We start from the raw sequence: 57,156 nt of genomic DNA on the forward strand, positions 1-57,156 counted from the left end.
CCGATGGTAGTGTGGGGTTTCCCCATGTGAGAGTAGGTCATCGTCAAGATTCATTTCGCAAAACCCCTATCTGCGCACGCAGGTAGGGGTTTTGTCTTTGCGGGCAAAAAGCCTGGCCTGCTCGAATCTCGGGGGCAGGCAGCTTCGTAGATGGCACCGGCGTTGCCGGTGTTCGCGGGTAAGCCCACTCCTACGGGGAAGGTTGCAACGCCAGGCAGGGGCGCACACCCTTCAGGACAACGTCGCCTCCCATAATTCGAGTCAGAACACTAGAATAGCCCCACGCACCTATACAGAAGCGCTCTATGTCCAATTCTGTCGAACCTGAAACCCTGGCCCAGCTGCCGTTGGACGAGCTTGTCGCCTGCCATGAATGCGACCTGCTGCTGCGCAAGCCCGTGCTGCAGCATGATGAGAAAGCCCAATGCCCGCGCTGCGGTTACGAGCTCTATGCCCATCGGCACAATGTGGTCAATCGCAGCCTGGCCTTGGTGCTGACGGCCCTTTTGCTGTTCGTGCCCGCCAATTTCCTGCCGATCATGCAGTTGCACCTGCTTGGCCAGACTTCGGACGATACGGTCTGGAGTGGCGTGCTAGGCCTGTACAACTCGGGGATGCGCGGTGTTGCCGTAGTGGTGTTGCTCTGTAGCATGGTCATTCCGCTGGCGAAGCTGCTCTGTCAGCTGGCCGTGCTGTTGAGCATCCGCTTGAACTTCGGGCGTGACTACGGCCTGATCTTCTACCGCATCTATCACCATCTGCGTGACTGGGGCATGCTCGAGGTCTATTTCATGGGGGTGCTGGTGGCCATCGTCAAACTGGTGGACCTGGCCGAACTGACCGTGGGCCTTGGGCTGTTCTGTTTCATCAGTCTGTTATTGATCCAGGTGTGGCTCGAGGTGGTGATGTCGCCCCACCAGATCTGGAGTGCGCTATCGGGGGAGGACCTGCATGCGGGCGATTGACGCAGGTATTGTTGTCTGCAATGAGTGTCACGAGCTGAACAGGCAAGAGCCAGACAGCACTTCGCAAACCTGCACACGTTGCGGCGCTATCGTGCATGCACGCCGGCCGAACAGTATTGTGCGCACCTGGGCGTTGCTGATTGCGGCGTCGATCCTCTACATCCCGGCCAACATACTGCCGATCATGACCGTCAGTACCCTCGGTCAGGGCAGCCCGGACACCATCATGTCCGGTGTCATCACCTTGCTCAAGCACGGCATGGTGCCCATTGCGGCTGTGGTGTTCATTGCCAGTATCCTGGTCCCCACGTTCAAGCTGGTGGGCATCGGCTTGCTGTTGTACTCCGTTCAGCGGCGGCAGCCGCTTTCGGCCCGGCAGCGGATATTGATGTACCGCTTCATCGAATTCATTGGGCGCTGGTCCATGCTGGATATCTTCGTCATTGCCATCCTGGTGGCAGTGGTGAATTTTGGCCGGATAGCCAGTGTCGAAGCCAACCTGGGCGCTGTCGCCTTCGCAACTGTGGTGATCCTGACAATGCTTGCCGCTTTAACTTTCGATCCCCGACTGATTTGGGATAACACGGAGTCGGATGACGACCATGAGTGACCTGCCAACGGCTAAAACCCGCCCAGCCTCGAACTGGTCGGCCATCTGGATCCTGCCTTTGATTGCGCTGATGATCGGTGGCTGGCTCGCGTGGCAGGCCTACCGCGACGCTGGCGTGGAAATTGAAGTCCGCTTCGAGTCGGGAGAGGGTATCGTCGCCAACAAGACCGAGGTCATCTACAAAGGCATGCCGGTTGGCAAGGTGAAAAGCCTGGTGCTCGACGCCAAGGGCGACACGCAGGGGGTGATCGCTACCATCGAGATGAACAAGGCTGCCGAGCCCCATCTAACCAAAGGCACGCGTTTCTGGCTGGTGAAGCCGAGTGTCAGCCTGGCCGGTATATCTGGCCTTGAAACACTGGTGTCGGGTAACTACATCGCCGTTAGCCCGGGAGAGGGGGAACGTACCAAACGCTTTGTGGCATTGAAGGTGGCGCCACCGCTCTCGGATTCTGAACCAGGCCTGCACCTGACCCTCAAGGCCGACAGGCTGGGCTCGCTCAATCGTGACAGCCCGGTGTTCTACAAGCAGATTCAGGTTGGCCGGGTGAAAAGCTACCGCCTGTCCGAGGACCAGAGCACCGTAGAGGTGAAAGTCTTCATCGAGCCGGCCTACGCCAGCCTGGTGCGCAAGCACACGCGTTTCTGGAACGCCAGCGGTGTCAGCATCGATGCTTCGCTTTCGGGTGTGAAGGTGCGCAGTGAGTCGTTGTCGAGCATTGTGGCGGGTGGTATCGCCTTCGCCACGCCGGAGTACCGCAAGGACAGCCCTCCCACCGATCCGAGCCTGCCGTTCCGCCTGTACGAGGACTTCGATGCCGCCCAGGCGGGTATCCGGGTAAAAGTGAAGCTGAGCGATTATGAAGGCCTGCAGGCGGGTCGCACGCCGGTCATGTACAAGGGCATCCAGGTGGGCTCGCTGAAAGCCCTGAAGATGGAGGACAACCTGGCCAGCGCTTCGGCCGAGCTGACACTCGACCCACTGACCGAGGACTACCTGGTAGACGGGACACAGTTCTGGGTAGTCAAACCGTCGATTTCCCTGGCGGGAATCACTGGCCTGGAAGCCTTGGTCAAAGGTAACTACATCGCCATTCGTCCTGGTGAGAAGGGCGCACGGCCAGAGCGTGAGTTCGAGGCGCGTGCCAAGGCGCCGCCGCTCGACCTCAAAGCGCCGGGCCTGCACATGGTGTTGTTCGCCGACACCTTGGGTTCGCTGGAAATCGGCAGCCCGGTGACGTACCGCCAGGTGAAGGTGGGTAGCGTGCAGAGCTATCAGTTCGCCCGTAACAGCAACCGCATCCTGATCGGTGTGCATATCGAGAAGGAGTACGAGAAGCTGGTCAATGGTTCGTCGCGCTTCTGGAACGTCAGTGGGATCACCCTGACCGGCGGCCTGTCGGGCATCAAGATCAAGAGTGAGTCGCTGCAAACACTGATGGCCGGCGGTATTGCGTTCGATACACCACGGCCCGATGTACCGCTGAAACGGCACATTCCACGCTTCCGCCTGCATGACAGCCAGGAAGCGGTGAACCGTGCGGGTACGTTGATCACCATCCGTGTAGAGCGTGCCGATGGCCTGAAACCGGGCACGGCCATCCGCTTCCGCGGCCTGGATGTGGGCAGCATCGAGAGCGTCGACCTCACCGATGACCTGCAGGCGGTGCTGCTACGGGCGCGCATTACCGAAGCGGCGGATCGTATTGCCCGTGCCGGTACGCAGTTCTGGGTGGTCAAGCCGGCCCTGGGCCTGGTGCGCACTGAAAACCTGGACACCTTGATAGGTGGGCAGTACCTGGAAGTGCAGCCAGCAGCCAAGAACCGTGGGCCACAGCGCGATTTCATCGCCCTGGCCGAGGCACCGGAGGTAGCAGGGCCAGAGGTCGGCCTGCCATTGACGCTCAGTGCGCCACGCCGCGGCTCGATCAAGCCGGGTGTGCCGGTTACCTATCGTGAGGTTACGGTGGGCAAGGTGACAGGCTTCGAGCTGGGCCAGAGCGCTGACCGCGTGCTGATTCATATCCTCATCGAGCCGCGCTATGCCGCCTTGGTGCGCAGCGGTAGCCGCTTCTGGAACAGCAGTGGTTTCGGTTTCGACTGGGGTCTGTTCAAGGGCGCTACAGTGCGTACCGAGTCGGTGGAAACCCTGATCGATGGCGGTATCGCCTTCGCAACGCCAGATGGCGAGCAGATGGGTAACCCGGCACGGCCGCAGCAGACCTTTGCCTTGTTCGAAAAGGCCGAGGATGAATGGCTGCAGTGGGCACCGAAGATTCAGATCGCCAAGTGATGTAAAAGTAGGGCCGCCAAGCGCGGCCCTGCTTTTTTGTGGGAGCGGCCTTGCGTCGCGAAAGGGGCGCGTAGCGGCCCCTCGGTTTCAGCGCAGAAGCTGAGATTGCCGGGGCTGCTCCGCAGCCCTTTCGCGACACACAGAGATCGAGTCCCACATGGGCTGTGCCCGCAAGCATAAATCGCAGGCAACAAAAAACCGACCCTAGGGTCGGTTTTTCGACTAGCGCGTCGCTTAGGCAGCTGCAGCTTCTTTCAGCGCCTTGATGTGGCCATTCAGACGGCCTTTGTGACGAGCAGCCTTGTTCTTGTGGATGATACCCTTGTCGGCCATACGGTCGATTACAGGTACAGCCAGAACGTAAGCGGCTTGCGCTTTTTCGGCGTCTTTTGCGTCGATGGCTTTAACTACATTCTTGATGTAGGTGCGGACCATGGAACGCAGGCTGGCGTTGTGGCTGCGACGCTTCTCAGCCTGTTTTGCACGTTTCTTGGCGGAAGGTGTGTTGGCCACCGTCGAGCTCCTCGAAAGACTTTAGGTAAATAGCAAACAAAATAGGCCGCGAATCATGCCGATCAGTCGAGCGGATGTCAAGGCCACCTGCAAGGTTCCGCCGAGCGGTGCGCCAACAAGCGGGAAAGATTCCTTTCTGCTGCGCGACCTGTACACTCGGGAATTTTTGGCTCCCCTGCGAAGGCGCGGGAGTATCGCACATTCGGACGCTGTCTGGCAGCGTCCTCTGTCATTGGCGTGAATCTTTTCGATGAACCTGCTCAAATCCCTGGCTGCAGTAAGCTCGATCACCATGATTTCGCGGGTGCTGGGCTTTGTTCGCGACACCATCCTGGCCCGCATCTTTGGTGCTGGTGTCGCTACCGATGCCTTCTTCATCGCGTTCAAACTGCCCAACCTGTTGCGGCGCATCTTCGCCGAAGGCGCATTCTCCCAGGCCTTCGTGCCGATTCTGGCCGAGTACAAGACCCAGCAAGGCGAGGAGGCGACGCGCACCTTCATTGCCTATGTCAGTGGCCTTCTGACCCTGGTGCTGGCCCTGGTGACCGCTATCGGCATCCTCGCTGCACCGTGGGTGGTGTGGGCGACGGCCCCGGGTTTTGTCGACAGCACCGAGAAATACGAGCTGACCACCGACCTGTTGCGGGTGACGTTTCCTTATATATTCCTGATCTCGCTGTCTTCCCTGGCCGGAGCGATCCTCAATACCTGGAACCGCTTTTCGGTGCCGGCCTTCACGCCTACCTTGCTGAACGTGGCGATGATCGCCTTCGCCGTGTTGCTGACGCCGTACTTCAACCCCCCAATCATGGCGTTGGCCTGGGGCGTGCTGGCGGGTGGCCTGGCGCAGTTGCTGTACCAGCTGCCAGCGCTGAAGAAGATCGGCATGCTCGTGCTGCCGCGACTGAACCTCAAGGACGTGGGTGTGTGGCGGGTACTGAAGCAGATGCTGCCGGCGATCCTGGGGGTGTCGGTGAGCCAGATCTCGCTGATCATCAACACCATCTTCGCCTCCTTCCTGGTGGCCGGCTCGGTGTCGTGGATGTACTACGCCGACCGCCTCATGGAGCTGCCTTCCGGTGTGTTGGGCGTTGCTCTGGGCACCATCCTGCTGCCGACCCTGGCCAAGACCTACGCCAACAAGGACCGCGAGGAGTACTCACGGATTCTCGACTGGGGCCTGCGCCTGTGCTTCCTGCTGGTGCTGCCCTGCACCCTGGCTTTGGCCATTCTTGCCGAGCCGCTGACCGTTGCGCTGTTTCAATATGGCAAGTTCAGCGCGTTTGATGCGGCCATGACCCAGCGGGCGTTGATCGCCTATTCCGTGGGCTTGCTGGCGATCATTCTGATCAAGGTGCTGGCACCTGGCTTCTATGCGCAGCAGAATATTCGCACGCCGGTGAAGATCGCAGTCTTCACCTTGGTCTGCACCCAGCTGTTCAACCTTGCCCTGGTCGGCCCGCTTGCACATGCCGGCCTGGCATTGGCGATCAGCCTCGGTGCCTGCCTGAATGCCGGTTTGCTGTTCTGGAAGCTGCGCAGTCAGCAGCTGTTCGAGCCTCAGCCTGGCTGGGCAGTGTTCCTGCTCAAGCTTGTGTTGGCGGTGGCGCTGATGTCGGCAGTACTGCTGGCGGGCATGCACTATATGCCGGCCTGGGAACAGGGCATCATGCTTGAGCGCTTCCTGCGGCTTGGGGCGCTGATCCTGGCGGGCGTCGTGACGTATTTTGGCTGCCTGTACCTGTGTGGCTTCCGGCCCCGGCATTTCGCTCGCAAGGCCTTGCACTGAGGCTTTTGGCGGGTCAGGCGTCGGTTTTTCGCATTCCACGCCGCCCTTGGGCGCTGCTGCCTGTCACCAGCGCCCGGGTGTGGTTATAATCGGCCACTTTATGAGCAAGAAGCGCGTTATGCAGCTGGTTCGAGGTCTTCACAACCTGCGCCCCGAGCACCGGGGCTGTGTCGCCACCATTGGCAACTTCGACGGGGTTCACCGCGGCCACCAGGCAATCCTGGCGCGTCTGCGCGAGCGCGGTCAGGCCTTGGGCCTGCCGACCTGCGTGGTGATCTTCGAACCGCAACCACGCGAGTACTTCGCACCCGATACCGCGCCAGCGCGCCTGGCCCGGCTGCGCGACAAGATCGAGCTGCTGGCGACCGAAGGTATCGACCGGGTGCTGTGCCTGGCGTTCAACCATCGTCTGAGCAAGCTCAGTGCCGATGCCTTCGTCAAGGCCATCCTGGTCGACGGCCTGGGCGTGCGTCATCTCGAAGTGGGCGATGACTTCCGCTTCGGCTGCGATCGCGCTGGCGACTTCGCTTTCCTGGTCGAGGCCGGCAACGCGTACGGCTTTACCGTCGAGGCCGCCAACACGGTCATCCAGGATGGCCTGCGGGTCAGCAGCACAGAAGTGCGCAAGGCCTTGTCCGAGGGCGACTTCGAACTGGCCGAACACCTGCTGGGCCGCCCGTACCGCATTACAGGCCGCGTGCTGCACGGCCAGAAGCTGGCCCGCCAGCTCGGCACACCAACCGCCAACATCCAGCTCAAGCGCCGCCGCGTGCCGCTGTCCGGGGTATACCTGGCCAGCATCGTGATCGACGGCAAAGCTTGGCCGGGTGTCGGCAATATCGGCGTGCGCCCCACCGTTGCCGGTGATGGGCGCCCGCACCTGGAGATTCATCTTCTGGACTTTGCCGGCGATCTTTACGGCCGGCGCCTGACGGTGGAGTTCCACCACAAGCTGCGTGAAGAGCAGCGATTCGCCTCCCTGGAGGCGCTGAAGTCGGCGATCGATGCGGATATCGCCGCCGCACGTGCACATTGGCACGCTCAACCGCTAACGAAGAGCCTGAAATGACCGACTACAAAGCCACGCTTAACCTTCCGGACACCGCCTTCCCCATGAAGGCCGGCCTGCCTCAGCGCGAACCGCAGATCCTGCAGCGCTGGGACAGCATTGGCCTGTACCAGAAGCTGCGCGAAATTGGCAAGGATCGTCCCAAGTTCGTCCTGCACGACGGCCCGCCCTATGCCAACGGCAAGATTCACATCGGTCATGCGCTGAACAAGATCCTCAAGGACATGATCGTCCGTTCCAAGACCCTGGCCGGCTTCGATGCGCCGTACGTGCCAGGCTGGGACTGCCACGGCCTGCCGATCGAGCACAAGGTCGAGGTTACCCACGGCAAGCACCTTTCTGCCGACCGTACCCGCGAGCTGTGCCGCGAGTACGCTGCCGAGCAGATCGAAGGGCAGAAGACCGAGTTCATCCGCCTGGGCGTACTGGGTGACTGGGACAATCCATACAAGACCATGAACTTCGCCAACGAGGCCGGTGAAATCCGCGCTTTGGCCGAGATGGTCAAGCAAGGCTTCGTGTTCAAGGGCCTGAAGCCGGTGAACTGGTGCTTTGATTGCGGTTCGGCGCTGGCTGAAGCAGAAGTCGAGTACGCCGACAAGAAGTCGCAGACCATCGACGTGGCCTTCCCGGTTGCCGATGAAGCCAAGCTGGCCGCCGCCTTCGGCCTGGCATCGCTGGCCAAGCCGGCCGCCATCGTGATCTGGACCACCACCCCGTGGACCATCCCGGCCAACCAGGCCCTGAATATCCACCCGGAATTCAAGTACGCCCTGGTCGACACCGGCGAACGCCTGCTGGTGCTGGCTGAAGAGCTGGTCGAGTCGTGCCTGAAGCGCTACAACCTGGAAGGTTCGGTCGTTGCCACCGCCCAAGGTTCGGCGCTGGAGCTGATCAACTTCCGCCATCCTTTCTACGATCGCCTGTCGCCAATCTACCTGGCCGACTACGTCGAACTGGGTGCCGGTACCGGCGTGGTGCATTCCTCGCCAGCCTACGGTGAAGACGACTTCGTCACCTGCAAGCGCTACGGCATGGTCAACGACGACATCCTTACCCCGGTGCAGAGCAACGGCGTGTATGTCGAGTCGCTGCCATTCTTCGGCGGCCAGTTCATCTGGAAGGCCAACCCGGCCATCGTCGAGAAGCTGAGCGAAGTCGGTGCGCTGATGCACACCGAAACCATCAGCCACAGCTATATGCACTGCTGGCGCCACAAGACCCCGCTGATCTACCGCGCCACCGCGCAGTGGTTCGTGGGCATGGACAAGCAGCCGAGCACCGGCGAGCCGCTGCGTGAGCGTGCACTGAAAGCCATCGAAGACACCAAGTTCGTCCCGGCCTGGGGCCAGGCGCGCCTGCACGCGATGATCGCCAACCGCCCGGACTGGTGCATCTCGCGTCAGCGCAACTGGGGTGTGCCGATTCCGTTCTTCCTGCACAAGCAGACCGGCGAGCTGCATCCGCGCACTGTCGAACTGATGGAAGAAGTGGCCAAGCGTGTCGAGCAGCAAGGCATCGAGGCCTGGTTCAAGCTGGACGCCGCTGAACTGCTGGGCGCTGAAGCCGACCAGTACGACAAGATCGCCGACACCCTCGACGTGTGGTTCGACTCGGGCACCACCCACTGGCACGTGTTGCGTGGCTCGCACGACATTGGCCATGCCACCGGCCCGCGCGCCGATCTGTACCTGGAAGGTTCCGACCAGCACCGCGGCTGGTTCCACTCGTCCTTGCTGACCGGTTGCGCCATCGATAACCATGCGCCATACCGCGAACTGTTGACCCACGGGTTCACCGTGGACGAGAACGGCCGCAAGATGTCCAAGTCGCTGGGCAACACCATCGAGCCGGAGAAGGTCAACAACACCCTGGGTGCCGATATCCTGCGCCTGTGGGTTTCGGCCACCGACTATTCCGGTGAAATGGCCGTTTCCGAGCAGATCCTGCAGCGCAGTGCCGACGCCTACCGGCGTATCCGCAATACCGCCCGCTTCCTGCTGTCCAACCTGTCCGGCTTCGACCCGGCCCGCGACCTGCTGGCCCCGGAAGACATGCTGGCGCTGGACCGCTGGGCCGTGGACCGTACCCTGCTGCTGCAACGCGAACTGGAAGAGCACTACAGCGAGTACCGTTTCTGGAACGTCTACTCCAAGGTGCACAACTTCTGCGTACAGGAGCTGGGTGGCTTCTACCTCGACATCATCAAGGACCGCCAGTACACCACCGGCGCCAACAGTGTCGCCCGCCGTTCCTGCCAGACTGCGCTGTACCACATCAGCGAGGCGCTGGTGCGCTGGATCGCGCCGATCCTGGCATTCACCGCCGACGAAATCTGGCAGTACCTGCCGGGCGAGCGCAACGAGTCGGTAATGCTCAACGGCTGGTACCAAGGCCTGAGCGAGCTGCCGGAAGGCACCGAGTTGGACCGCGCCTACTGGGACCGCGTGATGGCAGTGAAGGCATCGGTCAACAAGGAGCTGGAAAACCAGCGCACCGCCAAGGTCATCGGCGGCAACCTGCAAGCCGAAGTGACCCTGTACGCCGACGAAGGCCTGAGTGCCGACCTGGGCAAGCTGGGCGACGAGCTGCGCTTCGTGCTGATCACCTCGGCCGCCAGCGTGGTGCCGTTCGCGCAGGCGCCGGCCGAAGCCGTAGCCACCGAAGTCGAAGGCCTCAAGCTGCAAGTGGTCAAGTCCGGCCACACCAAGTGCGGCCGTTGCTGGCACTTCCGCGCCGACGTCGGCAGCCATCCGGAGCACCCGGAAATCTGCGGCCGTTGCGTCGACAACCTGACCGGCTCTGGTGAGGTGCGCCACTATGCCTAACCCTGCAGCGGGGCGCTTCGGGCGCCTTGCATGGCTGTGGCTGAGCTTGCTGGTCCTGGTCGTCGACCAGGCCACCAAGCTGTACTTCAACAACGCTCTGACCATGTACCAGCAGATCGTGGTCATTCCTGACTACTTCAGCTGGACCCTGGCCTACAACACCGGTGCCGCGTTCAGCTTCCTGGCTGACGGTGCGGGTTGGCAGCGCTGGTTGTTCGCCGTGATCGCCGTGGTGGTCAGCGCGGTACTGGTCGTCTGGCTCAAGCGCCTGGGGCGCAACGAGACCTGGCTGGCCGTGGCGCTGGCGCTGGTGCTGGGTGGGGCGATTGGCAACCTGTACGACCGCATCGTGCTGGGCCATGTGGTCGACTTCATCCTGGTGCACTGGCAGAACCGTCATTACTTCCCGGCCTTCAACGTGGCCGACAGCGCCATCACCGTTGGTGCGGTGATGCTGGCGCTGGATATGTTCAAGAGCAAGAAGTCCGAGGATCCGGTCCATGACTGACACCCGTATCGGCCAGAACACCGAAGTCACCCTGCACTTCGCGCTGCACCTGGAAAACGGCGACACCGTCGACAGCACGTTCGATAAAGCCCCGGCCACCTTCAAAGTGGGTGATGGCAACCTGCTGCCGGGCTTTGAAAACGCCCTGTTCGGCTTCAAGGCCGGTGACAAGCGCACCGTGGTGGTTGCCCCGGAGAACGCCTTCGGCCAGCCTAACCCGCAGAACGTGCAGGTCATGCCGAGGTCCAACTTCGAAGGCATGGAGTTGTCCGAAGGGCTGCTGATCATCTTCAACGACGCCGCCAACACCGAGCTGCCGGGTGTGGTCAAAGCGTTCGATGACGATCAGGTCACCATCGACTTCAATCACCCACTGGCTGGCAAGACCCTGACCTTCGAGGTGGAGATCCTCGAGGTGAAGGCCCTGTAAGCCTGGAGCCGAGCATGCAAATCAAACTCGCCAACCCGCGCGGCTTCTGCGCCGGGGTCGACCGGGCGATCGAGATCGTCAACCGCGCGCTGGAAGTCTTCGGCCCGCCGATCTATGTGCGTCACGAAGTGGTGCACAACAAGTTCGTGGTGGAAGACTTGCGTAACCGCGGCGCCATCTTTGTCGAAGAGCTGGACCAAGTGCCGGACGATGTCATCGTCATCTTCAGTGCCCACGGTGTTTCCCAGGCTGTGCGCCAGGAAGCTGCTGGCCGTGGCCTGAAAGTGTTCGATGCCACCTGCCCGCTGGTGACCAAGGTTCACATCGAAGTGGCCAAGTACAGCCGCGATGGCCGTGAGTGCATTCTCATCGGCCACGAAGGGCACCCGGAAGTCGAAGGCACCATGGGCCAGTACGATGCCAGCAACGGCGGCGCCATCTACCTTGTCGAAGACGAGGAAGATGTTGCCAACCTGCAGGTGCGCGACCCGAACCACCTGGCTTTCGTCACCCAGACAACACTGTCGATGGACGACACCAGCCGCGTCATCGATGCGCTGCGTGCGCGGTTCCCGAACATCGGTGGCCCGCGCAAGGACGACATCTGCTACGCCACCCAGAACCGCCAGGACGCCGTCAAGCAACTGGCCGGCGAGAGCGACGTGGTGCTGGTGGTGGGCAGCCCGAACAGTTCCAACTCCAACCGTTTGCGCGAGCTGGCTGAGCGCATGGGCACCCCGGCCTACCTGATCGACGGTGCCGAGGACATGCAACGCGGCTGGTTTGACCAGACCGCGCGGATCGGCATCACCGCCGGTGCTTCGGCACCCGAAGTGCTGGTGCGTGGCGTGATCGAACAGCTCAAGGCCTGGGGCGCTACTGGCGCTGAAGAGCTGGACGGGCGCGAAGAGAACATCACCTTTTCAATGCCCAAAGAACTGCGGGTTCGCTCGCTGATCTGACGGGCAGCACCGCCGCCAATGCAGGGGCTGCTTTGCAGCCCTTGCGCGACTCAAGACTGTTCCTGCAATGACCGCGCTAGCAGCGGTCATTGCTCAGGTCCTCCGTAAGCAACCTGACTCTGCCGCTTGATGCCAGCACCACCTGATATCGGCTGCGAGCAGCGGCGCGTTCGCACATTTCCAGTGTTGCGCCCAACCAGCTGTTGCCCAACGTCATTGGCACGCCCAGCGCACTGAATTTGAACTGCTCACCGCGATTGCTGGTTATTTTCAGCGGCTTTGGAAGGCGCTGTTCGCGCAGCACCTGCCGGTTATGCTCCAGCACTACCCGCCACCCATTCCCCCAATTACCGTCCAGCGCCAGCACCAGCACCGGCTGACCCTGCAACAGCGCATGGCTGCGTGCACTGCGCAGCGCCTGCGCCAGATCACGGGCAGCCGCCGCCCGGTGCAGGTCATCGCTCATTCGGGCGTAGGCCGGCATGCCCAGTTGGGTCAGCAAGACCGCCACGGCCAAGGCCGACAACATTTGTATCAGTGTTACGCCGCGTTGCTTCACCGTGCATTCCTCCCTGGACGTGCTTGGCTATAGCTTCCTGGCGGTTGGACAAGAGGTCCAGTCGCCCAAGTTGAAAGCAATGACGGGAAAAGTCGCAGGAGGTGCAGGGATGCACGAAAGGCAAGGGGGCATGACGCTTCTGGAAGTGCTGTTGGCGGTTGTGGTCGTGGCCGTGGGTATGTTCGCCGCAGCGGGGCTGCAACTGCAGGCCTTGCAGGCTGTGGACAGCGCGCGTCGCAATGGGCAGGCGGCAATGGCGGCGCACAGCGAGCATGAACGGGGGCGTCGATGAGGCGCGGCCAACGTGGTTTTGGTTTGGTTGAGCTGATGTTGGCGCTGACTATCGGGTTGATGCTGTTGGCGGCCGCCAGTCAGCTCTTTGCATCGGCTCACCAGGCCTGGCGCCTGCAAAGTACTGCGCTGCGCATGCAGGATGAGGCGCGGCAGGCGTTGCTGCGCATGGCCCAGGATATTCGCATGGCCGGCATGTTTGGCTGTTTGCGCCTGAAACCTTCCGATTTCGATGACCCGGCATTACAGCAGGTCTTCGCTCGCCCCCTGGTGATCGAAGCGTCCACCCTCAGCCTGATCGTGGCGGAGTTGCCTGGGCAAGCTGGCCGACCTGACTGGTTTCTGCACACCAATTGCCTGACCGAAGTGTCTGTCGATGAAGCGCGCAAGGCTGGGGACCCACTGGTGTACCCGGTCAGCAGGTATGTCTACCAGCTCCAGGACGATAAGCTGAGGTTCAAACGCGGAAACAGCAAATTTCAACCGTTGGTTGATAATGTGCAGGCGATGCGTGTGGAGCGTGTGCAGATGGTGGGGGGAGAGCGGGTGGATATCAGCCTGACGCTTTACGAACCCACGCTCAAGGTTCAGCAGCGCCATGAGTTGAGCGTCGCAATCCGCAACCCGGTCCCCGCTTCATGACTCACCAGCGTGGCGTGGTTCTTCTACTGGCCTTGGTCCTGAGCGTCCTGCTGGGCCTGCTTGCCACATCTGCCCTGCGCGACGCGCTGGTGGAAACGCGGATGACCGGCTACCTGAGCGATGGCCTGATGGCGCTGGAAGAGGCTGAGGCCACTTTGCTGGCTGGGGTACGCGAACTTGAACGGGCGCCCCCTGACGTTTGTAACGCGTGCCTGCCACCGCCCAGGCCGCACGATCTGGTTGGGCAGTGGCAAGGAACCCAGACCGGCTTTTTCCAGCTGCAGAACCTGGGTGTCAGCACACGTGCCGCGCACATGCCCGAAGGGCAGCCGGTTAGCCTGTTCCGGATTACCGCCGTCAGCAAGCAAAGCCGCTCACGGCATGTGCTGGAAGCGGTCTACGCCGTGGCCGGCAATCAAACCCAACGCATCACCTGGCGGCAAAGATTGCGAGGAGACTGACATGCAGCAAGGCTTGAGCCTGATCGAGTTGTTGATTGTGCTGGCCGTGACCGGCATTCTGGCAGCCATTGCCTACCCCAGTTACAGCGACCAGCTTCGGCGAGCCGCGCGCAGCGAAGTGGTTGGCCTGCTGCATGATGCCGCCCTGCGCCTGGAGCGCCACCGCGTGCGCACTGGCCAATACGCCGAGGGCGACCTGGTCTTGCCCGAAGGTACCCGCTACTACAGCCTGCAGGCCCAGCGCGACAGTGACACCTTCACGCTGCGCGCCCGGCGGCTACCGCATGGGCTGATGGCGCAGGATGGCTGTGGCGATTTCCAGCTCGACCAGGCTGGCGTGCAGCACAACCCGGGCGCCGTTGAGCACAGCACGCACTGTTGGGGAAGTTGAAGGTTCAATGATGCCCGGTGCATCGCGGTTTTACTTCAGGTGTTGGATCGACAGATGAGCAAGCAAGTAGTGGTGGTTGGCGGCGGGGTGATCGGCCTGCTGACGGCATTCAACCTGGCAGCCAAGGTCGGCCAGGTGGTGGTGTGCGATCAGGGCGAGGTTGGCCGAGAGTCGTCCTGGGCTGGCGGTGGCATTGTCTCGCCGTTGTACCCGTGGCGTTACAGCCCCGCCGTGACCGCTCTGGCGCACTGGTCGCAGGACTTTTATCCACAGCTGGGCGAGCGTCTGTTCGCCAGCACCGGCGTCGACCCCGAAGTTCACACCACCGGGCTGTACTGGCTCGACCTGGACGACGAGGCCGAAGCATTGGCCTGGGCTGTGCGTGAGCAGCGGCCGCTCAGTGCCGTGGATATTTCGGCGGCCTACGATGCGGTGCCGGTGCTGGGCCCGGGCTTCAAGCACGCCATCTACATGGCTGGCGTGGCCAATGTGCGCAACCCACGCTTGGTCAAGTCGCTTAAGGCGGCGTTGCTGGCGCTGCCGAACGTGACCTTGCGCGAACACTGCCAGATCAGCGGCTTCGTGCAGGAAAAGGGGCGCGTGACCGGTGTCCAGACGGCTGATGGCGTATTGGCGGCGGATGAGGTTGTGCTCAGCGCAGGCGCCTGGAGTGGCGACCTGTTGCGCACCCTTGGCCTTGAACTGCCGGTGGAGCCCGTGAAGGGCCAGATGATCCTGTTCAAGTGCGCTGAAGACTTCTTGCCGAGCATGGTGCTGGCCAAGGGGCGCTATGCAATCCCGCGACGTGACGGGCACATTCTGGTGGGGAGCACGCTGGAACACGCCGGGTATGACAAGACCCCGACCGGGGATGCGCTGGAAAGCCTGAAGGCATCGGCGGTGGAGTTGTTGCCAGAGCTTGAAGGCGCCACAGTGGTGGCGCACTGGGCGGGACTGCGGCCGGGGTCGCCAGAAGGCATCCCTTACATTGGGCCTGTGCCGGGGCATGAAGGGTTGTGGCTGAACTGCGGGCATTATCGCAATGGGCTGGTGCTGGCGCCGGCTTCGTGCCAGCTGTTTACCGATTTGCTGACAGGGGCCGAGCCGATTATCGACCCGGCGCCGTATGCGCCAGAAGGGCGTTTGGGCTGAGGGCCTCTTCGCGGGTAAACCCGCTCCTACACGAGCGGGCTCACCCGCGAAAGGGCCGCAGAAACCAACACAGATTTCAGCCAGTAATCGGTGCGTGTAGGGGCGGGTTCACCCGCGAAAGGGCCGCAGAAGCCAATACAGATTTCAGCCAGTAATCGGTGCTTGCAAGTGCCGGCTCGGATAATGCTGCTCATACACCTTGCACACCCGCAGCACTTGCTCATCGGCAAAGCGCCCGGCCACCACCTGCAGGCCCACCGGCAACCCCTCGCGGGTAAACCCGCAGGGCACCGAGGCTGCCGGCTGTTGGGTCAGGTTGAAGGGGTAACTGAACGGCGTCCACTCCATCCATTGCGCCATCCCCGACCCAGGGGGTACGTTGTGTCCGGCTTCGAACGCCACCAACGGCAGCATCGGCGATATCAGCACGTCATATCGCTGATGAAAGGCATTCATCTTCGCAATCAATTCTGCCCGGGCCTCAAGCGCCTGAGTGTATTCGCCAAGGCTGATCTGTGCGCCTTGTTCGGCGATCCAGCGCAGCCCCGGGTCAAGCAACGCTTTCTGCTCATCGCTCAAGGCACTGGCCAACCGCGCCGCACCGGCAAACCACAGGGTATTGAAGGTTTCCAGCGGGTCGCTGAAGCCCGGGTCCACTTCCTCTACCTGCGCACCCAGCCGCGCCAGGCGCTGCACCGCTTGCGCCACCAGTGCCTGGATCTGTGGGGCGACCTGCACGTAACCGAAGTTGGCGCTGTAGGCGATGCGTAGCCCGCTCAGATCTTGCTGCTGGCTGAGCCAAGGCGCCTGCCGGGGTGCGCCGGCCAAACCGTCGCGGGCATCGGGGCGCGCTACGCAGTCGAGCATCAGCACCGAGTCGTCCACGGTACGCGTCATCGGCCCCAGGTGCGACAGCACGGTCATGGCGCTGGCCGGCCATTGCGGTACATAGCCGAAGGTCGGTTTGATGCCGAAGGTGCCGGTAAAGGCGCAGGGGATGCGAATCGAACCACCGGCATCGCTGCCCTGATGCAGCACCCCCAGGTTCAGCGCGGCGGCTGCCGCAGCACCACCAGACGAACCACCGGCAGTCAGCCTGGTATCCCAAGGGTTGCGAGTAATGCCGTAAAGCGGGTTGTCGGTCACGCCTTTCCAGCCGAACTCCGGCGTGGTGGTCTTGCCTACCAGCACTGCACCGGCTTCACGCATGAAGGCGCTGAAGGGCGCATCGACCTCCCATGGGCCGGCGCCCGAGGTAGTACGCGAGCCCTTGCGGGTAGGCATGCCGCGGGTCAGGGTCAGGTCCTTGATCGAGGCGGGTACACCATCCAGTCGGCCACAGGGTTGGCCACGTTGCCAGCGCTGTTCGCTGGCACGGGCGGCGGCGCGGGCACCTTCGCCGTCGACATGGCAGTAGGCGTTGACCGCCGGGTTATACAGGTCAATGCGCGCCAGCACATCGTCGACCACCTCGACGGGTGACAACTGGCGGCGCTGGTACAGTTCGAGCAGTTCGACGGCGGTGAGTTCGCCAATCGCGGTTTTCTGGGTCATTTCAACGGGCTCCCGGGTTGGCGGCCTGGAACATGGCGCGCAACAGGACGTCGCAACCATCGGCCAGGTCCTGGGGCGCGGCATTTTCGATTTCGTTGTGGCTAATGCCACCTTCGCATGGCACGAAGATCATCCCGGCCGGGCCCAGCTCGGCGAGGAAGATTGCATCGTGACCGGCGCCGCTGACGATATCCATGTGGCTCAGGCCCAGCGCACGCGCCCCTTGGCGCACGGCATCCACGCACTGCTCGGCGAAGTACAGCGGCGGGAAGTCGGCTGTCGGGGTCAACTGATAGCTCAGGCCATGTTTCGCCGTGCTGTTTTCGATGGCTGCGCGCACTTCGCTGACCATGGCGTCGAGGTGCCCAGGGTCGAGGTGGCGCAGGTCGATGGTCATGTGCACCTGGCCGGGGATAACGTTGCGCGAGCCTGGGTGCAAGGTCAGGCAGCCGACCGTGCCGCAGGCATGTGGCTGGTGCGCGTGAGCGACGCGGTTGACCGCAGCCACCACCTCGGCTGCGCCGACCAATGCGTCCTTGCGCAGGTGCATGGGCGTGGGGCCGGCATGCGCCTCGACGCCGGTAAGGGTCAGGTCGAACCATTTCTGCCCCAGGCAGCCCTGGACCACGCCGATGGTGGTGCGTTGGTCTTCCAGCACCGGACCTTGTTCGATATGTGCTTCGAAGTAGGCGCCCACGGCGTGCCCGGTAGGCACGCGCGGGCCGGCGTAGCCGATGCGCTGCAACTCAGCGCCGACCGACAGACCTTGGTCATCGACCTTGTCCAGGGTTTCCTGCAAGCCGAATTTACCGGCAAACACGCCTGAGCCCATCATGCAGGGCGGGAAGCGCGAACCTTCTTCGTTGGTCCATACCACCACTTCCAGCGGGGCTTCGGTGGTCAGGTGCAGGTCGTTGAGCGTGCGCATCACTTCGAGGCCGGCCATGACGCCGTAGCAGCCATCGAACTTGCCGCCGGTGGGTTGGGTGTCGATGTGGCTGCCGGTCATGATGGGCGGCAGGGCAGGGTTGCGCCCGGGGCGGCGGGCGAAGATATTGCCGATGGCGTCGACGCTGACCGTGCAGCCGGCCTCTTCGCACCAGTGTACGAACAGGTCGCGAGCCTGGCGGTCGAGGTCGGTCAGGGCCAGGCGGCATACGCCGCCCTTGGCGGTGGCGCCGAGTTGGGCCAGGTCCATCAATGATTGCCACAGGCGCTCGCGGCTGACCAACGGGCCTTGGCCGAGCAGGTGCTGCGAGGGATCGATGCGGGTGTTCATGGTTCATCTCTCCTGAAATTACTGGGTGGCTTGTACCGGCCTATTCGCGGGTGAACCCGCTCCTACAAAGGCCTCGCAGGGCTGGGGGTGGTGACACCTTTGTAGGCGCGGGTTTGCCCGCGAAAGGGCCGGTACAGGTAAGCACTGTCGGGTCAGGCGCTAAGGGCCAGGTAACGGTTCTTGATGCTCGGGTCCTCGCGGAACTGCGCCGCACTGCCCTGGTAAGCGACGCGGCCCTGCTCCAGCACATAGTGGCGATCAGCAAGGGCATCGCAGACCATCAGGTTCTGCTCTACCAGCAGGATCGACAGCCCTTCGTCCTTGATCCGTCGCAGGATCTTCACCAGTTCATCGACAATCACCGGGGCCAGGCCCTCGGTGGGCTCGTCGAGGATCAGCAGCTTGGGGCCGTTGAGCAGGGCGCGGGCGATAGCGAGCATCTGTTGCTCACCACCGGACAGGGCAAAGCCACCGTTGCGGCGACGCTCCTTCAGGCGCGGGAACATGCTGTACACGTCCTCCAGCTGCCAGCGGCTGGCCTTGCGCACGGCAATCTTCAGGTTCTCCTCCACGCTGAGCTGGCGGAAAATGCCGCGGTGTTCCGGCACCAGAGCAATGCCGAGCCGGGCGATATCGAAAATTTCGCGTCCGACCAACTGCTGGCCGTTGAAGCTGATCTGCCCCTGTCGTGGGCGGACGATGCCAAGGATGCTGCGCAAGGTGGTGGTCTTGCCTGCACCGTTGCGCCCCAGCAGCGTTACCAGTTCGCCAGCCTCAACCTTGAGCGAGACACCTTCGAGCACATGGCTCTTGTCGTAGTAGGAATGGATCGAATCGACGTTGAGCATCAGGCGGCCTCTCCAAGGTAGGCGGTGCGTACGCGCTCGTCGTTGCGCACCTGTTCAGGGGTACCCTCGACCAGGATCTGGCCGTGACTCATCACCGTGATGCGCTGGCTGATCGACATGACAATGCTCATGTTGTGTTCAATCAGTAGCACGGTATGGTCGCGCCCAAGGTCGCTGATCAGGTCGGTCATCACCGGGATGTCGTCGATGCCCATGCCCGAAGTGGGTTCGTCGAGCATCAGCAGGGTGGGCTTGGCGCAGATCGACATGCCCACTTCCAGCACTCTTTGCTGGCCGTGCGACAGCTCGCCCGCCAGGGTGTCGGCACGGGCGCTCAGTTTCAGGCGCTCCAGCACCTGGTCGGCGGTGTTCCAGTGGCTGCGCTTGTGCTCGACACTGCGCCAGAAGTTCAGCGCGCCCAGGCCATCACGGCCCTGGGCGGCCAGGCGCAGGTTCTCGCGCACGGAAAGGTTCTGGAACAGGCTGGTGAGCTGAAACGAACGCGCCATGCCAAGTGCCACCCGCCCGTGGGACGGCTTGCGAATGATGTCCTGGCCATTGAACAGGATCTTGCCGGCAGTGGCCTGACGTTCGCCGGTCAGGCAGTGGAACAGGCTGGTCTTGCCAGCGCCGTTGGGGCCGATAATGGTGTGGATGGTGCCGGCTCGCACTTTGAGGTCAACGCCCGCGACCGCCTTGAACGGCCCGTAAGCCAGCTCCAGCTGGCGGGTTTCCAGGAGGTAGTCGCTCATCACAGGGTCTCCTTGGTCTTGGCCTGGGGTTTGTCATCGGCATTGCGGGTGGCCAGCAGGCGCTTGCCCAGTTCGGTAAGGCCGCCCCACAGGCCGCCACGCATGAACACCACCACCAGAATCAGGATCACCCCCAGCAGCATCAGCCAGCGTGGCCAAAGCTCCGACAGCACGTCACCCAGCAGCACGATGGCGCCGGCCCCCAGCAGCGAGCCGAACAGTGAGCCGGTGCCACCGACGATGGTCATGATCAGGATGTTCTCGCTCATCATCAGGTCGATGTTCGACAGCGGCGCAAAGTGCAGCAGCATGGCGTACAGCGCCCCGGCGATGCCGGTGATGGCGCCCGACAGCATGAACACCAGAATCTTGAAATGGCGGGTGTCGTAGCCGATGGCAGCGGCGCGGGTCTCGTTCTCACGGATAGCCAGCAGGGTGCTGCCGAACGGCGAACGGATCACCCGCAGGGCTGCGGCGAAGATCAACAGGAACAGCACCGCGACGAACACATAGAAGTGCCGCGGATCGGCCAGGTCGACCAGCACATGGCCGGCGATTTCGATATTCGGCCGTGGCACATCGAGCAGGCCGTTGTCACCGCCGGTCCAGTCGCTGAGGGTATAGGCCAGGAAGTAGGCCATCTGGCTGAAGGCCAGGGTCAGCATGACGAAGTAGATGCCCGTGCGACGGATCGCCAGTGCGCCCACCAGCAGCGCGAGAAGGGCGCCGAACACAGCTGCGCCAAGCAGTGCGGCGAACATGCCCCACTGCAGGTGGATCATCAGCAGCGCTGCGCCATAGGCGCCCACGCCAAAGAAGATGCCCTGGCCGAACGACAGCAGTCCGGTGTAGCCGAGCAGCAGGTTGCAGGCCAGTGCGGCCATGGCAAAGATCAGGATCTCGGTGGCCAGGGTGGCAGAGGGCAACAACAGCGGCAGCGCCACCAGGCTGGCAACTACCAGCGACAGCAGCGCCGGGGCGCGGCCCTTGGCGACTGGCAATGGGTTTTTCTCGCTCATCTCAGGCTCTCCCGAACAGGCCGTAGGGACGGACCAGAATCACTGCTGCCATGGCGCCATAGATCATCAGGCTGGCACCTTGCGGCCAGAGACTGGTCATCATGCTTTGCACCACACCCACCAGCAGGCCGCCAACCAGCGCCCCGCCGAACGACCCCATGCCGCCAATCACCACCACCACGAAGGCAATGCCGAGGATTTCCGGGCCGACGAAGGGCTGGGCGCCCCGTAGCGGCGCGAACAGCACACCCGCCACACCGGCCAGGCCCACGCCCAGGGCGAATGTCAGGGAGAACAGGCGGAAAATGTTGGTGCCCAACAGCGACACGGTTTCGGTGCTTTCGCTACCGGCCCGCACCAGTGCGCCGAAACGGGTGCGTTCCAGCAGCAGCCACAGGCCAATACCGATCAGCGCTGCGAAGCCGATCAGGAACAAGCGGTAGTAGGGGTAGATGAAGTCGCCGAGTATCAGCACCCCGCGCAGTTCGGGTGGCACGGCAATGTTCTTGCCCACCGGGCCCCAGATCAGCACCGACGCTTCCTGGATGATCAGCGCGATGCCGAGGGTGACGAGGATCTGGAAGGTGTGCGGCAGGTGGTAGATGCGTTTGATCAACAGGCGCTCGACCGCCCAGGCCAGCGCGGCCACCACCAGTGGCGCAATCAGCAGCGCCAGCCAGAAGTTGCCGGTGACGGCCACGGCGGTGTAGCACAGGTAGGCGCCCAGCAAGAAAAACGCGCCGTGGGCGAAGTTGACGAAGTTGAGCAGGCCGAAAATGATCGTCAGGCCCACGGCGATGAGGAAGTAGATCATCCCCAGGCCCAGGCCGTTGAGCAGTTGGAACAGGTACAAATCGAGCATGAGCGTGCCCTCGACAGCGCGCCGGGCGGCTGCCTGTACAAGTGTTTGTGACTAACGCCGCAGCTTCAGGCCAGGGCGCAACCGGTGTGATTGACCTCGACGAACGAGCGGCCCGAACTGATGACTTCGGCCAGGTCGTCCTCGTCGCGCATCTGCCCCTGGGGCTTGCCGCGCAGCAGGTAGTAGTCCTTGAGCACCTGGTGGTCACCCGGGCGGATCAGTTCTTCGCCGGTCGGGCCCTGGAAGCGCATGCCCTGCAATGCCGCAGACACGGCGGCCCCGTCCAGGCTGCCGGCCTTGACGATGGCTTCGAGCATCACCTTGGTGCCGATGTAGTCGGCGGCCAGCGGGTAGTTGGGGTTGATGCCATAGGCCTTGCGGGTGGCGGCGACCAACTGTTTGTTCAGCGGGGTGTCGACCTGGTGCCAGTACTGCGCACCCAGGTACACGCCCTCGAGCACGTCGCTGCCCAGTTCCTGGAACTGGTCGAGGCCGGCAGACCACACCATCAGCACTTTCATGCGGTCCTTGATGCCGAAGTTGACCGCCTGGCGCAGGGCGTTGGAGGCCTGGCTACCGAAGTTGAGCAGCACCAGCACGTCGGGCTTGGCGGCGATGGCGTTGGTCAGGTAGCCGGAAAATTCCTGCTCCTGCAGCGAGTGGTAGCTGTTGCCGATGTGTTCCACGCCGAGCTCGGCGAACACTTTGCGGGCGTTGTCCAGCAGGGCATCGCCGAATACGTATTGCGGGGTGATGGTGTACCAGCGCTTGGCCTGGGGCAGCTGGCGGCTCATCGGCACCAGGGTTTCGCGGATGGCACCATAGGTGGGCACCGACCAGCGGAAGGTTGAGGCATTGCAGTCCTTGCCGGTGATTTCATCGGCGCCCACAGGCGTCATGAACACGCCGCCGGCTTTGTGGATCTCCTTGGACACCGCCAGTGCCGAAGACGACAGGGTGCACCCCTGGAAGAAGCGTGCGCCATCCTGGCCGATGGCTTCCTGCACCTTGCGCACCGCCTTGCCGGCGTTGCCTTCGGTGTCGATAACTTTGTACTTGAGCGGGTGGCCGAGCAACTGCGGGTGCTCGGCGATGGCCAGGCGCGAGCCCATGTCGGCGTACTTGCCGTAGCTGGCGAAGGCGCCCGACATGGACTTGAGCCCATAGAAGGTCAGCGGTTGGTCGGCGAATGCCCGGTGTGCCCCCAAGGGGAGGCTACCTAAGGCACCCAGGGCAAGGCCTGCCTTGAGCAGGGTACGTCTTTGCATGAGTAACTCCTTGTTTGTGGTTATTAGGCAGGAGTGGCAATGACAAAGCGGGTACGGCCGGGCCTGTGTGCAGGCCTCTTTACAGGCGCATCAGTGGTGGTGATCGAACTCCAGCAGGAAGTTGCGGGCAACCTCGCCTTCCAGCGCGGTCATGTGGTGCTCGGCGTCGCACATGTGTTCGTGCATCAGCCGGCGTACGGCGGGTTCGTCGCTGGCGCGCAAGGCGGTCAGCAGTTGCTTGTGGTAGCCGATGTTGGCGGCGGCGAACTGCTGGCGCTTGGGCAGGTAGGCCTTTTTCAGCACCACCAGGTCGCGCAGCAGGTCGTTGAGGAACACCGCCATGAAACGCAGCAACGGGTTGGGGCAGCGGTTGGCCAGCAAGGTGTGGAATTCAAGTTCCGCCAAGCGCTGCTCACGCTGGCCTTCCTCGCTGTCTTCCGGCGCGCTGCAGAAGTCGATGTTGGCCTGCAGCGCGGCGTAATCGGCTTCGCTCAGCTTGCCCATCACCGACACCGCCAGTTCTACCTCAATGACTTTGCGCAGCTGGTACACCTGTTCACCGTCCAGGTGCTGAAAGTGCAGGTAGTTGCGCAGTGCGCGGCTGGCTGGCTCGGTGCCCACTTCGTTCAGGTAGGCACCCCCGGTCGGGCCGGTGCGGGTGCTGACCAGGCCCTCTACCTCCAGTGCCTTGAGCGCTTCGCGGGCGGTGCCCTTGGAACATTCGAAATGCTCCATCAGCTCACGCTCGGTGGGCAGGCGGTCGCCGGGGTGCAGCGCTTCGGTGACGATCGAGCGCTTGACTGATTCGACGATCACATCGGACAGCTTCTGGCGCTTGCGTTTGGGTTTGAGCATTTCGCTATTTTTCATATTTATGCGGATAAATAGGATTTAGCGAATTTTGGCCGGACGGGTCAATGCTGGCGGGGGGGAGGGGTCGTAAATGGTGTGAAAGGGTCGGGGAGGGATATGTGGAACACGAAATTGCAGATAAAAACTGTGGGAGCGGGCGTGCCCGCGAACACCGGCGAAGCCGGTGCCATACACCGTGGTGCCTGCTTCGCGGGCAAGCCCGCTCCCACAGATTTCGAATTGGTTTCAGGATTGAACAGACATCGTGTTCAGTCTTGGTGGCCAGGGCCCTGCTGCAGGTGGGCCTGGCTGCAATACCACTCATTGCCCTGCTGCAGCGCACGGTCGTTGGGCAGGTGCACGCCACAATGGGCACAGCGCACCATCTTCAGCGGCGCATCCAGCTTCGCCTCGGGGTGCGACTGCTGGCTGACTTTGTACTTGCGCCACAGCCAGAACGCGGCGGCGATCAGGGCGATCCAGAAAAGTAGGCGAACCATGATGTCCAGCTTGTCGATTGAAGAAGCCGACAGTCTAGGACGCGGCCAATAAAAAAGGGAGGCCCAAGGCCTCCCTTTCATTCACCACTGAAGGTCAGTCGAACAGACCAAAGGTCATGTAGCTGAACCAGGAACGGTCTTTCTCGGCTTCTTTCGGGCCTTCCGGCACGATCGGGTCGCCGTTCTCGTCTTTAGGCAGCAGCTCTCGCGGCATCTCGTCGCGCGCGTCCTGGAACTGCTTGACCACGTCCTGGTTGGCGCGGGTTTCGCCTGGCGGTAGCGGGGTATCGGTTTCGATCAGGCCCAAGGTGGCCTTGGACAGCCAGCCGCGGCCGTCAGACTCGGTCTGCTTGGGCTGGAACTCGCCATCGACCAGGCTCGGGTGGTCCGGATAGTTGAGCTTGAGGGTTTCCAGGCTCGTGGCGGCCAGTTCGTCCAGGTGCAGCTTCTGGTACGACTCGACCATCACGGCCAGGCCGTCACCGACGGACGGGGTTTCCTGGAAGTTTTCGACCACGTAGCGGCCACGGTTGGCAGCTGCTACATAAGCCTGGCGGCTCAGGTAGTAGTCGGCCACGTGGATTTCGTACGAAGCCAGCAGGTTGCGCAGGTAGATCATGCGCTGCTTGGCGTCTGGCGCGTAGCGGCTGTTGGGGAAGCGGCTGGTCAGCTGGGCGAACTCGTTGTACGAGTCGCGGGCGGCGCCCGGGTCACGTTTGGTCATGTCCAGCGGCAGGAAACGCGCCAGCAGGCCACGGTCCTGGTCGAACGAGGTCAGGCCCTTGAGGTAGTAGGCGTAATCGACGTTCGGGTGCTGCGGGTGCAGGCGGATGAAGCGCTCGGCGGCCGACTTGGCGGCCTCGGGCTCGGAATTTTTGTAGTTGGCGTAGATCAGCTCGAGCTGCGCCTGATCGGCATAGCGGCCGAACGGGTAGCGCGACTCCAGGGCCTTGAGCTTGTTCACGGCGCTGGTGTAGCTGGAGTTGTCCAGATCAGCCTGGGCCTGCTGGTACAGTTCGGCCTCGCTGAGGTTCTCGTCAATGACCTCTTTATTAGAGGAACAGGCCGCGGTAAGCCCGAGGATGGCGATCAGCAGCAGGTGTTTCACTCGCATGGCGGCTTGCGTCCCTTTGACGGCCGCTGTCTTGGGCGGTGCCGTCCTGTTATGATGAGCGCCCCGGCCAACCCCGGGACAAAAGAAGCCGTATTTAACCACAAGCTCGCAGCCGAAACCAAAGGCTGTGCGCCCGCCGAATCGAGCATGTCCGAGATCATTCAACTTAGCGCAGAGGTACCGTCCGAACTGGGCGGCCAACGCCTCGACCAGGTCGCCGCCCAATTGTTCGCCGAGTACTCGCGTTCGCGGCTAACTTCGTGGATCAAAGAGGGCCGCCTGACGGTCGATGGTGCAGTCGTGCGCCCTCGAGACCTTGTTCATGGTGGCTCTCTGCTTGCCCTGGAGGCCGAACAAGAGGCCCAGGGCGAGTGGATCGCAGAAGATATCGAACTGGATATCGTCTACGAAGACGACCACATCCTGGTGATCAACAAGCCTGCCGGGCTGGTTGTGCACCCGGCGGCCGGGCATGCCAGCGGCACCCTGCTCAACGCGCTGCTGCACCATGTGCCAGACATCGTCAACGTGCCGCGCGCCGGTATCGTGCACCGCCTGGACAAGGACACCACCGGCCTGATGGTGGTGGCCAAGACCCTGCAGGCGCAGACCAAGCTGGTCGAGCAGATGCAGGCTCGCAAGGTCAGCCGCATCTACGAGTGCATCGTGATTGGCGTGGTGACTGCCGGTGGCAAGATCGACGCGCCCATCGGCCGTCATGGCGGCATGCGCCAGCGCATGGCTGTAACCGACGGCGGCAAGCCGGCGGTCAGCCACTACCGCGTACTCAAGCGCTTCCGCTCGCACACCCACGTGCGGGTCAAGCTGGAAACCGGCCGTACCCACCAGATTCGCGTGCACATGGCCCACGTGGGTTTCCCACTGGTTGGCGACCAGACGTACGGCGGGCGCTTCCGCATTCCGCCCGCTGCCAGCCCGACCATGGTCGAGGCGGTCAAGACCTTCCCGCGCCAGGCGCTGCATGCGCGTTTCCTCGCCTTGGCCCACCCGATTACCGGTGAAGTCATGAAGTGGGAATCGCCACTGCCGGATGACTTCGTCTGGTTGCTGTCGCTGCTGAACCAGGACCGCGAGAGCTTCATCGGATGAGTGAGCTGACGCAGGCGTTGCTGTTCCCCGACTGGCCGGCCCCGGCTTCGGTCCGCGCCTGTGTCACCACCCGTCAGGGTGGCGTCAGCCTGCCGCCCTATGAAACCTTCAACCTCGGCGACCATGTTGGGGATGACCCTGCCGCGGTCGCCGAGAACCGCCGCCGCCTGAGTGAACAGTTCGCCATCCAACCGGCCTGGCTCAAGCAGGTGCATGGGCGGGTGGTGGCGGATGCCGACCCGGCCGTGGTGGCCGAGGCCGATGCCAGCTGGACCCGCCAGCCTGGCATTGCCTGCACCGTGATGACCGCCGATTGCCTGCCTGCGCTGTTCTGCGACCGTGCCGGCACCCGCGTGGCGGCGGCGCATGCTGGCTGGCGTGGGCTGGCGGGTGGCGTGCTGGAAGCCACGCTGGACCGGCTGGCGCTGCCGCCAGAAGAGGTGCTGGTGTGGTTGGGGCCTGCCATCGGCCCGCAAGCGTTCGAAGTGGGGCTGGAAGTGCGTGATGCCTTTACCGCCGTGCACCCGCAAGCAGCTCGGGCATTCGTCGACGGCGAACGGCCAGGCAAGCTGTTGGCGGATATCTATGAGCTGGCGCGTATTCGCCTGGCTGCCCGTGGCGTGACTGCTGTTTATGGCGGTGGCTTGTGCACGGTCAGTGATGCGCGGTTCTTCTCCTATCGCCGTACCCCGCAGGGCGGGCGTTTTGCATCGTTGGTCTGGCTGGACCCGCGCTAGCCTGTACCGGCCTCTTCGCGGGCACGCCCGCTCCCACAGAGATTCCGCAAACGTTGAAACCGGTGGTGTAACTGTGGGGGCGGGCATGCCCGCGAATGGCCCCCATTAATCCAACAGGTTGACTTTGGTCAACCCCGCTACGCTTGAATCTTCCAGAATCAGCCTTATCTATAAAGTCATCTCAGGCAGGTTTCTTTATAAACAGGCGCTGTCCATCGCTCCGACCTGCCCTTTAAAGGAAGGTACACCATGCGAATAGACCGTTTAACCAGCAAGCTGCAACTTGCAATATCCGATGCCCAGTCTTTGGCCGTTGGCATGGACCACCCTGCCATCGAGCCCGTGCACCTGTTACAGGCGCTGCTCGAACAGCAGGGCGGCTCCATCAAACCGCTGCTGATGCAGGTAGGCTTTGACATCAATGGCCTGCGCCAGGGGCTGGTGAAAGAGCTCGACCAACTGCCGAAAATACAGAACCCTACCGGCGACGTGAACATGTCGCAGGACTTGGCACGCCTGCTTAACCAGGCAGACCGCCTGGCACAGCAGAAGGGCGACCAGTTCATTTCCAGCGAGCTGGTGCTGTTGGCCGCCATGGACGAAAACAGCAAGCTCGGCAAGCTGCTGCTGAGCCAGGGCGTGAGCAAGAAAGCGCTGGAAAATGCCATCAACAACCTGCGTGGCGGCGCGGCAGTGAATGACGCCAACGCCGAGGAATCGCGCCAGGCGCTGGACAAATACACCGTCGACCTGACCAAGCGTGCCGAAGAGGGCAAGCTGGACCCGGTCATTGGCCGTGACGATGAAATCCGCCGTACCGTGCAGGTGCTGCAACGCCGTACCAAGAACAACCCGGTGCTGATCGGTGAGCCTGGCGTGGGTAAAACCGCCATTGCCGAAGGCCTGGCCCAGCGCATCATCAATGGTGAAGTGCCCGACGGCCTCAAAGGCAAGCGCCTGCTGGCGCTGGACATGGGCGCGCTGATTGCCGGTGCCAAGTACCGCGGTGAGTTCGAAGAGCGCTTGAAAAGCCTGCTGAACGAACTGTCCAAGCAGGAAGGCCAGATCATCCTGTTCATCGACGAACTGCACACCATGGTTGGCGCCGGCAAAGGCGAGGGCGCCATGGACGCCGGCAACATGCTCAAGCCGGCCCTGGCCCGCGGCGAGCTGCATTGCGTAGGTGCCACCACGCTGAACGAGTACCGCCAGTTCATCGAAAAGGACGCCGCCCTGGAGCGCCGCTTCCAGAAGGTGCTGGTCGAGGAGCCGAGCGAGGAAGACACCATCGCCATCCTGCGTGGCCTGAAAGAGCGCTATGAAGTGCACCACAAGGTGGCCATCACCGACGGTGCAATCATCGCAGCGGCCAAGCTCAGCCACCGCTATATCACCGACCGCCAGCTGCCGGACAAGGCCATTGACCTGATCGACGAAGCGGCCAGCCGCATCCGCATGGAGATTGACTCCAAGCCGGAAGTGCTCGACCGCCTTGATCGCCGCCTGATCCAGCTGAAGGTGGAGTCGCAGGCGCTGAAGAAAGAAGAAGACGAAGCGGCGAAAAAGCGCCTGGAGAAGCTGACCGAGGAAATCGAGCGGCTGGAGCGTGAGTATTCCGACCTGGAAGAAATCTGGGCTTCGGAGAAAGCTGAAGTGCAGGGCTCGGCGCAGATCCAGCAAAAGATCGAGCAGTCTCGCCAGGAGCTGGAAGCCGCCCGTCGCAAAGGCGACCTGAACCGCATGGCCGAACTGCAGTACGGGGTGATCCCGGACCTGGAGCGCAGCCTGCAGATGGTCGACCAGCACGGCAAGACCGACAACCAGTTGCTGCGCAACAAGGTCACCGAGGAAGAAATTGCCGAAGTGGTGTCGAAGTGGACCGGCATTCCTGTGGCCAAGATGCTCGAAGGCGAGCGTGAGAAGCTGCTGAAGATGGAAGAGCTGCTGCACCAGCGCGTGATTGGCCAGAGCGAGGCGGTAACCGCCGTAGCCAACGCCGTACGCCGCTCACGTGCCGGGCTGTCCGACCCGAACCGGCCAAGTGGTTCGTTCCTGTTCCTCGGCCCGACCGGTGTGGGCAAGACCGAACTGTGCAAGGCGCTGGCCGAGTTCCTGTTCGACACCGAAGAGGCGATGGTGCGCATCGACATGTCCGAATTCATGGAGAAGCATTCCGTAGCGCGCCTGATCGGTGCACCACCAGGCTATGTAGGGTATGAAGAGGGCGGTTACCTGACCGAGGCCGTGCGCCGCAAGCCTTACTCGGTGGTGCTGCTGGACGAGGTGGAAAAAGCCCACCCGGATGTGTTCAACGTGCTGTTGCAGGTGCTGGAAGACGGCCGCCTGACCGACAGCCATGGGCGCACCGTGGACTTCCGCAACACCGTGATCGTGATGACCTCCAACCTGGGTTCCGCGCAGATTCAGGAACTGGTGGGTGACCGCGAGGCACAGCGTGCTGCAGTGATGGATGCGGTGGGGGCGCACTTCCGTCCGGAGTTCATCAACCGCATCGACGAAGTGGTGGTGTTCGAGCCTTTGGGCCGCGAGCAGATTGCCGGTATTACCGAAATCCAGCTGGGCCGCCTGCGCAGCCGCCTGCTGGAGCGCGAACTGTCGCTGAGCCTGAGCCCAGAGGCGTTGGACAAGCTGATTGCCGTGGGTTACGACCCGGTGTACGGTGCGCGGCCGCTGAAGCGTGCGATCCAGCGCTGGATCGAGAACCCGCTGGCGCAGCTGATTCTGGCAGGCAAGTTCTTGCCGGGTTCGGCGATCACCGCCAAGGTGGAAGGCGACGAAATCGTCTTTGGCTGATTGTGTTGCACCATGAGCCCCGCGTTTGCGGGGCTTTTTTTGCCTGTTGCCAATGCCGGCACAGCCCAGCTATTTCGGGCCTTTGCGCCAATCCGGGGTAACCGTCTGAAATTTTTGAAATTTTTGCTTGCATCAAATTTAGAGTGCCCCTAATATACGCCGCGTTGTCAGGCACTAAGCGAATCACCAGCAACATCGGCGATCGCAAAACAACTTACAAATCAGTAAGTTGAATGAAAAAAAGTGGTTGACAAGCAAAACGAAGAATGTAGAATAGCCGGCCTCAGCAGCGACAACGCGAAAGCGAAGAAGCTAAAGAGTCCGAAGCGAACACAGTCTTCGGAGTTGTACCGAAGTTCAGTTCCGCGATAGCTCAGTCGGTAGAGCAAATGACTGTTAATCATTGGGTCCCTGGTTCGAGTCCAGGTCGCGGAGCCAATCTCGGGGTGTAGCGCAGTCCGGTAGCGCGCCTGCTTTGGGAGCAGGATGTCAGGAGTTCGAATCCCCTCACCCCGACCATTTTCCGGGTCGTTAGCTCAGTTGGTAGAGCAGTTGGCTTTTAACCAATTGGTCGTAGGTTCGAATCCTACACGACCCACCATGTAGAAAAGGGCATCTCCAAAGAGATGCCCTTTTTTTTGAAACACTCGGGGTGTAGCGCAGTCCGGTAGCGCGCCTGCTTTGGGAGCAGGATGTCAGGAGTTCGAATCCCCTCACCCCGACCATTTTTGGGTCGTTAGCTCAGTTGGTAGAGCAGTTGGCTTTTAACCAATTGGTCGTAGGTTCGAATCCTACACGACCCACCATGAACAAAGGGCATCTCGCATGAGATGCCCTTTTTCTTTTGCCCCGAAAAATGCGCTATCGGTGCAAATCCGATCTGTATCCCTTTGCCACACCGCCCCTTTGTAGGAGCGGGTTCACCCGCGAATGCGGCAGTGCAGCCACCATCGCATTCACAGGTAAACCCGCGCCATGCAGGGCATGGGGGCGCCTGTTAGTGCAACTTCAGGCGCGGCTCGGTGCCCCGGCCAATCTTGCTGCCCAGCATCATCAACGCCGTGCGGAAGAACCCGTACAGCGCCATCTGGTGCATGCGGTACAGCGACACGTAGAACATCCGCGCCAGCCAGCCTTCCAGCTTCACGCTGCCCATCAGGTTACCCATCAGGTTGCCCACCGCCGAGAAGCGCGACAGCGACACCAGCGAGCCATAGTCCTTGTACTCGTAAGTCGGCAGGGCCTTGTTCTCCAGGCGCGCCTTCAGGCTTTGCGCCAGCATCGATGCCTGCTGGTGCGCCGCCTGTGCGCGCGGCGGCACGTTACGGTCGCTGCCAGGTTGCGGGCAGGCGGCGCAGTCACCGAAGGCGAAGATGTTGTCGTCGCGGGTGGTTTGCAGGGTAGGGCGCACGACCAGCTGGTTGATGCGGTTGGTTTCCAGGCCATCGATGTCCTTGAGGAAACCTGGCGCGCGGATACCGGCTGCCCACACTTTCAGGCTGGCCTGGATCACTTCACCGTCCTTGGTTTTCAGGCCGTCCTCGGTCACTTCACTGACTGCGGCGTTGGTCATCACCTTCACACCGAGTTTTTCCAGGGTTTTGTGAACCGGTACGCTGATGCGCTCCGGCAGCGCCGGCAGAACGCGCGGGCCCGCCTCGATAAGGGTGATGTGCATGTCCTTGGGCTGGATGCGGTCCAGGCCATAGGCCGCCAGCTCGTGGGCAGCGTGGTGCAGCTCGGCCGCCAGCTCTACACCGGTGGCACCGGCGCCGACAATGGCTACGCTGATTTTCTCGCTGGCCACGTCGCCGGCGTGGGCACGCAGGTAGTGGTTGAGCAGTTGCTGGTGGAAACGCTCGGCCTGCTTGCGGGTATCCAGGAACAGGCAGTGCTGCGCTGCGCCCAGGGTGCCGAAGTCGTTGGTGTTGGAGCCCACGGCGATCACCAGGGTGTCGTAGCCCAGGGTGCGCGCAGGCAGCAGCTCGCGGCCCTCTTCGTCGAGGGTGGCAGCCAGTTGAATCTGTTTGCCTTCACGGTCCAGGCCGCTCATGCGCCCCAGCTGGAAATTGAAGTGGTTCCACTTCGCCTGAGCCACGTAGTTCAGTTCGTCTTCCGAGGAGTTCAGCGAGCCGGCGGCCACTTCGTGCAGCAGCGGCTTCCAGATGTGCGTGAGGTTGGTGTCGACCAGGGTGATTTCGGCCTGCTTGCGCTTGCCCAGGCTTTTACCCAGGCGGGTCGCCAGTTCCAGGCCGCCGGCGCCGCCGCCGACAATCACGATGCGATGAGTCATGGGAATATCTCATAAGGTTTACGGAATGCGTGGCCCTGGGGGCCGGCCGCAAACTGCACGAGGGGAGGGCGAGCGCGAAGCAGCTCATAGCACCAGTCCACTCAGCAGGCGGCTGATGAGACCCAACCCGATGGTCACGGCCAGCACCAGCACAAGGAGCAGCCACGGCCGGAAGGGCCTGCGCTCGACTTGGTGCTGGGGGGCTCGCAGATACTCATCGACACGACGCTGATCTTCCGGGTTCAGGCGGCTGGTCATGGTGGGCCTCGTCAGGTAGACGTTTGTGACTACGCAAACGCTACAGCGTTCGCGCAGGCGCTTGAAACAAATGATAATGCTTTCTATCCCTGGCGCCGAGTGTACGCCATCGCAAACAGTCGCTGCACTGGATCAAAGACTGATACCTACGTCGAAGACGATGCTGCGGCCCAGGTTGCCGCGCAGGAAATCCGGCGCATCGGGGTGGGCAAACAGTACCCGGGCAAAGGTTGGCCCGACTAGCGACAGCGAGCGCCAGCCTTGGCGCAGGTATTCGGTAGGCGGCGGGAAGTGGGTGTTGAGGTCGAGCACTTCGCGCTTCAGGCTGGAGAACGCGATGATGTCCAGCTCGTTCAGCTCCAGCCCGCGTTCCCGGTAATTGTGCGCCTTCTTGCGCAAGGTGGGCGCCAGGCGCCCCAGCAGTTCGGTGGCACTGATGCGCCGTGGGCGTGCTTCGCGGCGTACCAGCTGCGCCAGGGAAAACGCACTGCGCCGCCGCTGCAGCTCCTCGCGCCATTCATCGTTCAGCCGGCGGCCCTCGTCGAGCACGAAAAACACCTCGAAGGCGGCGTCGCGGAACAGCACGTCTGGTGGCTCCTGCCCCGCCGGGGTGAAGTCCTCGCTGCGGTAGGGAATGTTCAGCCCCTGCAACAGGCGCTGGCACACCCAACGCTCCCGCTCCCACTTACGGGCGTTGGAGAGAAAGGCATTGGCTTGTTCGGCCTGGATGGTAAGCAGGCGCAGGTAGTCTGAGTCATCCATGCAGACAAGCTTAGCCGCTAATCGATGACGGTAAGATGCTGTTTAAGCGTGAGAATCAGCCCAGCACCGGCCACTGCTGCACCAGCCCGACCAGATGCACCAAGCCAAAGCCCAGGCAGATCAGCGAACTGACCACGATAAAACGCTGCGAACGCCCGGTGCCCGCCAGCAATACTGGCCCCAGCAGGCCGCGTAGCAAGTACACCAGGGTGATCAGGCAAATGACTGGCAGCAGCAAGGGCAGCCGCCCGATCGCCCCGGCAGCCGACAGCGCATAGGCCGACCAGGCCAGCAACACGCAGGCGATGGCGGCGGTGATCAGCGCCGGGTAGCAGCGGCCCTTCTCGGCGGCCACCGCCATGCGCTCACCGGCCCCGAACAAACGGTACCAACGCGGCCCCACGGCGATGATGGCCAGGTGAATTACACCGATGGTGGCGTTGAGTGCCGCTGCCAGTAGCAGGGCGGGGTTGGTTCCTTCCAGCATGACCAATGCTTCCTGCATCGAATGGAAGCGTCAGCCTACCGCAGCCGAAGGAATGGGAGAAAGGGTGTAGACTCGGTTTTATCCACATGGCCGCAAAGGGTATTGTTCAGGTGATCAGCGCGCAGGTGTTATCCGGCACCACCCTTACCCTTGGCTGGCTGGGTTATGTGCCGTTGCTGATCTGGGCGGTCAGCCGGGTTCGCTGGGTGGAACTGTTTACCGACCGGCGCCGCCAGCATTTGCTGTTTGGCACGGTGTTCTGCCTGTTTGCGCTGTGGCTGGTGCGGCGCGACTTTGATACCGGAGTGTCGTACCACTTTATTGGCATGACGGCGGTCACCCTGTTGCTGGACTGGCCGCTGGCGGTGCTGGGTGGGTTCATGGCCCAGCTTGGCTTGCTGGCGCTTGGGCGACAAGACCTGGCGGCGTTGGGGGTGAACGGCTTGTTGCTGATTGGTTTGCCGGTGCTGATTACCGAGGTGTGCGCGATAGTGGTCGAGCGCGCCCAGCCGCGAAACCTGTTCGTTTATATCTTCTGTTCGGGGTTCTTCCCGGCAGCGCTCACCGTGCTGGTTTGCGTACCGGCGGCGCTAGGGTTGTTGTGGCTCGACGGGCGGTTTGCCCTGCCGGAATGGCTCAGCGACTTTGTGGGCTACCTGTGGCTGATGATGTTCCCCGAGGCGTTCATCAACGGCATGGTGATCAGTGCGCTGGTGGTGTTTTGCCCCGAGTGGCTGGAAACCTTCAACCGCACACGGTACCTGCAGGCGCCCTGGAAGGAAGATGAGCGGTGAATGTGTGGTGGCTGTGCCGGCCTCTTCGGGGGTAATGCACAGCACTCAGAGGTTGCACTCTCACTGTGGGAGCGGGCATGCCCGCGAACACGGGCGAAGCCCGTGCCATCCACTGCGGCGCCTGCTTCGCGGGCTTGCCCGCTCCCACAGGTACCGCGCGGGTTGTGGGCCCGCGTTGTATTTGTGGATCAGCTCAATGCCGCGGCTCCAGGTCCCCCGAATACAGCTCATCTTCGGACTCTTCCGACCCCGGAATCTTGTGTTCCTCAGCCGCCCAGGCGCCCAGGTCGATCAGCTTGCAACGGTCCGAACAAAACGGTCGGAACGCGTTTTTTTCGCTCCATTCCACAGGCGCGCCGCAAGTCGGGCAATCGACGGTCAATGGCTGGCTCATGGCTGGCCTCCTTTCAAAGTCAGGTAAAAGTGGTGCAGGCGGTCAATCTGCTCATGCAGTGCGGCCAGGCCGCCGTCGTTGACCACCACATCATCGGCATGGCGCAGGCGATCCTCACGGGCCAGTTGGGCCTGAAGAATCGCCTGCACCTGCTCGGCGCTGGTGTTGTCCCGCGCCAGGGTACGCGCTATTTGCAGGTCCTGCGGCGCATCGATCACCAGCACGCGCTGGGTCTTGTGGTACTGCCCCGATTCGATCAGCAGCGGTGACACATACACCGCATATGGCGACTGCGCCTTGGCCAGATAGCTGAAAATCTCCTGACCGATCAGCGGGTGCAGCAGTTGCTCCAGCCATTTGCGTTGCGCCGGGTCGGCGAATATCAGCTGGCGCAGGGCGGCGCGATCGAGCTGGCCGTCGCCCTGCAGCACGTCCGGGCCGAAGCGCTCGACGATGCTGGCCAGGGCGGGGCGGCCAGGTTCGACAACCCAGCGCGCCGCCTGGTCCGCATCGACCAGGTGCACGCCAAGCTCGACAAAGCGCTCGGCAGCGGCACTTTTGCCGCTACCAATGCCGCCGGTCAGGCCGAGAATCCAGGGGGTAAAGGCCGCAGTGGTCATCAGTATCCAAGCAGTTGTATGTATGAGGCGTATATTTCATCACCCCAGAGCACGGCAATCCACCCCGCAATTGCCAGATAAGGGCCAAACGGGATAGCCGTGCCCAAGGCATGCCGGCGAAAACGCAGCAGGCACAGGCCAACAAGCGCCCCGACCACCGACGACAACAGCAGCGTCAAAGGCAGCACCTGCCAACCCCCCCACGCCCCGATCAGCGCCATCAGCTTGAAATCGCCATAGCCCATGCCTTCCTTGCCGGTGACCAGCCTGAACACCCAGTACACCGTCCACAGGCTGAGGTACCCGGCCACTGCGCCCCACAGTGCGTCGGCTAGGGGCACATGGATGCCAAAGGCATTGACGATCAGCCCTAGCCACATGGTCGGCAGCACCAGCACATCCGGCAGCAGCTGGTGGTCCGCATCGATCAGGCTCAGCGCCAGCAGGCACCAGGTCAGCGGCAGAGCCAGCAACGCCTCTACCGAAGCGCCGAAGCGCCAGGCCACTACCAGCGACAGCAGCGCGCTGGCCACTTCCACTACCGGGTAACGCAGGCTGATGCGGTTTTTGCAGGACGAACAGCGCCCGCCCAAGGCCAGGTAGCTGATGACCGGAATGTTCTCCCACGCACGAATCCGGTGCGCGCAGTGTGGACACCGGGAGGCCGGTAGGCACAGGTCGAAACGCGCGTGCTGCGTGGTCGGCAGCCCCAATACCTCTTGCGCCTCACGCTGCCATTGCCGCTCCAGCATGATCGGCAGGCGGTACACCAGCACGTTGATAAAGCTGCCCACCAGCAGGCCGAGCACCGTGGCAAGGGTTAGGAAATACGCTGGCTGTTCAACCAGCAAAGCCCATAAAGTCATGTTCAGATCAAACTACCCAACTGGAAGATCGGCAGGTACATCGCCACCACCAGGCCACCCACCAGCAAGCCCAGGATCAGCACGATGGCCGGCTCCAGCAGGCTGGTCAACTGGTCCAGCGCCTGGCTGACCTGTTCCTCGTAATGGCTGGCGGCTTTTTCCAGCATCTGGTCCAGCGTGCCGCTGGATTCACCGATGGCCGTCAACTGCACCAGCAAGGGGGGAAACAGCGGTTCACCGGCCATCGCCTGGTTCAGCCCTTGCCCATTGGCCATGCCTTGGCGCAGCCGCAACACCGCCTGCTCGTGCAGGTCGCCACCCGTTACCCGCGCCACCGTCCCCAGCGCATCCAGCAACGGCACCCCGGCGCCGTAGGACGTTGCCAGGCTGCGCGCAAACCGCGCCAGCGCGGCCTGCCCCAGCAACTTGCCAAACACGGGCAAGCCCAGCACCCGCCAAGATATCCACAGGCGCGCTGGCGCGTGCTGCCGGTAAAGCTGGCGCACGGCAACACCCAGCACCAAGCCCATCACCAGCAGCAGCGGCGCAAACCGGCTCAGCCCTGTGGACAAGTTGATCACCCATTGGGTAAATGCCGGCAACGCCGCGCCCATGCCCGAGAACATGCTCTCGAATTTAGGAATCACCTCCAGCAACAAGATCGCCGACACCCCCAGCCCGGTCAGCAACAGCAGCAGCGGGTAGATCATCGCCTTGCGCACCTTCTTGTGCAGCACCCGACGCTGTTCCAGCATGCCGGCCAGTTGCTCCAGCTGGCGGTCGAGCGTACCGGACTGCTCGCCCACCCGTACCAGGTTGCAATACAGCGCATCGAACCATGCCGGGTGACGCTGCAACGCATCCGCCAACCCCAGGCCCGAGGCCACATCCTGTTTCAATCTTTCCAGCAACGCCGCCTGCGCCGCATCGCAACCACTGCGGCCCATCACCTCGAACGCTTGCAGCAGCGGCACGCCGGCCTTGAGCAACGTCGCCAACTGCCGGCTGAACCCCGCCGGGTCTGCCTTTTCGCGCCGCTTTGGCAAGCTGAACGCCAGCCCGCTGGCCGGCCGCAAACTCGCCACCGTGATGCCCTGGCGAATCAGCCCGGCGCGCACATAAGCCGGGCTGCGCCCGGGTGTTTGGCCGCTGACCGGCGCGCCATTGGCGTCGGTGCCGTGCCAGCGGTAGAGAAGTGAAGATGAAGTCATGCAAAGGTCCTTGTTCAGCCCCGGCGACAAGCCTGGAAACAGCTTGCCGCGTCCATGCAAGGGCACGCGTCCGTGATGCTCACTAGAGTAGTTCAGCGAAGATGACGCCCGTGCGGGCAGGGGTGACAAAAGGTGTCTGTTCAGGCCTACTGCGCCGCTGCCGGTTGGGGCGCAACTGACCTCAATGTGTAAGCGAATCAAAAAGGAACTACGTTCATGAAAGGGCAACGCGGTATCACCCTGATCGAACTGATGATCGTCGTCGCGATCATCGGCATTCTGGCGACCATCGCCTTACCGATGTACACCAACCACCAGGCACGCTCCAAGGCCGCGGCCGGGTTGCTGGAGATCAGCGCGCTGAAGACGGCGATGGATCTGCGGCTGAATGATGGAAAGGATGTAGCGGATGTAGCCGCCCTGGGTGGCCAGCCGGCGACGGCACATTGTGCGATCACGGCGAGCGGCAAGGCTGCAGATGGCAGCGGCAGCATTGTCTGCACCCTGGTGGATGCGCCGGCCAACGCGCTGGGCAAGGCCCTGACCCTGACGCGTTCGGCCAGCGGCTGGGCGTGTACGACCGACATCGAGGAAGACCTGGCGCCCAAAGGGTGCAAGGGGGCTTGAGGGCAGGGCAATAAACCAGCGGAAACAGGGGTTTGCGTTACGGGTGTGAGCAGTGGTACGTTGCGCTACACGCCGGTGTAGCTCAGTCGGTAGAGCAGCGCACTCGTAACGCGAAGGTCGCAGGTTCGATTCCTGTCTCCGGCACCAGAATCAGTTGGCCTATGGCGATTTCTCGCTACTGGCACCAATAGAAGCCCGCCTTGTGCGGGCTTTTTTGTTCCCGCTTTTTTCCCCACGGATCTGCGTGTTTTTGACTTAACGGTTCGCAGTTTTCCACTTAGGGTTGGACGTATTTTTAGATAATGGTTAGCTGTCGATCAGGTTTTGGCCAGTGTTTACGGGGTGAGAACCGAAATTTTTCTAGATAATGATTTTTCCGTTTAGAGATAATTTTGAGATGCCCCAGTTTTCGCACCACGACCTGCAAGCTACTGAACCCGTCCTTCGACTCGCCGCTGGTTGACGTTCTGGCCGAGCTCGAGTTTCTGCGCAGGCTGAGGCTGGAAGGGGACACTCCACCTCAGGTGTTCTTTCAGTTGAAGGCGCTGTTCCACACGCTGGAGAGCTTGGGGTCTGCTCGAATCGAGGGCAACCACACCACACTGGCCGACTACATCGACAGCAAGGTCGAAGGGAAGGCCGAGAGCACCGATCAGTTACTGGAAATTGCCAACATCGAGAAGGCGATGGATTACATCGAAGAGGTGATCAAGCCTGGTGCAGACCTGACAGAGCATACGATCCGAGAATTGCACGCCATGACCGTAATGGGGTTACGGCGTGAAGGCGATAAAACGCCAGGCGCCTACCGGGAAGGGGCGGTCAGGATCGCACAGGCGGAGCATCTGCCTCCAGAAGGTGTGCTGGTGCCGCAGTACATGCAGGAGTTGGTCAGCTTCATCAATCGCGACGATTCCCCTAAATACGCGCTGATGAAGGTCGCCCTGGCGCACCACCGTTTCGGTTGGATTCACCCATTCGGCAATGGAAATGGGCGGGTGGTAAGACTGCTGACCTATGCGCTGTTGATGAAGTACGGTTTCAACGTGAACACGGGTGGTCGGGTGCTCAACCCTACTGCGGTGTTCTGCAATGACCGGGACAAGTACTACACCATGCTCGGGCTTGCCGATACTGGCACCACAGCAGGGCTGGAGGCATGGTGTACCTATGTGCTGCAGGGCATCCGCGACGAATTGGAGAAGGTGGACAAGCTCACCGACTATGGCTATCTCACGAAGTGCATTCTGTTGCCGGCGGTGAGTTTTGCACGCAGTCGGGAGTGGATTACCGAGACCGAGGAACAGATTCTGGTCAGCGTCATAAAGATGAAGGTTGTGAAGTCGAGTGACATTGCTCAGGCACTCCCCGCGCTCACGGCTAACCAACGGACTTATCAGATCAAGAACCTGGTAGAGCAAGGCATGCTTCTGCCAATCAACCCAGGTTCGAGGCAGTACACCATTGGCTTCTCCAACAATTACCTGGTGCGTGGGGTCATCAAGGCACTGAGGGAGCAGGGGTTCATTCCAGAGCCACTCGACAGGCCTTGAATAATTGCAAGATCGGCACTAATTCAGCTTGAATTCGTCTCCTTTCGTGAACATTAAAGCGCGAATGTAAGCACGATGCTCGAATATTCCACGCCCTGTGTGGGAGCGGCCTTGTGTCGCGAAAGGGCCGCAAGGCGGCCCCGGCAATTCTTGCGCCACCGCTGAACTGTGCCCTGCAACACAGTTCCCTCTCCCCACAAAACCCTTTCAAGCTACTTCGGAGCAGCTTTTCAAAGCATGCGCAGCCGGGCAGTCGAACAGGTATCGCTACCCGAAACATTACCCCGTACCTGTGTGAGCCAACTGTCCTGCTCAATTTCTAAAAGCTAGCGCGATCCCTGTGGGAGCGGGCAAGCCCGCGAAGGGCTGCAAAGCAGCCCCAATCAAGCCGGAAAACGTTAACTGACTGGCATTAGGGCTTGCCCGCGAACACGGGTGAAGCCCGTGCCATGCACCGAGATACTGACCCGCCATACGCACGTATAAAAAACAGTGCCAATGCAATTTTCGTCAGCGACCTGTGGTACGAGCCCTGAAAGCCCCCGGCAATGATTTTTGGTGTACTCCCCAAGCCGGTAGCTCGCACGTTCACTACCCATGTGATGGACGCCTATTCCAGTACACCGCTTTCGTGCGCCAGACGTTCTCTCTTTACTTCGCGGTCCTGCAGCAACCTATCCGCTTGGGCGAATATTGCGCCAACCTGTGCCCGTCTCTTTCTCCTGGAAAGAGACGGGCGCTTCTAGCACTGCTGCAGCCCTGATCGCACATGGCTTTGCGGCTACTCCACTCGTGACAATCGGCGTGACAAACGCCGATGTCACCAGCAACAGCGTTGTAGATGATGGTGCCGCAGACCAAGGAATGGACTGCACCTGACTGACAGTCAGGCATGCCCCTGTCATCGCAGTGCTGCATGCACCCGGCTCAGGATCTCGCGGCACTGGTCTCGTCAGCCAATGCAGCCTCCACCCGCCCACCGGTAACGGTGCTCAGGGAGCCAGATCATGAGATGCCCTTGCTCCCGGTCTTAAGGAGCCGCCAGTCCAGCGTAGAGGACATTTCCCACATGTCGCAGGTGCCTTGATCCCTAAATAAGGTCTGTGCTAGGACTAGATCTTGGGAGGAACTCATTGGCTCAATGCTGAAGTTGCGATATTTGAAAGCGATGAATGCGTAGATTTATAATTGGCGCTTGCCAATTAAACTGACTGTCGCTGGAATGAAAAGTAGCTCAAGCAGTGGCAGAGCTACTTTGGATACGGCAACAGCATGATGGGTGATTATTCGGATTTGTCACCTATGTTGATGGCAAAGTGAGTGCAAATAAATATTTGTCCATCATGGCGGAAAAGGTGCTGAAAGTATTTTAGGTTTCCATATTTTGGAGGTAACGAAATGAGGTCTTCACTGAAGCTGGAAGCTATTCCGGTAAGCTCGTCGGCGTTAGTTTCTGACACAAGATTATAATATTTATCCCACCAGGTGCTAAAGTTCGAGCCGTTATAGTATGTCACCAAGTATGTACGATGAACCCCAAGTGGGTTGTAGTTGGTGACTAGCTTGGAATAATGTGTCTTTATATATTCTTTATCGAGGCTATTTAGTCTCATTGACTCGATTATTGTATACAGCAAGCCTTCGTTTTCGATTAATAAGTCGAGTTCGCCTGCGCTTTTCCCGCTCTGAGATATCCCTTCCCTGGCTTGGTCGCGGACATCATAGCCATTAGTGCGACCCATACTTGCTATCATTTCTCTGAGAAGATCATTTACTTCGTCCTCAGTCCATGATTTTTTACTCATTCGGGCAGTTCGATGTAGAGCCCAAAGTAAATCATCTTCAAAGTCTGAAAAGCCTTGTATTCTAGAGAATTTCTTTTTGATTCTTTCGCGCCCGAGGTCGTGAAGTTGGAACATGTTCACACGCTGTCGATTGATCTCCTGAATAAAGTCTCTATAGCAATTTGTGTCGTGTACGACGATTGACTTATCGTGCGTTGTCACGGCTTGAAGTATTGTGTTGACGACTATCTCCTGCCTCTGAGTGGCATTAAGGGATGAGGAAATAAGTTTTTTCCCCTGTGGTGAACAGTTGAGTAAAGCCATCCATGCCTTATATTTTTCAAAAGCCGCCATGTCATCCTTGACAGAATCTAGATACTTATAAATCAGACGCTCTTCGCGATCAATAACGATTTGATCCTCTGAGTTTAGTAATTTTCCAAGCAGGACGTGGCTGGTGTGAGGGTTTTTTATGTTTTCTTCAAAAAAAGCCGGGCAAATCACATGGGCATTAGCCATGATTCACCTCTACGTCACTTGATGATAATTTCGAGCTTTTCATTAGTTGGATTTGAATGGTGTCTTTTATTTCGACATCCATAAATCCTTTCGGCCAGTTGAGGTCGCCATTGGGGCTAATTTCTACTTCCTCAAGCTTGCTATGTGTATTATCTCCCTCGCGATGAAGATAATATATGTTAACGTCTTTTTGAGCTAGCTTTGAAGAATCGTCGACTATTCGTAGTCGCAGTCGTCTAATTAATGCATCGCTATGGGTTTCAATTAAGAACTTTTTATTTTTCTCAAGCGCGATTTGAATAAGAGCATCTGCTAGCCAGGCTTGCATATTTGGGTGAAGATGGATCTCCGGTTGTTCTATTATTGTCAGGGAATCTTTGGGTGATAAGTAAGCTTGGACAAGGATTGGCAGGACTTGTGATATCCCAAACCCAACATCGGTCAGCTCCAGTTTTACTTTATTCTGTGTGATAACAATTTTGTGAATGATGTTGTTGACTTTGTCTACATCTATCCCAATATTGAATGGGGCAAAAAGTATGTTGATGTCTGTAAGGATGTCTGGCCGGTTCTTTAATACTTCGGCAAGCTCGGTGCCGTCTGATGAATTGAGTTGCTGGTGATGCACTGACTTGTCAAGCAAATAGTAACGTTGTGGGAAAGCGCGCAATGGACTTACGTGATTTATTTGTAGATTCGATATGTTATCTAAAAGATGCTGTGCTACATAACCTATGTGATGCGCGATTATATTCGCGAATGGGTCAGCGCTACCTTGAGAAAACATGAGTCCTAAATAATCCGCAGTGGACTTCATGTTTGGTGCAACTTTCAGGTTGTCAAATCTTAATAGTTTAAATATTTCGGGTCTGGACCTGTTTAGGCAGTCTTGCTCAAAGATCTCGGAGCTGATTTTCCGTTTGTCCTGGCGATTTTCAATCTTAAGAATGGTGCGGTTGTAGCGACCAATTAAGTGAAACTCAGATATTACAAGGTTGTCGGACTTTGTGTCGTATCTAAAAGAGTAACTGCAATGCCTTGGGATTGATTGCCCCAGTTCTTCACTCGCAAGAACCTCAATGCAAGACTTTATCCTTGCTAGGGATGCATCATGGATGAAGCGCTTTATGCTGTCTTCGAAAAAAGCTTCGTGGACATCTGTAGGGAGTTTTCTGTATAGCGAAATTGTTTCACATAGCGTGCTGGTGAATTTTTCAATATATTCCCGTTCTTTTTTTCGGCCTCGGGCAGGCTTGAAACTGGCAGAGGTTGTGATTAGTTTGTTAAGTTTTTTTGATGGTTCTGCGTGCTCTTTCAGTTTTTGAAGGCAGTGCTGATGGACGTAAAAAAGTACATCCAGGCTAGACTCTCTCGCTCTTCTGATTGCCTCAATAAGTTTTGTTCGATAAGTGAATGAAAATGAGAAATTAATTTCTTTGGATGGGTTGCGAGAAGGGAAAACATTGAGGGTTTCGCCTAAGCCGACTTTATTGCCATTAAGCCTTAAGGCGCCATCAAAAATGGTGTCTGACTGCTGGTTGGAGTTGCTGTCTGCGGACTGAGAAAGCATTAGCAGTGAGTTGAGTATCGCGCTTTTTCCGCTACTGTTGGAGCCTAGCAAGATAGTTAGTGGTTTGAATTTTAGCGAAAAACTTTCAAAGGCTTTGTAGTTTGTTGCTGTAAATGTTCCGATTTTCATAACGAGTCCATGTTGTTTTGGATGATGCCATTATGGCATCATTAAGGTGCTTGAATCAATCTAAGGGCGAGTTTAGGGCTCTTAATGTAGTCTTCTGAGGTTCGCTCGAAATTGCTACCTGAGCATTCGTTGTTTCACCTTGCGTAAGCCAGGTTAGCACGCAATCATGCGGTAGCATTTGGCTGTACTCACTAGCTTGCCTCGCCGCCATCAACATCAGCATTCTTGAGGCGTTGCGTACGGCGAGCCCGTCTCGTTTATTGTCACCTTCGTTAGGTGCCTCCTCAGCAGGTTACGTCATTCCCCAACCCAGAGACGTGCGCGCCTATCCCACTGTGCAGGTTTCCCTGGCCGCGCTAAATTTTGCTATCTGGTCTTGGCAATCTGGATACGCTCGGCACGGCGGCGCCTCAAACGATTCCAGGCATTTCTGATTTCGCTGTTTACCCTTGGTAAACAGCATGGGTTTGGCCTGTCGAACGGTCATCGTGACGGACAATCACGGCAGAGCACGACCCTGGTCAGCATCTCTAGCTGTACAAACACGTTAGAATGCTTATGATACATCTGGAAATTGTTCGGGCAGTCGCGCGGGCAGTTGAGTACGGCTTGCTTAAAGGAAATGTCGTGCACAGTACGTTTGCCTAATATGCCAGCCAAATATAAAGCTAATTTCAAGGTGATATAGCCATGGATGCTGACGATAAAATTTGTGATAATTGTGCGTTGCCAGGAAGTGCATGTACTTGCGGTTATTGCGAGGAGTGTGATCAAAAAGAAGCAGATTGCATCTGTGATTTTTGCAGCGACTGTGGAAGAATCGTAGATAACTGTGCTTGCGACAAATGCATTCACTGTGATGAGAAAGAGGCTGAGTGTGCTTGTAATACTTGTAAAGACTGTGATGAAAAAGAGCCTGAGTGCATCTGTGATAATGGTTAATTACGCTGTGCTTGGCGATCTTTTACGCAATGCTCTATGAGAGTTTAGAGCCTTCTAAGGAGCTGATTTTTAATATTTTTGTTATTTTAGGGGGGGTAAGATTTCGCCGAATACAGCCAGGAGCCGAAAGTCCGCTGCTGGCTATTATCTGACCTGTATGAATGACCGCTTGGGTTGATAGCTGCCGCTCCGATCGGCTGCTTTCGACCTATGGCAGAAATTGTTCTAGGGCTTAGTGCTGTCAGCGCAGGCCTCATCACCGGCAAGGTGCCTACCGCAGGAACATCACAACTTCCAGGCTTGCGCCAGACTGTGGGAGCCACGCTTGTCGGCTATGGGCCGTTAAGCAGCCCAATATCCATCGTCAGCCATAGTCGGTGATCATAGTTTTCACTCAAATCCCTTCAAAATATCATATCGTCAGAAGTGGGCATTCTTTCGTATAGCATTAATCAAAAGAGTCAAAAAATTTCCGATTCGATTCCACGGAAAGCCATCACTAGCTGATTTGGTTATAGATACCCTTTGAGGTACGTCAAAAAATCCACCAAATTCCAGCCCCACGAAAATCGGGCCCTCACGACCAACAACCGTCCGTCTGTCTCCGCACCACTAAAAATGGCAATGGTCATTTATTTCGCTCTAGACCTTGTACGAAAAAAACCTGCGCGAAGAGCATGTTGTGTTAAAAATAGGATTGGAATAGTAATTTACAACCCGTAGACTTCGTTTTCTTCCTTCCTTCATTTGCCTGATCGCCGCTCGGCGAATTTTTTATAAATCCTAGAGCGGCGATACTTACTGCGTCATCAGACAGTCGGTTTCAGTATGTAGTTGAGTGCGTCGGCTATGGCTGCAGAGCGTTTTTTCAAGAACTTTTCATAGTCGTCATCCGCGATACCGAAGGTCTTGGTGTTACTGATTAAGTGTGACTTCAGTGAGGCAGTAAGTTTCGAGTTGGAAAGCTTGAAATCGCTGATGTAGGCGCTGGGCGCTTTGGCGCGAATCTTGTTGTTGGAGGCAGCATCTATCAACGTGATATTACCGACCCAGTTCGGCTCGGCACCGTCATGATGTTTGTGTAGGTAGGCCTTGGGGAAAAAGTGGTGAAAATTTCTGCTAGAGGAAATTTTGAGGTTAGAATTGTCCAGTATCACATCGCTGTCATCGTCAAAATTCTTCGGTTTTTGCGAGGCCAGCAAGCAGAGAATGGCCTTGACGTACGCGTTGCTGGCAGAGAACCAAGTGGCCTCGATATCGCTAGCGGACACCCGAAGTTCACTGGGGGCATACTTAGGTTGGCGACCCTTGAGAATCGTACCCATGGCTTTCAGGTCTTCTGCAATTTTGGTTTCCGTAGAGCCGCTGTATCGCCAGTTCAATCCGACCCAATAGAAGAATTGCTTCAACAACAAGGCCTGGGTCTCAGTTGGCTTCTTGTTGCTATTTTTGTAGAAAAAGTAAGTGAAGGGAACCAGTAACGATGCATACGGAAGTAACTGTGAGACAGGAACGTGCAGCTTGCTCCTGATAAAGTCTACGGCTGTAAACATTGATGAAACCATCGGGCCCCAATGGGCTATGAAGGTTTCCCGGCGGATCTTCAGAATGTCCTTGGCTCGGATGCTGCCTTTGGTGATTGCCGCCACGGCCTGTAGCACAGTTGCTGCCGGAATCGTTTCGAAATTCGCCTTGGCGAGGCTCTTGTCGTCTTCATCGCGACCGTAAAGTAGCTCTTCATATTTCAGAGCAAGGTCGAAACTCTTGGTTTCGTCGTAGGTCATCGCGACCATGATTTCAAAGAGCGTCAACGATCTCCCGCCAGTATTGATGCGGGAGAAGACGTCACAGGCGATGTCGATCGGATAATCCTTGATCGTGATTGTGGCGAAATCGTACGTCGTGAGTCGGGCCTTGTATTCCTCAATCAAATCCGACTTGGCGGGGCCGATCTCTCTGAACAGTTCGCCCAGCCTACGGGTAAGCAAATCATGCACCGGGATGTAGGAACGTCCCTGTTCTTGCTGACTAGTAACGATCTGATCGTCATGCGAAGGATCGTAGTCAAGGTTTATAAATATATCTCGATAATCGATTTCGACATTGTCCTTGGTGATGCGAATTCCCTTACGAATGGCATAGAGAGAGGTAATGCGTTGCTGTCCATCGAGGATATATTGTGCGTAATCACCTTTCGGTATGTCGGGTAACTTGTGATTGCCAATATTTTTGACAGAACGCAGGGCATCCTTGGTTTTCCAGAGGATGAAAGTACCGATGGGGTAGCCCTTCAGGATGCTGTCGATCAGCTTTGCGCTTTGCTCCTTGTCCCAGACAAATTCTCGTTGAAACATAGGGAGCTTGATCTGGCCGGAGTCGATTTCGAGGAACAGCGTTTCGTACTGCTTGTTCGCGTTCTCCGGGCGTAACAACATCCGAATGTTATCCTGTTCTGGCATGCTCAGGCTAGTCACGTACTTCCCTCTGGTGAAGTTTGATGTGGGTGGTCAACGCTTGCGAGCGTGTATCAGCAGACATCGCGGTCGTCGTTCGTGAACGATTGGTGATGATTTCGTTTGGCCATCATTACTCAATCATCCGTGATCATCAACTGCTGAGCTCATCTCTACGAAATCCCGACAAACCCAATCGATGTCCTACGAGAGCTGAAATTCTGTAGCGTTCCCGTCCATCTACGGAAAGGAATTCAGTGATGGCAAAGCGGTACGAACTCTCGCATGAGGCCTAGACTGTGGTCGCCGATCTTTTCACTGAACCCCATGGCCGGGGGCGGTCCCGCCTGTGCGACCGTCTGATGCTCGATGGCGTGATCTGTGCGTTCTGCTCGGGCGCTGTCCGAGCTACCCGAGCCTCATTCGGCGTGCGAATAAAAGGGGCCTGATGAGCCTGCCTATCATGCTCTAGGCCGCAGTCGCAGTGGCCTTACAACCAAAATTCACATGTTCTGCGACCCCAACGAGACGCCGTTGGGTTTCCTCTTCTCTGGCGGTCAAGCCAGTGACATTGGCTACGCCCATCCTAGAACGAAGTAAAGCCTTCCATTGAGCCAACGTGACTGCCCGTGAAGGCGCTGCAAATGATTGCTTGCTGAGAAGGGCTGCGACGCCGAGACGCTTCGGCGCTATTGCGACCAATATCGAATGCAGCCCGTCCTCCCGCTGAGCTCAATCAAGCGCAAGCCGAATCGAGGTTTACCTAGACTGATTGATAAGTCGAAGTACCGACAGCGCAATATCATCGAGCCTATATTTGGCTGCATCATTGATCCGCTAGCAGAGTGTTAATCAAGGGAGCACAAATAATTCCCGATTCGATTCCACCGAAAGCCATAACTAGCTGATTTGTTTATAGCTACTGTATGAGGTACTTCAATAAGTTCACTAACTTCCAGTCCCGCGAAAACCGTGCCCTCCCATCCAACAACCGTCCGTCTGTCTCCGGCACCAGTAAATTCAAGGGTTACAGATTTTTTCCTGTGATCAGTATGTCGCTCGTGACAACAGGGTGACAGCAAAAAAGCCCCGCATACCTCATTGGATGCGGGGCTTTTTCGTTTAAAAGCATATACCTCAAATGGCAACGCACGATAGGTTCACTGAGCACTTCTATCAGGCCGCTGAGGAGCTCTGGCAGGCGCTTTCACCCACACGGGTGCCGACACGATTGCTTGATTGGAGGACTAGATCATTCACCGCTGCCTATTCTGCGGCCAGCAGTGCCATCGCTCGCTTCAGTGAGTGGGGGGCAGATGGTCAGAAAAAATGGGCACCCGAAGCACGTTAAGTAAGTGCCATTCGGGTCTGTCCCCCTTTTTTTATTTTCGGGAGTGAACAAAAAGGGGGAGGGCTCTAGTTCCCAAACCGCTAGGTCGTGCCTAGTCCTAAATCCGCGTTGCTCGTAGGAATCGTCTCGTTAGCTGCTCGAGGCCTCATTTGCCCCTTCTTAGCTGTTAGGTTCTTTCGCTCCTACAGTTCGCAAGGGACTCTGAAATGCGCGTCAGTCTGGATGGGCTTGGCCAAGCAGTAGACGGTGATGTAACCACCACAGGTGCGATTTGCATCGCCACCGGGGAAGGTTACCTCGACGAGGGACGAATGGTCCTGAGGATGGGGGATCCCACCACACCTTGTCCACTTTGCGGGCTGGAAGGAAAGGTCGTCGAAGGGGTGTGGCACTTCATCTCGGATGGCCAGCCAGTCGCGATGGATGGCGCGTTAGTTGATTGCGGTTGCCCAGAGGGTAGCAACCGGGTGGTGGCGCCTTTAGGGGAAATGCCCCCGCCGCGGCTGCCGGTTGCCGTACGCACTAGCCTCAAACCCGCTGGCTCTGGGAGCTCTAGCGCTTTGGCAGGGGCTTCGCCCGCTATGGTTGGCGGGTTGCCAGGGCAGATGCAGCCGGGATTCTATGTGGTGCCGCGGAGCATGTCGTTCCCGCAGATTCTGTTGGAGCTGACTAGCCATGATTCGACCTTGCCCATTTCGTACCTGCAACGCCTGAACCCGACTTTCGAGCAGGGGTTCAAGGCAGGGGAAATCTTCGTCATCGGCGATCCGGATAACGGTTATGCCTGCACCCAGGAGGAGGGCCAACTCATGGCGGCCGCCGAGCGCGCACGACGTTCCTTGGCTGTACTCGATTTTGCCGAGTCAGATTTCATGATGGAGTATCAGGCTGAAATTGCCGGACTGCTTAGTGACGCCAGTCTCTCCATGGGTGTGGGTAAGGACATGATGGACCACGGCCTCCGGCAGCTTCGCAGCACACTTGGCAACATCGAGCGTTTGCATCAGCAAGAATTTCTGCGCCATGGCCATCTGAATAGCCCATCCTTCTTCGCCGAACGACGGCTGTTATTGGAACAGCTAGATGGTCAGCTGAAGGCGACTTTTCTAAATAAACATCTGAATCTAGGGGCCTACGAGCGGCTGAAGAAAAGCTTGAATATCTCGACCAAGAGCCTTGTGCATCATTGGTCGAAAGCCGGTGGGCCAGGGCAGATTCCTGGGTACGCCACATACTTGGACAAAGTGGCGAAGCTTAGTAAGTACCTTCGGTATGGTGGGCATGTCGGAATTGGCTTAGGTGGTACATCTTCCTATCTGAAAGTCCAAGAGGCCTGCCGTGCAGGGGAAACCGAAGGCTGCAAAAAAATTCGTTTGTCTGAGGCAGGTGCTTTCGCTGGGGGGCTGGCGGGAGGGATAGTGGGTGGCAAGATTGCTGGGATCACTGCGCTCGCTGTATGTGGGGTGTTCTCTGCTGGTACCGCGGGTTTCGGGGCGCCGGTATGTGGCATTGCGCTGGTCGGGGGAGGGGCTTTTGCTGGGAGCATCGCCGGTGCGGAGGGCGGTGAGCAAATGGGCGAGCTGATCTACGAATCACATTATGACTGAGTTCGAGAGTTGGCCCGTGTGGCTGAAGTGGATAATGCTGGCGTGTCCGTTCGTGATCGCGTTGGCCGGTTGTGCGGTCAGTGCATTCATCGCGGGTACAAGAAATTTCACGGTTGCAACCTCGGCTATCCAAAGTCATCCCGGCCTGGAGCAAATGAAACTGTTTTTGGGCACGCGGCGCTTTGGCGCTCGGTGGCTGCTTATAACGTTTCTTTGTGGAATACTCATTTGGCCTGGCGTACATATGCGCCGAGGGCATCTGGACATCGAAGAACTAGAAAACTTCCCTGCAAAACTTAAGTTGGCTCTACAGGTATCCACGTGGCTGACGGCCTTTGGCTTCGCTTGGATGTGGGTGACCTATGGATTCATCAAGGCGTAGCCGTTCCACCCCCCTGTAGGAGCGGGTTTACCCGCGAACGCGGGCGAAGCCCGTGCCATCCACCACCTACCCAACGCAATTAAACATGGTCCTATAACCCAAAGGTTGAATCACATGCACTTCCTGCCTTCCAGGCGCAGCAACGACCTCTAGCCCCCCTCCCGCGCGATGTGAATGCATAATCGGTAGTGTGATGCCGGTTTTATCCGTGCTTAAGCTTTTAATCAGCAAAATATTGCCGATTCCTGCCATGCGCACTATGATAATCAGCATTAAAGTACTGATTAATGGTGTCCCGATGCCGCTCAGACTCACGATCCAGGCTTTCTCCGATGGTGCATGGCGCGATGCAGCGACACTTACGGTTGAGAACCCCGAGCGTGTTGCTGATGGAAGGTGCCTTGTCGCCTACGACGGCGACTACATCATCGCGAACGTTGATCGCATGGAAGATCGTTGCGAACTCGCCCTAAGCGTTAACCTTCCGTTGAACTGGGACCACCATGACGTCAAAGGGTATCCAGCATTCCTCTACGACATCATTCCCTCTGGTGCTGCCAAGGACTCTCTTGAATCCCGCTACGGGCGTCTTAAGCCTGAAGGCGTGGAAATGGGGCTTTACCTTCTGGAACGTTTCACGCCGGCGCCTATTGGGCACCTGCGCATCAAGGAATCGGTGGAAGGCCTTCAGCCGGACCGGAACGAGGCTTTCGCGCGTGCTGAGGTCGTGGACAGGACGAACGAATTTCTTGAGTACGCCTATGAAACCGGCGCGGCGTTGGGCGGTGCTACCGGTGCCAACGGGCAAGCCCCCAAGCTGGTCATGACCGAAGCCCACAACGGTGCTCTCTACGCTGATGCGATGCTCCCCGATGACCAGGCGTGCCGTCACTGGCTGATCAAGTTCGCGCGTAATCGAGGCGGCGAGCGCGACCAAGACATCCTGCGAACAGAGTTTCATTACTACAAGGCGGTTGCTGCCCTCGGCCTTGATACGGTTCCCACTGATGGTTTGGCGCTTGAAGAGGCAGTGAAGCCAAGCCTCTGGATGCCACGATTTGATCGCCGAGTAGTGGATGGCGTGGTGGAGCGGATACCGCTGGAGTCGGTGTACTCGATCTGCGGTATTACCGGCTACGCGCATCCGATGGCGCATGCCGAAGTGGTTCACCGACTGGTAGGCCTATGGATCGATAACGGCCAGCAGGATGAGGTGGACGACCTGGTGTTCGAGTACGTGCGGCGCGATCTGCTGAACCGCATTCTAGGGAACACCGATAACCACGGCCGCAACACCTCCATCATGCGTGTGGGTGGGAAGTTTCGTTTGGCGCCAATCTATGACCTCGCGCCAATGATCCTGGATGAAGAGGGTATCACACGGACGACGAAGTGGGCGGCGGAGCGCAAGGGGTCTTCCAATTGGCGCGATAACTGCGCTGAGCTGGTTGGTTACACCCATCCCGATGTCCTGCTGCAACGGTTGATGCATGCGGCTGAGGCGTTTAGGGCGTTGCCCGATCTGCTGACCGATGCGCCCGAATCGATGCGCAATGCAGCCTCTCTACCCGTGAATAACCTGGACAAGCGACTCGTGGAGTGGGGACTGCGATGAAAAAACTACAGCCTGAAGAGCGCGCCCAGCTCGTAGAGGATATCGTCAAGCGCAACGCGGCGGGGCTCGATCCAATTGGCACGTCCATCCGCCGTCTGCGGCTCGAAGTCACCGGGCTTGACCAAGAGACCTTCGCGGCCATGTGCAAGATGTCCACGAAAAGCCTGTACGAACTGGAAAGCGGGAAGTCGAATCCGAAGCTCAGCACTTTGGAGGCCGTGCTGCGTCTATTTGGTGTGCGGATGGGGATGGTGATGACTGCCAAAGATAAGCCCACTGCAACGCTCGTCGGCAACACTGTCGGCCAGTTGAAGACTGGTGGGCCAATCTCTGTGGCCGCGCCGCTAGCCAGTTCCTGCGTGGTGGCCGGACCGAAACGAGGGAAAAGCCCTGCGGCAGTCAAAGCGAAGAAGGCAGTGTCGAGGCCGGCATCGCCACGGGCTCGGAAAAGCAGTCAGGAACAGTGAGATTGATGTGGGATGCAAATAAAGCCTCATCCCATTTTCCTCTAGATGATCGGTTGCGGCATTAAGTCTGGTTGTTCGCAGTAGTTCTGAACCACGACGGCTTCATGCTTGTAACGATCATGGGCGCTTGTGCGCCAAACAGACCGTATCTCGCTGCCCTGCAGCACCCTATCCGCTTGGCTGAATCTTGCGCCAACCTGCGCCCGTCTCTTTCTCTGGAAAGAGACGGCACTTCAAGCACTGCTGCAGCCCTCATCGCATTTGGGTTTGCGGCCCCCCCCCTCGTGACAATCGGCGTGACAAACTCCGATGTCACCAGCAACAGCGCTGTAGATGATGGTGCCGCAGACTAGGGAATGGATGCACCTGACTGACAGTCAGGCATGCCCCGATCATCGCATTGCTGCTTGCATTTGGCTCAGGATCTCGCGGCGCTGGTCTCGTCAGCCGATGCAGCCTCCACCGCCCACCGGTAAAGGTGTTCAGTGTGCCAGATCATGAGATGCCCTTGCTCCCGGTCGTAAGAGCCGCTAGTCCAGCGAAATGGAAATTCCCCACAGACCGCAGGGGCCTTGATCCCTGATAACACTCAGCATTCTTGGCGGGATGACGTGTGGCGAGGATCTGCAAAACATTGGTTTGTTTCAGGTACGGATGGCCGTGTTGGATTGATCGGCGACGATAAGCGCTTCTTGATCAGCCGATCCCTGCATCAGACTGAGAGCTGGAGCATTGCTACATACCTCAATATTTTTGACAGCGTTCCATCTTCTCAGCTACCGCTAAGCGAAGAATCGTTGGCAGAGGCGCTTGCCCACTACCTGTAAGTAGTCACTTTGCGAAAGTCGGGAACCCGACGCCCAGCTGCACCGACCCTGTGTGTAGTCGATGCACTGCCCCCGAGCGGGGTTTTCTTTGTCACCAGCCTGGAGGCGCCCATGAAAGCCCTAGCTAGGAGCAGAAAAATGGCAAGCAGCCCAGAAAGGGTCGTAAGAGGCGGTGGATGCATCGCTGGCCACTAAAGGCATGTGGACCGGCGCTGGGGCGGGGTTCGTTGGCTTCCTGGTCCAGGCCAACTGGATTGGCATCATGGGGTTTGTCCCTGTGGTGCTGGACCTGCTGGTCAACACCTGGGTGAAGCCGCTGAAAGCCAGGCTCGCATCGAAGTGTTCAAGGGGTAGTGCCGCCCATGAGCAACCGCATTGTGGTCATGCTGCGGACTGAATGGTCTCTGGTTTCCTAGAGACCCTCACAGAATTGCCTGCTGCCAATATGATGGCATACTGACTAGTCCAACTGACAAGGAAATGGACTTGGGGCGACGATGGGCGACTATCAGGGTATGCGTTGGTTCAAAACGGACTTTCAGGTTCAAACCCCGGAGGATAATCGCCATTGGGCTGACGATGATCTGCGTCTACATGACCGACGGCCATTAGTAGAAGGTAAGGCCTGTGAACTGGGCATTCAGGAGAAAGCCAAGCGCTTTCTACGACGTTGCCACGAGCTCGAACTTCAGATGGTCGGGATCACCGACCATAACTTTTCGGAGAAAACCGAACCGCGGGACTGGTTCCTCACCCACCTCGTCGAACAAAACAGATCGGTGGCCAAGGACTTGGAACGCGAACCGCTGGCTATTTTTCCAGGTTTTGAAGTTGACATCGGCTATCACGTTCTTTGCCTGTTCCAGCCGGCAAAGAAACAGCGGGACATTCAACGCCTTAACATGATCCTCAGCAAGCTTGGGTTGGCCGAGCATGAGCGCTTTCGGGCTGGGGTGCCTATGCAGCTGCGCCGTTATGGGCGTACCGTCAGCCTGAAAGAGCTGATTGAAGTTGTTCAGCATCACGATGGAATTGTGATCGCCGCCCATGCAGATCAGGCCGATGGCATGTTGTCGTCGCCCAACAATATCGCGGACTACCAGATACCCCAGTTGCTCGCGGTGGAGGTCGCCACCTACCCGATGCCGACAAAGATTCGGTCAATCTTGGACGGAAGTAATCGGGAGTGGTCCAGGCGCGGACGTCAGCCGGCTTACGTCCAATCGTCCGATGCCAAATCGTTGAAGGTAGGCGAAGACGGACAACCGCTGGCTAACTCATTGGGTTATCGGTCGACCTGGGTGAAAGCTTCGAAACCTTCCATTGCGGCCCTTCGTCAAGCCTTCTTAGACGGTGCATCTCGGCTCAGAATTCAGGACGCTCGCCCCTCGGATGAGCAGACGCATCCACGCATCGTTTTTCTTAAGTGCCGCGGGCTGACGTTCCTTGCTGACCAAGACGTGTATTTCTCGCCCAACCTGAACACGATCATTGGCGGCCGCGGAACTGGAAAGTCGACGTTAATGGAGTTACTCCGCTTTGCGTTTGCTAGGGATACCGGCAGTCAGTTTTCCGCGTCTATCAAGGCGAAGTTTGATCGCCTTCGACAGACCTTTTCCGGTGATGCCGAAATCCAGATCGGCTGGGAAGCGGTCCCAGGTCAAGTGGATGTCATTTCGCTACAGCCGCAGGGGCCCCATCAAGTTGTGCAGGGCGAAGTTCTGGATACCGCAGCGTACCTCAAGCAGATACCTATCCAATTCTACAGCCAACAGCAACTCAGCGACCTCACCAATGTTGGTGGAGAAAGCAGCTTGCTGAGCATGCTGGATGAGGCCTGCAGTGCGGAGCTGCAGGCACTCAAAGCCCGCGAAAATACTCTACGAGCCGAAATCGTGCAGATCTTCGCTGCTTCTGATCAATTAGCCGAATTGCGTAATGCTGAGAAGGACGTGGCGCAACAGCTGACCGAGCTCAATCGTCAGTGGCAAGCTCGTAAAGAGATCCAGGCAGAAGCGCTGCAGTTCCAGCGAGCCGAGGCCGGGCGTCAGTACTTTGAAAAAGCCAAGGCCCAGTCGGTAAGCGATGCTGAAGGCATTACCGCACTTGCCGAAACGCTTGCCCAGCCGGGGGTATTGAACGATGGCAAAATCGAAATTTGGCCCAGGGCGGATTGGTTCAATGCCTATACCGAAGGTGCATCAGCGCTGCGTGTGAAGTACTCGGAAAAACTGATTGCGCTGGCATCATCCATGCGTCGGGAAGCCGCTGAACTAGACCATAGGATGCAGGGTTGGGAGGCGGTATCGGCCGAGCTGAGGGCTATCAAAGACGGCTTTATGCAAGCTTGCCAGGAAAGGGGGTTGCAGCCTCAAGACGTCGCTCGGCTTCAGGAAATCGAAAAGACGCGGCAGATTAAGCAGGAAAACCTTGATCAGTTGCGAAAGCAGATCGTGGGCTTAGAGCCTTCGGTAGAAAAGCTCTCCGCTCTACTAGAAAAGCTTCACGGATTGTGGGCTGAGCAACTGTCTGTTCGTATCCAAACCGCCCAGGAAATCACCAAGAAAGCTAATCGCTCGATCAATATCCTTGTGCAGCCGATGGGTGATAAAGCTCATTTTGACCGTGTTTGGGAGGGGTTAGCACCGGACGGACGTGCCCGCATCGGTAGGGCGTGGACACAGATTGGCGAGGTGTTGTTTGCGGATTTTCACAGCTACGTGACTGCTAATCGGCCACCGGCTTACTCGCCTTGGCTGCATATCAGAACCGTCTTGATGGAAAAGATCCCTGTGCCTCAACAGTTGGAGGGACTCACCGTCGATATTCTTAAGCATTTTGTCGAACAGAAGGATAAATGGCGTGCTGCACGGTTGGTTCGCATCGAGGATCAGGTTGACCTTGAACTGTACCGTGCAGATGGCACCTTAGTCGGGAGCATTCAAAGCCGGGCGCTGTCAGAGGGGCAAAGGAATACGGCCGTTCTTAAACTACTCTTGGCGCAAGGTGATGGCCCTATTGTCATCGACCAACCAGAAGATGAGCTTGACTCGAATTTTATCTACCATGAGTTAGTGCCCTTGCTGCGTAAGGTCAAGAATCGTCGGCAACTGATTTTAGCTACCCATAATGCGAACCTACCCGTCAACGCTGACACCGATTTGGTCTTTGCATTGGATGTTAGAAAGGGCCGCGGAGAGCGACTAGCGGTAGGCGGACTCGACCAATCTGAGACAGCGAATGCGGTGCTAAATATCATGGAGGGCTCCGCTGAGGCATTCAAGCGGCGTTTCGACAAGTACCACTTTTAAAGTTGATTAGTTGGGGCTTGCTGAGATGCAACGTATGCCACGAGATACGCTGCCAGTTGTTGAAAGCTAAGGGCTGCCGTTCGCCGGTAGCTGCCCCCACGAGAAGCAGCTGAACTTGACTTTGAAGTGTATAGGGCAGAGCCCTCTGGCGGCTGAAGAAAG

Annotated in this window: 49 protein-coding genes, 6 tRNA genes and 1 pseudogene; 33 read left to right on the plus strand and 23 right to left on the minus strand. The window is 59.1% G+C overall.

The features are described from left to right. The first annotated feature begins 305 nt into the window (after positions 1–305). Genes FQ668_RS02385 through FQ668_RS02395 form a run of 3 tightly spaced genes read left to right on the plus strand, consistent with a single transcriptional unit; the run spans position 306 to position 3,868 of the window. Positions 306–965 (plus strand): paraquat-inducible protein A, encoded by a 660-nt coding sequence (locus FQ668_RS02385; RefSeq protein WP_014589575.1) that lies wholly within the window; start codon positions 306–308, stop codon positions 963–965. After that, positions 952–1,575 (plus strand): paraquat-inducible protein A, encoded by a 624-nt coding sequence (locus FQ668_RS02390; RefSeq protein ID WP_014589576.1) that lies wholly within the window; start codon positions 952–954, stop codon positions 1,573–1,575. The genes FQ668_RS02385 and FQ668_RS02390 overlap by 14 nt, the downstream gene beginning before the upstream one ends. After that, positions 1,568–3,868 carry a PqiB family protein gene (locus FQ668_RS02395; RefSeq protein ID WP_014589577.1) on the plus strand — a complete coding sequence of 767 codons (2,301 nt, stop codon included), beginning with the start codon at positions 1,568–1,570 and terminating at the stop codon, positions 3,866–3,868. The genes FQ668_RS02390 and FQ668_RS02395 overlap by 8 nt, the downstream gene beginning before the upstream one ends. 234 nt (positions 3,869–4,102) lie before the next feature. Here FQ668_RS02395 and rpsT read toward each other — a convergent pair whose 3' ends face one another. Next, a complete protein-coding gene (gene rpsT, locus FQ668_RS02400) occupies positions 4,103–4,381 on the minus strand; it encodes a 30S ribosomal protein S20 (protein WP_003247625.1) in 279 nt (92 codons plus the stop codon). A gap of 250 nt (positions 4,382–4,631) precedes the next feature. On the opposite strand from rpsT, the gene murJ reads away from it, so the two are divergent. The 6 genes from murJ (at position 4,632) to ispH (ending at position 11,967) form a co-directional block, all read left to right on the plus strand. Beyond that, positions 4,632–6,170, plus strand: a complete 1,539-nt coding sequence (gene murJ, locus FQ668_RS02405) for a murein biosynthesis integral membrane protein MurJ (RefSeq protein WP_014589578.1) — start codon at positions 4,632–4,634, stop codon at positions 6,168–6,170. 118 nt (positions 6,171–6,288) lie between these two features. Next, a complete protein-coding gene (gene ribF / locus FQ668_RS02410) occupies positions 6,289–7,239 on the plus strand; it encodes a bifunctional riboflavin kinase/FAD synthetase (protein WP_014589579.1) in 951 nt (316 codons plus the stop codon). Further along, positions 7,236–10,067, plus strand: a complete 2,832-nt coding sequence (gene ileS, locus FQ668_RS02415) for an isoleucine--tRNA ligase (RefSeq protein WP_014589580.1) — start codon at positions 7,236–7,238, stop codon at positions 10,065–10,067. Before ribF ends, ileS begins: the two co-directional genes overlap by 4 nt. Further along, entirely contained in the window at positions 10,060–10,575 is a 516-nt protein-coding gene (gene lspA, locus FQ668_RS02420) for a signal peptidase II (RefSeq protein WP_019436799.1), read from the plus strand. The genes ileS and lspA overlap by 8 nt, the downstream gene beginning before the upstream one ends. After that, positions 10,568–11,005, plus strand: coding sequence for an FKBP-type peptidyl-prolyl cis-trans isomerase (gene fkpB, locus FQ668_RS02425; protein ID WP_003247607.1), 438 nt, complete (start codon positions 10,568–10,570; stop codon positions 11,003–11,005). The genes lspA and fkpB overlap by 8 nt, the downstream gene beginning before the upstream one ends. A 14-nt stretch (positions 11,006–11,019) precedes the next feature. Beyond that, positions 11,020–11,967 (plus strand): 4-hydroxy-3-methylbut-2-enyl diphosphate reductase, encoded by a 948-nt coding sequence (gene ispH, locus FQ668_RS02430; RefSeq protein ID WP_004577287.1) that lies wholly within the window; start codon positions 11,020–11,022, stop codon positions 11,965–11,967. A gap of 76 nt (positions 11,968–12,043) precedes the next feature. On the opposite strand, the gene FQ668_RS02435 is transcribed toward ispH, so the two are convergent. After that, on the minus strand, positions 12,044–12,526 hold the full coding sequence (locus FQ668_RS02435; protein WP_019436798.1) for a GspH/FimT family protein: 483 nt from the start codon (positions 12,524–12,526) through the stop codon (positions 12,044–12,046). Between the two features lie 109 nt (positions 12,527–12,635). Here FQ668_RS02435 and FQ668_RS02440 point away from each other — a divergent pair, with 109 nt between their 5' ends. The 5 genes from FQ668_RS02440 to thiO are packed head-to-tail and all read left to right on the plus strand — an operon-like array spanning position 12,636 to position 15,463. Further along, entirely contained in the window at positions 12,636–12,818 is a 183-nt protein-coding gene (locus FQ668_RS02440) for a prepilin-type N-terminal cleavage/methylation domain-containing protein (protein ID WP_014589583.1), read from the plus strand. Next, on the plus strand, positions 12,815–13,459 hold the full coding sequence (locus FQ668_RS02445; RefSeq protein WP_014589584.1) for a PilW family protein: 645 nt from the start codon (positions 12,815–12,817) through the stop codon (positions 13,457–13,459). The genes FQ668_RS02440 and FQ668_RS02445 overlap by 4 nt, the downstream gene beginning before the upstream one ends. Then, on the plus strand, positions 13,456–13,920 hold the full coding sequence (locus FQ668_RS02450; RefSeq protein WP_014589585.1) for a hypothetical protein: 465 nt from the start codon (positions 13,456–13,458) through the stop codon (positions 13,918–13,920). Before FQ668_RS02445 ends, FQ668_RS02450 begins: the two co-directional genes overlap by 4 nt. A gap of 1 nt (position 13,921) precedes the next feature. After that, complete coding sequence (locus FQ668_RS02455; protein WP_010951877.1) at positions 13,922–14,311, plus strand: type IV pilin protein; 390 nt, start codon at positions 13,922–13,924, stop codon at positions 14,309–14,311. A gap of 54 nt (positions 14,312–14,365) precedes the next feature. Continuing rightward, the gene (gene thiO / locus FQ668_RS02460) at positions 14,366–15,463 is read left to right on the plus strand and encodes a glycine oxidase ThiO (protein ID WP_014589587.1); all 1,098 of its coding nucleotides are present in this window, start codon (positions 14,366–14,368) and stop codon (positions 15,461–15,463) included. A 144-nt stretch (positions 15,464–15,607) separates the two neighbouring features. Here thiO and FQ668_RS02465 read toward each other — a convergent pair whose 3' ends face one another. The 10 genes from FQ668_RS02465 to FQ668_RS02510 all read right to left on the minus strand — a co-directional run bounded on the left by FQ668_RS02465 (position 15,608) and on the right by FQ668_RS02510 (position 25,511). Beyond that, positions 15,608–17,017, minus strand: coding sequence for an amidase (locus tag FQ668_RS02465; protein WP_019436797.1), 1,410 nt, complete (start codon positions 17,015–17,017; stop codon positions 15,608–15,610). Position 17,018: 1 nt separating this feature from the next. After that, entirely contained in the window at positions 17,019–18,296 is a 1,278-nt protein-coding gene (locus FQ668_RS02470; RefSeq protein WP_019436796.1) for a Zn-dependent hydrolase, read from the minus strand. Between the two features lie 152 nt (positions 18,297–18,448). Beyond that, complete coding sequence (locus tag FQ668_RS02475) at positions 18,449–19,144, minus strand: ABC transporter ATP-binding protein (RefSeq protein ID WP_012051120.1); 696 nt, start codon at positions 19,142–19,144, stop codon at positions 18,449–18,451. After that, positions 19,144–19,896, minus strand: coding sequence for an ABC transporter ATP-binding protein (locus FQ668_RS02480; protein WP_014589590.1), 753 nt, complete (start codon positions 19,894–19,896; stop codon positions 19,144–19,146). Before FQ668_RS02480 ends, FQ668_RS02475 begins: the two co-directional genes overlap by 1 nt. Then, positions 19,896–20,915 carry a branched-chain amino acid ABC transporter permease gene (locus tag FQ668_RS02485; protein WP_014589591.1) on the minus strand — a complete coding sequence of 340 codons (1,020 nt, stop codon included), beginning with the start codon at positions 20,913–20,915 and terminating at the stop codon, positions 19,896–19,898. Before FQ668_RS02485 ends, FQ668_RS02480 begins: the two co-directional genes overlap by 1 nt. Before the next feature lies 1 nt (position 20,916). Beyond that, a complete protein-coding gene (locus tag FQ668_RS02490; RefSeq protein ID WP_003247565.1) occupies positions 20,917–21,777 on the minus strand; it encodes a branched-chain amino acid ABC transporter permease in 861 nt (286 codons plus the stop codon). A gap of 65 nt (positions 21,778–21,842) precedes the next feature. Continuing rightward, positions 21,843–23,045 carry an ABC transporter substrate-binding protein gene (locus FQ668_RS02495; RefSeq protein WP_019437913.1) on the minus strand — a complete coding sequence of 401 codons (1,203 nt, stop codon included), beginning with the start codon at positions 23,043–23,045 and terminating at the stop codon, positions 21,843–21,845. Positions 23,046–23,135: 90 nt separating this feature from the next. After that, entirely contained in the window at positions 23,136–23,900 is a 765-nt protein-coding gene (locus FQ668_RS02500; RefSeq protein ID WP_019437914.1) for a FadR/GntR family transcriptional regulator, read from the minus strand. A 266-nt stretch (positions 23,901–24,166) separates the two neighbouring features. Beyond that, positions 24,167–24,397, minus strand: a complete 231-nt coding sequence (locus FQ668_RS02505) for a PP0621 family protein (protein ID WP_019437915.1) — start codon at positions 24,395–24,397, stop codon at positions 24,167–24,169. A 94-nt stretch (positions 24,398–24,491) separates the two neighbouring features. Then, a complete protein-coding gene (locus FQ668_RS02510; protein ID WP_004577276.1) occupies positions 24,492–25,511 on the minus strand; it encodes an outer membrane protein assembly factor BamD in 1,020 nt (339 codons plus the stop codon). Between the two features lie 147 nt (positions 25,512–25,658). Here FQ668_RS02510 and rluD point away from each other — a divergent pair, with 147 nt between their 5' ends. From rluD to FQ668_RS02555, 8 genes are all read left to right on the plus strand, one after another. Next, positions 25,659–26,621, plus strand: coding sequence for a 23S rRNA pseudouridine(1911/1915/1917) synthase RluD (gene rluD, locus FQ668_RS02515; RefSeq protein ID WP_003247554.1), 963 nt, complete (start codon positions 25,659–25,661; stop codon positions 26,619–26,621). Further along, complete coding sequence (gene pgeF / locus FQ668_RS02520) at positions 26,618–27,358, plus strand: peptidoglycan editing factor PgeF (RefSeq protein WP_014589596.1); 741 nt, start codon at positions 26,618–26,620, stop codon at positions 27,356–27,358. The genes rluD and pgeF overlap by 4 nt, the downstream gene beginning before the upstream one ends. A gap of 249 nt (positions 27,359–27,607) precedes the next feature. After that, positions 27,608–30,172, plus strand: a complete 2,565-nt coding sequence (gene clpB / locus FQ668_RS02530) for an ATP-dependent chaperone ClpB (protein WP_019437916.1) — start codon at positions 27,608–27,610, stop codon at positions 30,170–30,172. A gap of 362 nt (positions 30,173–30,534) precedes the next feature. After that, positions 30,535–30,610 (plus strand) — tRNA-Asn (locus tag FQ668_RS02535). 4 nt (positions 30,611–30,614) lie between these two features. Continuing rightward, positions 30,615–30,691 (plus strand) — tRNA-Pro (locus FQ668_RS02540). 6 nt (positions 30,692–30,697) lie between these two features. Beyond that, positions 30,698–30,773: transfer RNA gene (locus FQ668_RS02545), tRNA-Lys, on the plus strand. 47 nt (positions 30,774–30,820) lie between these two features. Then, positions 30,821–30,897: transfer RNA gene (locus FQ668_RS02550), tRNA-Pro, on the plus strand. A 5-nt stretch (positions 30,898–30,902) separates the two neighbouring features. Then, positions 30,903–30,978: transfer RNA gene (locus tag FQ668_RS02555), tRNA-Lys, on the plus strand. Positions 30,979–31,169: 191 nt separating this feature from the next. On the opposite strand, the gene FQ668_RS02560 is transcribed toward FQ668_RS02555, so the two are convergent. From FQ668_RS02560 to FQ668_RS02575, 4 genes are all read right to left on the minus strand, one after another. Then, positions 31,170–32,465 carry an NAD(P)/FAD-dependent oxidoreductase gene (locus tag FQ668_RS02560; RefSeq protein WP_003247549.1) on the minus strand — a complete coding sequence of 432 codons (1,296 nt, stop codon included), beginning with the start codon at positions 32,463–32,465 and terminating at the stop codon, positions 31,170–31,172. 84 nt (positions 32,466–32,549) lie between these two features. Beyond that, the gene (locus FQ668_RS02565) at positions 32,550–32,723 is read right to left on the minus strand and encodes a DUF3094 domain-containing protein (RefSeq protein WP_008091951.1); all 174 of its coding nucleotides are present in this window, start codon (positions 32,721–32,723) and stop codon (positions 32,550–32,552) included. Positions 32,724–32,855: 132 nt separating this feature from the next. After that, positions 32,856–33,485, minus strand: coding sequence for a DUF1780 domain-containing protein (locus FQ668_RS02570; RefSeq protein ID WP_003247546.1), 630 nt, complete (start codon positions 33,483–33,485; stop codon positions 32,856–32,858). A gap of 55 nt (positions 33,486–33,540) precedes the next feature. After that, positions 33,541–33,972: a hypothetical protein gene (locus tag FQ668_RS02575; protein ID WP_014589598.1), complete on the minus strand. Its 432-nt coding sequence runs from the start codon at positions 33,970–33,972 to the stop codon at positions 33,541–33,543. Between the two features lie 86 nt (positions 33,973–34,058). Here FQ668_RS02575 and FQ668_RS02580 point away from each other — a divergent pair, with 86 nt between their 5' ends. Then, positions 34,059–34,766, plus strand: coding sequence for an energy-coupling factor ABC transporter permease (locus FQ668_RS02580; RefSeq protein ID WP_019437917.1), 708 nt, complete (start codon positions 34,059–34,061; stop codon positions 34,764–34,766). A gap of 193 nt (positions 34,767–34,959) precedes the next feature. On the opposite strand, the gene yacG is transcribed toward FQ668_RS02580, so the two are convergent. From yacG to FQ668_RS02600, 4 genes are read right to left on the minus strand one after another with little or no spacing between them, the layout of a single operon-like run. Then, positions 34,960–35,160, minus strand: a complete 201-nt coding sequence (gene yacG, locus FQ668_RS02585) for a DNA gyrase inhibitor YacG (protein ID WP_014589600.1) — start codon at positions 35,158–35,160, stop codon at positions 34,960–34,962. Continuing rightward, on the minus strand, positions 35,157–35,780 hold the full coding sequence (gene coaE, locus FQ668_RS02590) for a dephospho-CoA kinase (RefSeq protein ID WP_019437918.1): 624 nt from the start codon (positions 35,778–35,780) through the stop codon (positions 35,157–35,159). The genes yacG and coaE overlap by 4 nt, the downstream gene beginning before the upstream one ends. Next, a complete protein-coding gene (locus FQ668_RS02595; RefSeq protein ID WP_019437919.1) occupies positions 35,780–36,646 on the minus strand; it encodes an A24 family peptidase in 867 nt (288 codons plus the stop codon). The genes coaE and FQ668_RS02595 overlap by 1 nt, the downstream gene beginning before the upstream one ends. Before the next feature lie 2 nt (positions 36,647–36,648). Continuing rightward, positions 36,649–37,857 carry a type II secretion system F family protein gene (locus tag FQ668_RS02600; RefSeq protein WP_019437920.1) on the minus strand — a complete coding sequence of 403 codons (1,209 nt, stop codon included), beginning with the start codon at positions 37,855–37,857 and terminating at the stop codon, positions 36,649–36,651. 216 nt (positions 37,858–38,073) lie between these two features. Between FQ668_RS02600 and FQ668_RS02605 the strand changes: the two genes are divergently transcribed. From FQ668_RS02605 to FQ668_RS02615, 3 genes and pseudogenes are all read left to right on the plus strand, one after another. Then, positions 38,074–38,484, plus strand: a complete 411-nt coding sequence (locus tag FQ668_RS02605; protein WP_012051131.1) for a pilin — start codon at positions 38,074–38,076, stop codon at positions 38,482–38,484. A 71-nt stretch (positions 38,485–38,555) separates the two neighbouring features. Continuing rightward, positions 38,556–38,631 (plus strand) — tRNA-Thr (locus tag FQ668_RS02610). A 250-nt stretch (positions 38,632–38,881) separates the two neighbouring features. Then, a pseudogene (locus FQ668_RS02615) lies at positions 38,882–40,037 on the plus strand (Fic family protein). A gap of 1,283 nt (positions 40,038–41,320) precedes the next feature. Here FQ668_RS02615 and FQ668_RS02625 read toward each other — a convergent pair. Continuing rightward, positions 41,321–42,340, minus strand: coding sequence for a hypothetical protein (locus FQ668_RS02625; RefSeq protein ID WP_019437921.1), 1,020 nt, complete (start codon positions 42,338–42,340; stop codon positions 41,321–41,323). Further along, complete coding sequence (locus FQ668_RS02630; RefSeq protein ID WP_019437922.1) at positions 42,333–44,039, minus strand: AAA family ATPase; 1,707 nt, start codon at positions 44,037–44,039, stop codon at positions 42,333–42,335. The genes FQ668_RS02625 and FQ668_RS02630 overlap by 8 nt, the downstream gene beginning before the upstream one ends. Before the next feature lie 690 nt (positions 44,040–44,729). Here FQ668_RS02630 and FQ668_RS02635 point away from each other — a divergent pair. Beyond that, complete coding sequence (locus tag FQ668_RS02635) at positions 44,730–44,981, plus strand: hypothetical protein (RefSeq protein WP_144179881.1); 252 nt, start codon at positions 44,730–44,732, stop codon at positions 44,979–44,981. Between the two features lie 809 nt (positions 44,982–45,790). Here FQ668_RS02635 and FQ668_RS02640 read toward each other — a convergent pair. Next, positions 45,791–47,455 (minus strand): DUF262 domain-containing protein, encoded by a 1,665-nt coding sequence (locus FQ668_RS02640; protein WP_202802795.1) that lies wholly within the window; start codon positions 47,453–47,455, stop codon positions 45,791–45,793. 1,536 nt (positions 47,456–48,991) lie between these two features. On the opposite strand from FQ668_RS02640, the gene FQ668_RS02650 reads away from it, so the two are divergent. The 6 genes from FQ668_RS02650 to FQ668_RS02680 all read left to right on the plus strand — a co-directional run bounded on the left by FQ668_RS02650 (position 48,992) and on the right by FQ668_RS02680 (position 56,994). After that, the gene (locus tag FQ668_RS02650; protein ID WP_019437924.1) at positions 48,992–50,392 is read left to right on the plus strand and encodes a PAAR domain-containing protein; all 1,401 of its coding nucleotides are present in this window, start codon (positions 48,992–48,994) and stop codon (positions 50,390–50,392) included. Then, on the plus strand, positions 50,385–50,774 hold the full coding sequence (locus FQ668_RS02655; RefSeq protein ID WP_003247529.1) for a hypothetical protein: 390 nt from the start codon (positions 50,385–50,387) through the stop codon (positions 50,772–50,774). The genes FQ668_RS02650 and FQ668_RS02655 overlap by 8 nt, the downstream gene beginning before the upstream one ends. 250 nt (positions 50,775–51,024) lie before the next feature. Continuing rightward, on the plus strand, positions 51,025–52,389 hold the full coding sequence (locus FQ668_RS02660; RefSeq protein ID WP_178095659.1) for a type II toxin-antitoxin system HipA family toxin: 1,365 nt from the start codon (positions 51,025–51,027) through the stop codon (positions 52,387–52,389). Continuing rightward, a complete protein-coding gene (locus tag FQ668_RS02665; RefSeq protein WP_019437926.1) occupies positions 52,386–52,856 on the plus strand; it encodes a helix-turn-helix domain-containing protein in 471 nt (156 codons plus the stop codon). Before FQ668_RS02660 ends, FQ668_RS02665 begins: the two co-directional genes overlap by 4 nt. A 999-nt stretch (positions 52,857–53,855) precedes the next feature. Beyond that, positions 53,856–54,080 carry a hypothetical protein gene (locus FQ668_RS02675; RefSeq protein WP_033724843.1) on the plus strand — a complete coding sequence of 75 codons (225 nt, stop codon included), beginning with the start codon at positions 53,856–53,858 and terminating at the stop codon, positions 54,078–54,080. Between the two features lie 100 nt (positions 54,081–54,180). Next, positions 54,181–56,994 carry a TrlF family AAA-like ATPase gene (locus tag FQ668_RS02680; RefSeq protein WP_019437928.1) on the plus strand — a complete coding sequence of 938 codons (2,814 nt, stop codon included), beginning with the start codon at positions 54,181–54,183 and terminating at the stop codon, positions 56,992–56,994. Positions 56,995–57,156 lie beyond the last annotated feature (162 nt).

This window comes from Pseudomonas sp. Kh14 (assembly GCF_900291005.1).
GTDB classification, from domain to species: Bacteria; Pseudomonadota; Gammaproteobacteria; order Pseudomonadales; family Pseudomonadaceae; genus Aquipseudomonas; species Aquipseudomonas alloputida.

Bases quoted from the DNA above. Each gene is read 5' to 3' on its own strand.
- pgeF (WP_014589596.1), top strand. From the start codon at position 26,618: ATGAGTGAGCTGACGCAGGCGTTGCTGTTCCCCGACTGGCCGGCCCCG.
- FQ668_RS02580 (WP_019437917.1), top strand. From the start codon at position 34,059: ATGGCCGCAAAGGGTATTGTTCAGGTGATCAGCGCGCAGGTGTTATCC.
- FQ668_RS02665 (WP_019437926.1), top strand. From the start codon at position 52,386: ATGAAAAAACTACAGCCTGAAGAGCGCGCCCAGCTCGTAGAGGATATC.
- lspA (WP_019436799.1), top strand. From the start codon at position 10,060: ATGCCTAACCCTGCAGCGGGGCGCTTCGGGCGCCTTGCATGGCTGTGG.
- ribF (WP_014589579.1), top strand. From the start codon at position 6,289: ATGCAGCTGGTTCGAGGTCTTCACAACCTGCGCCCCGAGCACCGGGGC.
- FQ668_RS02560 (WP_003247549.1), bottom strand. From the start codon at position 32,465: ATGACTCATCGCATCGTGATTGTCGGCGGCGGCGCCGGCGGCCTGGAA.
- FQ668_RS02630 (WP_019437922.1), bottom strand. From the start codon at position 44,039: ATGAAAATCGGAACATTTACAGCAACAAACTACAAAGCCTTTGAAAGT.
- FQ668_RS02650 (WP_019437924.1), top strand. From the start codon at position 48,992: ATGCGCGTCAGTCTGGATGGGCTTGGCCAAGCAGTAGACGGTGATGTA.
- FQ668_RS02565 (WP_008091951.1), bottom strand. From the start codon at position 32,723: ATGACCAGCCGCCTGAACCCGGAAGATCAGCGTCGTGTCGATGAGTAT.
- FQ668_RS02510 (WP_004577276.1), bottom strand. From the start codon at position 25,511: ATGCGAGTGAAACACCTGCTGCTGATCGCCATCCTCGGGCTTACCGCG.
- FQ668_RS02680 (WP_019437928.1), top strand. From the start codon at position 54,181: ATGGGCGACTATCAGGGTATGCGTTGGTTCAAAACGGACTTTCAGGTT.
- FQ668_RS02485 (WP_014589591.1), bottom strand. From the start codon at position 20,915: ATGAGCGAGAAAAACCCATTGCCAGTCGCCAAGGGCCGCGCCCCGGCG.
- murJ (WP_014589578.1), top strand. From the start codon at position 4,632: ATGAACCTGCTCAAATCCCTGGCTGCAGTAAGCTCGATCACCATGATT.
- FQ668_RS02465 (WP_019436797.1), bottom strand. From the start codon at position 17,017: ATGACCCAGAAAACCGCGATTGGCGAACTCACCGCCGTCGAACTGCTC.
- fkpB (WP_003247607.1), top strand. From the start codon at position 10,568: ATGACTGACACCCGTATCGGCCAGAACACCGAAGTCACCCTGCACTTC.
- FQ668_RS02495 (WP_019437913.1), bottom strand. From the start codon at position 23,045: ATGCAAAGACGTACCCTGCTCAAGGCAGGCCTTGCCCTGGGTGCCTTA.
- coaE (WP_019437918.1), bottom strand. From the start codon at position 35,780: ATGACCACTGCGGCCTTTACCCCCTGGATTCTCGGCCTGACCGGCGGC.
- FQ668_RS02625 (WP_019437921.1), bottom strand. From the start codon at position 42,340: ATGGCTAATGCCCATGTGATTTGCCCGGCTTTTTTTGAAGAAAACATA.
- thiO (WP_014589587.1), top strand. From the start codon at position 14,366: ATGAGCAAGCAAGTAGTGGTGGTTGGCGGCGGGGTGATCGGCCTGCTG.
- FQ668_RS02395 (WP_014589577.1), top strand. From the start codon at position 1,568: ATGAGTGACCTGCCAACGGCTAAAACCCGCCCAGCCTCGAACTGGTCG.
- FQ668_RS02660 (WP_178095659.1), top strand. From the start codon at position 51,025: ATGCGCACTATGATAATCAGCATTAAAGTACTGATTAATGGTGTCCCG.
- yacG (WP_014589600.1), bottom strand. From the start codon at position 35,160: ATGAGCCAGCCATTGACCGTCGATTGCCCGACTTGCGGCGCGCCTGTG.
- FQ668_RS02475 (WP_012051120.1), bottom strand. From the start codon at position 19,144: ATGCTCAACGTCGATTCGATCCATTCCTACTACGACAAGAGCCATGTG.
- FQ668_RS02575 (WP_014589598.1), bottom strand. From the start codon at position 33,972: ATGCTGGAAGGAACCAACCCCGCCCTGCTACTGGCAGCGGCACTCAAC.
- FQ668_RS02385 (WP_014589575.1), top strand. From the start codon at position 306: ATGTCCAATTCTGTCGAACCTGAAACCCTGGCCCAGCTGCCGTTGGAC.
- rluD (WP_003247554.1), top strand. From the start codon at position 25,659: ATGTCCGAGATCATTCAACTTAGCGCAGAGGTACCGTCCGAACTGGGC.
- FQ668_RS02480 (WP_014589590.1), bottom strand. From the start codon at position 19,896: ATGAGCGACTACCTCCTGGAAACCCGCCAGCTGGAGCTGGCTTACGGG.
- FQ668_RS02570 (WP_003247546.1), bottom strand. From the start codon at position 33,485: ATGGATGACTCAGACTACCTGCGCCTGCTTACCATCCAGGCCGAACAA.
- FQ668_RS02445 (WP_014589584.1), top strand. From the start codon at position 12,815: ATGAGGCGCGGCCAACGTGGTTTTGGTTTGGTTGAGCTGATGTTGGCG.
- FQ668_RS02455 (WP_010951877.1), top strand. From the start codon at position 13,922: ATGCAGCAAGGCTTGAGCCTGATCGAGTTGTTGATTGTGCTGGCCGTG.
- FQ668_RS02605 (WP_012051131.1), top strand. From the start codon at position 38,074: ATGAAAGGGCAACGCGGTATCACCCTGATCGAACTGATGATCGTCGTC.
- FQ668_RS02600 (WP_019437920.1), bottom strand. From the start codon at position 37,857: ATGACTTCATCTTCACTTCTCTACCGCTGGCACGGCACCGACGCCAAT.
- FQ668_RS02450 (WP_014589585.1), top strand. From the start codon at position 13,456: ATGACTCACCAGCGTGGCGTGGTTCTTCTACTGGCCTTGGTCCTGAGC.
- FQ668_RS02635 (WP_144179881.1), top strand. From the start codon at position 44,730: ATGGATGCTGACGATAAAATTTGTGATAATTGTGCGTTGCCAGGAAGT.
- FQ668_RS02595 (WP_019437919.1), bottom strand. From the start codon at position 36,646: ATGACTTTATGGGCTTTGCTGGTTGAACAGCCAGCGTATTTCCTAACC.
- clpB (WP_019437916.1), top strand. From the start codon at position 27,608: ATGCGAATAGACCGTTTAACCAGCAAGCTGCAACTTGCAATATCCGAT.
- ileS (WP_014589580.1), top strand. From the start codon at position 7,236: ATGACCGACTACAAAGCCACGCTTAACCTTCCGGACACCGCCTTCCCC.
- FQ668_RS02390 (WP_014589576.1), top strand. From the start codon at position 952: ATGCGGGCGATTGACGCAGGTATTGTTGTCTGCAATGAGTGTCACGAG.
- FQ668_RS02440 (WP_014589583.1), top strand. From the start codon at position 12,636: ATGCACGAAAGGCAAGGGGGCATGACGCTTCTGGAAGTGCTGTTGGCG.
- FQ668_RS02470 (WP_019436796.1), bottom strand. From the start codon at position 18,296: ATGAACACCCGCATCGATCCCTCGCAGCACCTGCTCGGCCAAGGCCCG.
- FQ668_RS02500 (WP_019437914.1), bottom strand. From the start codon at position 23,900: ATGCTCAAACCCAAACGCAAGCGCCAGAAGCTGTCCGATGTGATCGTC.
- FQ668_RS02655 (WP_003247529.1), top strand. From the start codon at position 50,385: ATGACTGAGTTCGAGAGTTGGCCCGTGTGGCTGAAGTGGATAATGCTG.
- FQ668_RS02490 (WP_003247565.1), bottom strand. From the start codon at position 21,777: ATGCTCGATTTGTACCTGTTCCAACTGCTCAACGGCCTGGGCCTGGGG.
- ispH (WP_004577287.1), top strand. From the start codon at position 11,020: ATGCAAATCAAACTCGCCAACCCGCGCGGCTTCTGCGCCGGGGTCGAC.
- FQ668_RS02505 (WP_019437915.1), bottom strand. From the start codon at position 24,397: ATGGTTCGCCTACTTTTCTGGATCGCCCTGATCGCCGCCGCGTTCTGG.